Origin of the sequence: Endozoicomonas sp. SCSIO W0465, from assembly GCF_023716865.1 — a bacterium.
Lineage (GTDB): Bacteria > Pseudomonadota > Gammaproteobacteria > Pseudomonadales > Endozoicomonadaceae > Endozoicomonas.
In genome coordinates this window covers 6,201,244-6,258,914 of record NZ_CP092417.1, presented here as the reverse complement: position 1 = coordinate 6,258,914, position 57,671 = coordinate 6,201,244, and the positions used below count along the sequence as shown (strand labels likewise).

Here is a 57,671-nt window from a genome sequence, read left to right as displayed (position 1 = left end):
CCACCGGGCGCAGCGAATTATGGAGGAAGACAAGGCGGCCAGGGCCAAAGGCAATCAGTTGCTGGCTCAGGGGCAGGCACTGAAAGAAACGCTGGATGCCGTAGCACCGGATGAATATCCCGGTGGTCGTACCGGTTGGAATCGTGACCGCAGACAGATGGAAAAAGACCTGAAGCTGGGCAAGGCACTGAGCCAACAAAACCGGGAGAACCTGTACGACCAGCAACGGATCGACACCATTCAGAACTGGGTGCATACCCAGCCGGAACTGGCCAGACGATTCAAGCAGGTGATGGACGATTACCAGCAGCACAACCGCGAGCTGCTGGACTTTATGGAAGCCGCCGGCACCCTCGACAAGGAACAGCGCAAGCTGTTCGATACCGGCGACTACATCCCGTTCAACCGGATACACGACCTGGAATACCAGGAAGAAAACCAGCGGTTTATTCGGCCGAAAAAAGGACTCGGTGGCCAGACCTCCGGCATTCAGAGGCTGAAAGGCGGGGTGGAAAAGATAGCTCCACTGGAAGCGATGGTGCGCAATACCCGTTCCATGCTCGATGCTGCCCTGAAAAACATCGCCCAGCAACGGGTGATCGACAACGCCCTGCAACTGGGAGCCGTGGAGAAAATTGAGAGTGCCATTACCTTTACGGACGACGATGTAAAGGCAGCTCTTCAGGGAATCGGCATCAGTACCGACCTGACACCAGCGCAGATGCGCGGCTGGAAGTCGCTGATGGCCAAATACGAAACCCTGAAAGGGACCACCAGTGTCTCCCGCAATGGCAAACTGGAAACCTATGCGGTGGATGATCCATTGCTGCTGGCCTCCATTCAGGACATAGGGCCGGAACTGCACAGCGGCTTTATGAAACTGGTGGGCATTCCCAGCCAAATTGTCCGACGCGGTGTCACGGCGATGCCTGCCTACTGGTTCCGAAACCTGACCAGGGATACGCTGTCCACGGCAGTGCATATTGCCCCGGAGGTGAACGGCAAGGTGGTGGGCATGAATCCGCTGGCCGGTGCGATCAGAGGCTTCAGAAAATCCCTGGATGAGGATGACTCCCTGTGGGCGATGAAAATGGCCGGAGGGAGCAGTAGCAGTGGTCACTACCGCAGCAACTACAACAACATCCGCAAGAAGCTATCCCCTGCAGAGCAGAAGCGCATTCTGAGCACGCCCGGCAAACTGATCGACTTCTGGGACAGCATCGGCGCACGGTTTGAAGACTCCAACCGGTTGCACGTCTTTGAACGGGTGAAGGAAGAAGGTGGTTCCACGGCGGAAGCCGCTTATCAGTCGCTGGATGTGATGAACTTTACCCGCAAGGGGCAGTGGGGGATCGTCCGGTTCCTGACCCAGTCCATACAGTTCACCAACAGCTTGCTTCAGGGGGTGAACCGCATGTGGCGAGGCGTGAAGCCCGGAGATGAACTGCACTGGGGCGCTTTTTCCGGTGAGGTGCTGACACGGGGACTGATGTACGGCTTTGCCTCCTGGCTGCTGGTGCGACTGTTTGAAGACGATGACCGTTACAAGGAACTCAGCACCGACGATAAAGTGGCCTATCACCACTTCTGGATTGGTGACGGTGAAGACGGTCATTTTAGAATCCCCAAGCCGTTCGAGGTGGGGCATATCTTTGCCACCATCCCGGAGTTTCTGTGGCAGGGCATGATGCGTCATGAAGACGCCAAGTGGACCAGGGATGCCATGATGACCCTGGGAATGGCGATGTTTAACCTGGAATCCACACCCATACCGCAGTTCATAAAGCCGATCTGGGAAGTGGGAGAGAACCGCGACCGCTTTCGTGACCGGGATATTGTGCCCATGAGCTTGCAGCACCTGAAGCCGGAAGCCCAGTACGATCCGTACACCAGCGAGACACTAAAGGAGCTGGTGCAGTACCTTCCCGAAGGCGCACCGGAGTGGATGCGCTCCCCAAAAAAGCTGGAGCACCTGCTGAAAGGCTATTTCAATTCATTCGCTACCGGTACGCTGGCGGTGACCGATGCGGTTACCCGACACCTGACCGGTGCTGGCGAAAAGCCCGCATGGAACAAACAGGACTACCCAGTGGTGGGTTCCTTCTTTGGCGATCGTATCAAAGGCAGCACCCGTTATACCAACAAGCTGTATGAATTAAACAAGGATGTGAATGCCATTGCTTCGTCCATCAAGCACTATCAGGAAACCGGGGAAACCCAGCGAGGCAAGGAGCTGGAGCAGTCGGCCAGTCCCAGACTGAAAAACAAGGCTGGGCTAAACAAGGCGAGTCGGGAGATCAGCAAGCTGCGCAGGGAAGTACGTAAAGTGATGGAAGACCGGATCATGGATCGAGATACCAAGCGGGAACGGCTCGACCGGCTGAACCAGCAGATTAACCAGGTGGCCACTAATGCTGTAAAGCGCTATCAGCAGCCGTTCCGATAGTTAACCGTCCAGACACAAGGTCTTAGTCGCACCATTTTAGGTGCTACTACCAATTCCGAAGGACTGCTGTTTTCAATAGGATGCTCACGTCCTCACGGAAGAGGCACTGTTCCTAATGAACCATGTTTCTTGGGGCGCAGTTTACCTACTGTGAATTTTGCAGAGAAAATCTTATCTCACGGGCTTTAGGGTCCGTTTTTTTCTTTTTGACTGGCAATGTCGTCTGGTATGACTTGCCTAGATCCCATCAGTCAATACAGCAACTACTTTTTCTGACTAACCCCATTCAGTAGACACCCTGAATTCGTATCATAAATGCTTCCGCCATATTTAAAGACTGGTTCGCACTTTTATATGAAATCAATCGAATTTTATGGAGACCTATTGAGCTGAGTGTCGGAACTTGAATCCGTCGTTGATATTGCTCGGAAAAAAAATGCTGACCCTATCTGGGGACAGGTATCAGCAAAAACTTTGAGACTGGATGAAGTCTGATGCAACAAGAGGCGGGAGTCTATCCGTATTTGTCCATCCATTGTACTATGGGCTCAGTGAACGATAAGAAAGTGTTACCTCCAATCTGTTGTTAGTCAGCTTCCCTTATCCATGTTTTATAGGCAAAGATGCGATGAAGCCTCCGGCTTTTGGTGAGTTTTCTGAACCAGTGTGTTATCCATTGCTCTGCTGTAAAGTCCCCTCCAACGTGCTGAGCTGATGTGTTCTCCCACACGGGCAGGTAGTCAACCACCTTGGGCCGGTCATCTTCATCCAGCACGGTAAACAGAATACTGGCGTTGGCCAGCTTGCCTTCATCGGTCACGCGAGGTTTTAGGTAAAAGACCATGTCCAGCGTGATGCACCAGATATCTCGGCCAGTGTTTATCATCAAGTCAAATCGGGCCCGGTCATAAGCTGTTTTTTCATCGGCAGGTAGGAAGATCTGTGGTTTCAGGCAGGCAGGGTGTTTTCGAACAGTGAGCCCGTCAATAGTGCCACGCTGACTTTTGAACCAGGATTGCAGGTTCGATGACTGGTCTTGTAGCCATGCATCAAAAGATGATGGTGGAATGGAAATTGAGGCGGCTGCTGGCTCCATAGAATGTCCCCCATAACGTCCGGTCTTTTTTATTCTCTTTCTGTTGCTCGATATATGTTCATACAGGCGACAGGATTGGAGGCATTGTGTTTTTTCATAGGCAAAGGTGCAAGAATATTTTTGCGTGGACATTGCCCATTTGATTCAGGTCAGGCTGATTCGATATAAGTTATCATTGCCTTGCATCCTATAGGAAAGCACGATTAAGTATCCTGTCAGTTTTCGCCTGCTTTTAAACCCGTCGCCTATGAAATTGCTATTGTTGTGGTCTGTGTTCACTTATAGGTGCAACCAGTCTGGCTAGTCACACAGTACTTCAATGCTCCTATGATTTTGTTCGCTTGTCCCTGTGTTGCAACTTCAAACCCTTCGGGGGTATTAGGCATAGAAAGGGAATATTCACCCATCTTATTGCCTGGCAGACGATTTCAACACCACGACTCGATTAGGCTAAGTTCCCTTTAATGGTTGGTGGTAGTTTTAATAGCTGTAGATATTCAGGTATTAAACAGAAATACTGAAACGCTATTAAAATTAAATATCAGCCATTGCCAGCTAAGAAATCCACTGAGCAAGGTCTTTCACTGCTCTTCCCAAGCCCTATGCTCTGTTGGTTTTTCTCAAGTACCTATAATAAATCTAAGTACTTATTACTCCAAGGTATGAAGAAAAAAACAACGCCAACCACTAAAGGGAACATAGCCACTCGATTAGCTTTGTTGATAGACAAGCTAACTGTCGCAGAGCTCGTAGAGGGTAATTATGAATAATTCAACCATCAGAAAAAACAGGCAGACAAACCAGTACAGAATGGACCGCAATCTATACGGCTACCTGTCGATGCTGGACAACCCAGAGTTATCGGACACGGAGCGCCAGTCTCGAATTCGCAGTGGGGTTCAGCGGTGGAACCAGCAAATGTCTGAGGGGCGGGACCCTATTGAAACCTGCCGAGAATATTATCAGCAGAAAAGCCAGACTCTCCCGTAAAATAGGCGTCTCTCTGTCAATATCTCATCACCGATGGCTAAGGCCGGAGATGTTCTGTGGTGGAGTGCTGGCGGTGTTGCGATAAACGGTCTGTTTACCTGACTGGACTTGTTATTCCATACCTCCTTTGTCTGCGCACTGTCCGGGTGGTTACACTGAGGATTAGGGATCGATTTGCTGTATTAGATGAGATAGCTGTACGTTCTAATTAAATTCGATGATCAGGAACTGGCTTTCATAAGGTAATACAGGTGTATCATGATTGATCTTGATATTGAAACTCCCTCCAAAAAACAGCAGTGCAAACAACTGATGCTGGACATCTTTGGACCAAAATGCGCCGCACGGGTTGATGAGATGACCGAGACGGAGTGCGTGGATAAGTGCAAGGAGAAGGTTCGGTCGTTGCTGGGTGATCATGCCGTCAGGCGGTTTGAGTGCCTCAGTTAAGCAGGCTGGAGCGATTGTTTTTTGACCATCGAGTAGCGTTCTGGTAGCTTACCGATACCACATCACTCCTTATGCTGGTAGAGAAAACCCCGTCATCACCCCTATGGTGACGGGGGTTTCTTTTAATTACTTCTTGATCTTTGTGTAGACCACACTGTTATCACTGCCGTAAGGGTTGGGCACGTAGTCGTCTGCGTTATGGTCGTTCTCCCAGATGGTCTCATCCAGCAGGTAACGGAAATGGAAGGTATTGTCGCCGGGCAGCTTTACTTTGGTCCGGAAGGCGTTTTCTTTTTTGTGGTATTTCATGGTGACCGGTTGCCACTGATTAAAGTCCGCAACCAGCGACACGGACTTGATGCCCGGTTGAGCGAACTCAAACGTCACTTCGGTTTCCGCTGTTTTTTTGATCGTTTTTTTCTTCAGCATGGACAATCAATCCTCAAGGTTCTCAGGGCTTGAAAGTCTACGGTACAGCGATCATTGATGGTGATCAAATCAAACTTGATACGGCTGTTTCTTGCTGGTCGGTTGTGTATTTCTCTGTTTGTCGGTGATTGTTAATGAGTTTTTATTCGTAAAATTCAGAGTGTAAGAGAACACATTTTGATCATTCTCTGACCGTTAAGGAGTATCTCTTGGCAAACCATTTTTGTCCTCACCTTGATCGGTGGGTGTAAATTCAGTAGATACTCGCCCCCTGATCTGTCGATAATAAGTATTGATACGTATCAAGATTTTTGGATCACTTCTGCTGAATAATTGCGCACCGTCGGAAAGCAACACGCTGAGGCACAATGATTGACACAAAAGGGAGATCGCCGGTTATGATGAGCATCGAAAAATACACCCAGAAAGACGGTCAAACCGGATGGCTCGCGCATATCTCCCAGAAAAAGCAGAATCGTAAATCCTGTGCCCTGACTCGTCGCTTCAGCTCAGCACAATATGGCGATGCGGCTTTTCAGAAAGCCCTGGCCTGGGCGGAGGATCTCCAGGACGTAATGGCGCACTCCTGATGTGACCAACCTGCGACCGGGTGCCAGAGCAGTCTCGTCAATGCGTCTGGCTGCTCTTTATTGCATGGCCATGCAACGCTGTTTAATTCACTCCCCCGCGCTGCTGTTCAATAAAGGCATCAATACAGTTCTGGCATTCATCGTTATCAATGCAGTATCGGACGTTGTAGACCGGTGCATCGTCTGCCGGAACAAGTACCAGACTGGATGCGCTCACCGAAAAAGCTAGAGCATCTCTATTTTGAAACACTGGGCAGTGTTGTGCGGGACAAGGTGACCAGCAGAAATCGCTACACTGATGAGCTGCATGATATGACTGTAGACATCATCGAGATTGCCAACAGTATCAGACGATACCAGGAGTCTGGCGACACTGAGCGAGCGAAGGAACTGGAACAGACTTCCCGGAGCAAAGCTCAGGAACAAGGCCGGACTCCAAAAAGCCAGCAGGGAGATTAATAAGTTCAGAAAAGAAGTTCGCCGGGTGATGGAGGCCCGGTTGATAAACCCGGATACTAAACGGCAACGACTGAATGCTCTGCACGAGCGGATCAACCAGCTATCAATGAATGCGGTCAAGCGATATCAACAATCATTTCGCTGAGCTTCCTGTTCCTGCTCCGGTTTGGCCTTGTCACGATGATGTTTAACTGAGCTCATTACTGCCTCAGACTCATCCCGTGAGAGCTGCAGAACATGAAAGAGGAGAGAAACCAGCTGAGAGACCTTGGCGAGCCAGAGTGACCGATTGTCCATGATTAACGTCCATCGATTGTTATTAGTTGGTTGGGCGAAAATGTTGTTATCCAGTGATGACTATCGTGCAATAAAAATACTGTACTGTAAATAGTAACAGTATTTTTAATGTGTACCGTGTGCACTATGTGCATAATTAGTGTTCGTGGTACACAAAAAGTCATCAAAATGAATTTGTTGACCGGAGTATCAGCCTGTCTCAAGATCTGGGGAAGTCAGCTGTTCGATAGCAGTCAGACGACGTTAGCGTCTTCAGGCTCTCTCAATACCAGTCAATCTATCCAGGCAGGTTCAGTGTTAAATATGAGCAGTAGCAAAACATGTCCGAAAAAATACCACGGTAAACGGTTCGGTGGTACTATTTCACGCCTATGCAACTATGTAGAAATGGTCGTAAAACGTAGAACTGCCTTAATACTCTATGAAATGGAATAGAGGGGCGGTAGCGTGGTTGCGGCTCAGGAAATAGTTTCAACATTTTTTGATTTATGTTTCTGATTAAGGCAAGTATAAACCTATTATTTCAATTGGAGAAAATATGGTTTACAACAATCAGACTTACCACTCATCATTTTGAACCTTGGTCAGAACTCGCCATTTTCAATAGTTCAGGTGAACAATGAACGACACTCATAGTAAAGTTATCGGTTACGTGCTCTGGGTTTTTGGTTTTCTTGGTGCTCACCGATTTTATTATGGCAAACCAGTAACCGGCACAATCTGGTTGTTCACTTTTGGTCTCTTCGGCATTGGTTGGCTGATCGATCTTTTCCTTATTCCGGCCATGGACCGGGAAGCAGATCTTCGTTTTCATAGTGGTCAGTACGATTACTCAGTTACTTGGATCTTGCTGACTTTCCTGGGGCTATTCGGCGTTCACCGTATGTATCTGGGGAAATGGATATCCGGAGTTTTGTATCTGTTTACCCTTGGCTTTTTTGGGCTTGGTGTTATTTATGACTTTTGGACGCTGAATGACCAGATTTCTATTAAAAACAGGGAATATTGTCCTGAACTAAAAAATGGTTTCAAGGGTTGAGGGATGGACCATATTTTTGAATAGGTTCAAGATTCAAGAGCCGATACCGGTTTTCTGGTTTGCCAGCATTCTGTTGTCATTAATATTGAGTAGAGAAGTAAGGTTTGAAATTATGGAGTTTATAAAACGGAAAGAAAAAATCAGATTGAATCGAATATCAAATTTTTATGCACTGCAAACATTTGAAAGTTATTTAAGAGAGTTCAATCTTTCTGATAAAGAAATCGAAAATCATTTATCAAATATTGATTTGTTCATTAATGATTATTTGCTCAGGTATGAGGTTATAGCATTCCATAATGGAATCCACACCGTAGGAGGGCTATGTTCCCTTTAGTGGTTGGCGTTGTTTTTTTCTTCATACCTTGGAGTAATAAGTACTTAGATTTATTATAGGTACTTGAGAAAAACCAACAGAGCATAGGGCTTGGGAAGAGCAGTGAAAGACCTTGCTCAGTGGATTTCTTAGCTGGCAATGGCTGATATTTAATTTTAATAGCGTTTCAGTATTTCTGTTTAATACCTGAATATCTACAGCTATTAAAACTACCACCAACCATTAAAGGGAACTTAGCCCCGTAGGAGAGTATTTAACAGAATGGCTCACAGAAAATTTCTATGGAGTGAACAAGAAAGACATACTCGACTTGTAACTATTCAGCACTGAGCAAAGGCATATTACAGTAATTCCGAACAGCTCTATGAAGTGATTGATATATGTCCATTCCCTGTTTTCTGGCAGACGACAAATAGCTGCGAATCCGTGCAAACATAGAACCACCGTCTGCACTCCTGAAGCAGCCTGAGATTTTCTGCTTTAACTTGGCCATTCGAACATCCCGCTCACTGCCATTGTTATCGAAGGGAATGGTAAAATCTGACATGAAGCGCAGTGTCTCAGCCTTGAACTCAGTGAGTCGTTTGAAGAGATTGTAAGCTTTAGTATTCTTGACTTTCTTGCGCTTAAGCTCCTCTCGTTGCTTCTCCATATAGACGACTTCTTTCATTAGAGCCCGCTGAAGCAACCGGTCATAAATCTTCTCGATTCGTTCACAGACAACACTTGGCATCTGTAGCATACCTATGGTCTTAAAGCCCTTGCAGTAATGCCAGGAAAGCCTCAGTAGCTTCATCAATCGCAACGCCAGTTGATTGCTGTCCCTATCAACAACACCCAAAAGCTCCCTCAGGTGATGGGCATTGCAAAGTACGTGAGTTGCCGCATATGCAAAATAGGATTTCCAATGATCATGAACCAGAACGCCTGCAAATGTTAGCAGTATGCCCATCGTGTCCATGGCCTCACGACCTCGCTTTTCAGACAAGTAGTAGAGCGTCCATTGTTCATCCCGCATAACGTGTAGCCAGTGCAAAGAGCCCTCGGCCCGCATACCCGTTTCATCGGCTCCGGCAACAGACGATTCCCGCAAGGCGTCACGAATAACCTCTTCAGTAGAAGCCAGATTTTCATAGGTTCTGGCCACAAAATTGGCGACAGTGCCTGCACTTACACTCATTTTATAGAGAGTATTAAAATACTCTGACACGCGCTTAAAAGGCAGGAAATGGTATTGGTTAAGATAGACGGCCATAGCCTGTGTGGCTGAGCCATATTGTGCGGCAGCGGTAACACCTTCCGGGAATTCAGCCTGATTCCGACAACCACAAGTGCAGATTTTTACTTCAGCTCTATGGGCCGTTACTTCAAATTCACCCGGTCTCCCTGGTTCAAACACCTGTCGTTCAATATATTTGACCGGCTCACTATCAAGAAGAGAGACGCCTGACATTTATTGCATTCTTTAACCGGAAGGTACTCAATATAGTCAGGGATATCGACCTGTTTAAGACAAGTGCCCTGATGCCCTTTCTTTCCACCGGCTTTATTACCAGAAGACTGTCTCAGACTTTTAGGATTGGGTTTTTCATCCGATGGATCGGTACCTTTATCTGCGGAAAGGTCGTCAGAATGATCTGGAGAATTACTGTTTTTACAAGGTTTTTGATAACCATCAGACGATGGCGGCTTGCTGCTGTTTTGACTGTTCTTGCCAACCTTTTCTTCCAATTCTCGACATCGCTCTTCCAGACAGGCAACTCTCATCCGCAGCTCTGCATTCTCTTTCAAGAGAATCTCAGCCGACATAGTTGCGGGTAGTTCTGGAATCATGCTGGCGAATATTGTGGAAAAATGGTGCTTAAGAGGATGGTATAAAAATCAGAAAATTCCAGATTTATGTGGGGGTGCTGAACAGTTACCTCGACTTTAGAGTCTGTATAAAACGATAATTCGGTCAGCTTTTTATAGTGAAGCAAGCCGAAATCAGTGAACTGTTTTTCCAAGTTCGTTATTACTTCCGTTTTTTGCCTAAAAGCCTTTAGTTATGCTGCTTCTGAATTATCCGGTATTAACTGGTCGATCAGATCGCGAAAATTGAACTCATATTTTTGCTTATATCTGTTCCAGCCCTTGCGAATAGAGAACCTCGGAATAATTCCTGAAAGAGCAATTTTCATCATGCCTGCAGTGGTTGTATCCGGGCTTCTCCAGGGTATCCGAGAAATATTCAGACATGCCTGATTTTTACAAACGGTTAATAACTGCAATAATGCATAGCCTGCCATTTTCAAATGCATCCATCGAAGCAGTGTTCGCAATTTCTGCTGCCATAAATGGCAACAGCCAAAAGCATGTTTGAGTTGGTGAAACATTGGCTCTACCGGCCATCTCCGGGAATAGGCACGAAGCACCTCCAGTCCCTCAAGTTCCGGATTGGTCGAGATGAATATTCTGCTTTCGGTCAGACCTTTGTCATTTTCAAAGCGACTCCAGACGACGCGTACTTCACGACCTTTAAGGAATCTGGCGCGACAGATCAGGGTACGATAACGTATTTTGCGAAATTTGCCGTACATCCATACTGTTGCTTTTTCTTCCGGCAGTTTCTTAACCTGTTCTGTCGTCATCTTGATGCCGTACTTTTTTGGGCGCCCTCGCTTCTTTACGGTGGGTGCTGGCGGCAAAGCATAGAGGGCCCGATTTGAAGGTATCTGACCAACAACTTCTATGTTCATTTCCAGAGCTGGCTTTATCAGTGTCCAGTTCATATACCAGCAATCGGTTAGCAGGCGTAGCACTCGATCCTTCACTTCATTGCGTACCACCCTGAGCATGGCCACGGCAATTTTCAGTTTGCTGGTGTTACCTGAAGCTGGTGTCGGAAATGAGATCACCGGTATGGCGGTAAATACTTCATCTGCAGCCCGCTCAAATATGATGGCCAGGGAAACCCAACACTGCCCCCAGATGTACGTCGGCCGATTGCGTTTCTTGCTGTGTTGATGATGTGTACGACAAGCAGGGGCTTTGTCGGAAAACCGTTCGATTACCCAGTCATCAAGCCCCAGGACCACAGGTTGATTCTCAGGAGCTTTGGAGCAGACCAGACGGATCAAGTGGCGTGCCAAGTTCTTCCATTGCCACTTGCCCTGAGATAGCCAGTGGTGGTAGCTGCTCCACACACAATGAAAATCAATTGTTAACAACGCCTGTGTAACAAAGCCGTCGGCTGAAAGCATGCAACCGAACAGCAGTTCGCAGAACGTTGGTACTGCAGTTGATGATAGCGCTCCAGCAAGAAAGGTTGTATATGAAGCGAGCTCCCTGAGGATTACTTGATGATCTGAAGTGAGCATGGCAACCATCTCGAATTTCGTCATTGGGGATGGTTGCTTTTAGCAGATTATGCGCCGGAACTATTGTGCTCTTAAAACTCTAAAGTCGAGGAAAGACATAGAAATCTATATTGAATCATTTATAAAATTCTACACTCACAATGTTAATGGCGGGTATCTTGAAAAAGACGATATGATTGAGCTTTACCAAATTATAAATGATGAGGTCAGGCCATGGCTGGCCAATTTTACAGAAAAAAATCAACGTGGCATTTAAAAAACTCTATGTTTGTGTATGGTTTGAAATGCTTGGTCATTCTTTGTGCATATAAGTAAAATTTAAGTCTTGGCTCATTACCTTTCTCACTATGCCCAACATTACACGTTTACGATAAGAACGGTCTGAAAATCAAAAACACTACTCACTAAAAATCAAAAAAAACATTTCCAAAACACAAAATATACTATGGATTACCCACCCCTATTTGCGCCTGGCATGCACAGCATCACCCTCTCGGACATGCCTGAAATTTTTGTGGCGCCATTTAAAAACTCGTCGAGAAGAGCACACCTGCTACACCGATTTAACGCGTTTCTGGAAAGTCTGATAGATTTCCCGGTTGCCATGGAGATCTGGATTGACGGTTCATTTTCAACCCATAAGGAAAACCCGGGGGATATTGATCTGCTGGTGGTGGCGGATGTGTATGGGGTTAATAGACTCCCTGCCAGACAACAGCAACAGTTATTCAATGTCTTTGAGAGCAATGAGGCGATCAGACTCCGTTACGAATGCGATGTTATTTTTGTCACCGATCTTCAGGAAGACCACACCCTTTGGCAGGAGCTTTATGGTTTAGACAGAAACGACAGACCCAAAGGAATCCCTAAAATTAGAATTGGGGAAGCACTATGAACATTGCCTATTTAGAAAAACGGATCAAAAAAACCGAAGCACTGCTGGACAGCAAGAAAAAACAGCTCGCAGCAGATGGTGATAATTTTGCCCTATCCCTGAGCATCCACTCTTTAGAGCAGCATATTGATGACCTCCACCACAAGCTGAGCACCGAAAAAGGGAAGCGCGAAAAGGAAGTCATCGAGCTTCGGCTGGTAGGGGCTGATGTAAACAACGGTTCTGTTCCCCTGGATCTGTTGGCGAATCTGGCCAAACACTTTTCCGGGCTGGTGTTCGCGGCGGCGGCAAAATTCCAGCACGGTCAGGATATGGCCGGAGCGATTCCGAATGAGATAACCCAGCCAATCAACCTGCGGTTTGCAGAGATCGGCCATGGTTCCTCCCGCCTCTATATTACCGGAGACACATCGCCTGATCTGTTTGGTGTAAGCCTGTTGGAAAACAGTCTGTCTGGCCTGTTTGATCTGCTCAATCAGGATATGAACCAGGGCCTCAGTGAACAGGTGGATAACCTGGGCCTGAGAAGTTCACATTCGCTGGCGAAATTTTTAAAAGTCCTGCGACAAAAGCATATTGAAATTGATATCCGCTGGACCGGTGGCAATGAACAGAAATATGCCTGGCATGGCCGACGGGATAAGATTCAGATGCTGGAAACTCTGCTGGATGGTTTCAGCAGTACCGAGCCGGTTGAGGTAAAAGTAGACGGTATTGTCGAGCTGATCAGCAGAGCAGGTAAGTTGGATATCCGAAATGAAGCGGGGGAGCTGATCAAAATCCGTTTCAGCAAAAAAATGTACGAAGCCGTCCGGCCATTCCGAATGGGTGACACCGTGACTCTTCTTACCAATGAGAAAACGGTCTTTAACAGTGCCACCCAGGAAAAGAAAAAGACCTACAGCCTGATCAGTATTGATGCCCGGTCAACACCATCGGGTGCCAGCCTGTTACCGGCAGAGGAAAGTCATAATGAGTAATACGTTTGCCGACCGCCTGGCCACCGCCATGAAGCTTAAGGGCATAGAAACCCCGAGTGGCCTGTCCCGTGAGACAGGCATTGAGCGCAGCTACATGTATCGTTTGGCCAGTGGTAAAATTGATAATCCCCATAAATACGTCGAGCGTCTGGCGGATGCTACGGGTGTCTCTGCGCACTGGTTGGGTACCGGCATCGGTGACCCGTATGACCCGGAACCCGAGCCAACCAGACCCCGGCCTCTGAATGCCGTCATGCTGACCCATGTTACCGTCGTTCCTCCGGAAGGTGACTGGTACGAAGTGACGGCCCGTGTGCCGGATGTGTTTACCAGCGAGCAGCACAAGCCCCGGGATAAGAAGCTCTATGAATATTACTATGTGCCGGAAACCATCGAGTGCTTTACCGGCTTTACCCTGTTGGTGGTAGAACGGGAGTTACGACCAGGCCCGGGACTGTTTCTGGCCCAGCGAGAAGAGAATGGTAAAAAGCAGTTGTGCAGTTTTATGATCAGTTATAAAGGGCTGGATCAAACCAGCACCCGACAGCCGGATATGCAGACCATCGGCCGGGTGCGGATCATGGATTACTGGGAGCTGGATATGAGACGATAGGATTCTCGGGTTCCCGTATGGAAACCCGATACCCTTAATAAGGTGGGTACGCCAGAAGTCCCGCCTTTTAATTTATTTTCAAACAGTTTTTTATAATTTTTTATTCTTATATTGACGTTTGGATTTTTTAAGATAACCCCGATATAAGCTCATGGATAAGCGCTGCTTGTCTTTGAACCATCAAAACTTACGTTAATTAAAAGGAGAAAAGTCATGAGCCTAACTCTTTGGGATCCATTTGTTGAAATGGAAAATCTGCTGGACAAGTATGGAAGATCATCAAGAAAATCACTCCCCAATGCTTCTGAACAATCTATGGAAGTAGGAGACTGGATGCCTTCAGCAGATATTGTGGAAAATCCAGAATCTTTTAATGTGAAGTTGGAAATACCAGGGGTTGATAGGGACGATGTAAAAGTTACCGTTGAAAACAACGTTCTGTCTATTAAAGGTGAAAAGAAATATCAATACGAAGATAAAAAGCATCATCGAATTGAATGCTCTTACGGCTCTTTCGTCAGAAGTTTTACTTTGCCAAATTCAGTAGATGGAGAAAAAGTTGAAGCAGTATACAACAATGGTACTTTGGAATTGGTGCTTCCTAAACAAGAGAAGGCAAAACCAAGGCTTCTTGAAATTAAAGTGCAGTAACAATGACTGAGCTCAGGGATGAGTTTTCCTATCAGAAACCTCTGAAGTCATTGCCTCCTCTTATACTTCCATACCCTTTATTAGCCTGGATGCTCTGCCCATTATCAAGAGCATCCATTTACACCCGCTTCCTGCTGATGGCGGCATGGTCAAAGCTGGTTATGTTCACTGATATGGTTCAGGTATCCACTTTGGATGCAACCAGGAATGAGTTCCCGTTTCGGTTTTCAGTGGATAAGTTGTTGGCAACATGTGTTTATGTTGTCAGTAGTTCGTGATAACCCGTTGCACTACATACCTGCACAATTATTATCCCCTGTTTCAGTTATCCGGAATTTGTGTGGAAAAGATTGTTGATAAACAGTTAGGGGATAAAGGCAGCCTTTCAGACAGGCGGGGTGATAATGGGTGGTTAAATAATAATCAGTTATTTTGCAAAACTATACCAGCCGCAACACGGCGTACGGCTGGGAAAAATCGCACTTCAGTATATGTCCTCATAATCCGGATACTGACCTATAACTTTCAGAGATCAATACGGCTCAGGTGCTTTGCCTTTTCGCTCGATCACCTGGATATCAGACGTACTTTCCTCACTGCCGTGCATGACCACGATCTCAAACTCCCAGTTAACACCGTAATCAAAGACGAAGGTGATTTTCATTCCGGGAAATGGTTGAAGTTGGTGCAGCCGGGTTTCAGTAACGCTCCCGTCACAAAAATCCATCGCGGGATGACCAATGCTCCGGTCTGCACCAAATGATGTCAGATATTGGAAGTGGTAAAGGTGGTCATTATCAAAGTCAAAAGCTTCGAGTATGGCTTCTGCCAGTTCTTCAAGCAGGTGATCCGCTGACACTTTCAGTGTACGGGTGCATTTACTGCCCAAGGCAACGGACAGGATATAACTGGCCGCAATCACTGGTGCGGTTTTTTCCAGGGTGTTGTTCACATCTGACCGAATGGTTTTTATTGCCGGTAGAAGGTTAATTTGTTCATCGTCGTCTTCATAGTTCCCGCATATCAGTGAGTCTTTAAACCCTTGACGACAAGCGGTTAAAAACAGCTGTCCCCAGGGCGTCAATTTCAGATAATTGATTTTTCTATTGCTGTCTTCAAATTGAAAATCCGCAAGCCCCGTCATTTTGAGAATGGACAGATTGAAAGCCTTACCCCGGCGCAAATAGAAACCGGGATCATGCGCTGGCCTGCCTTGCCAAAGGTCATTATCACCCAACATCATCATAAACCCGGACAGAAAGCGGTTATCAATCGCACTGATTCTTTCTCCGACATTCGTGGCATAGCCACGATTAATCCACGCTTCCAGCAGAGTAAAATACCGTTCAATATCCGTCATGACCTGCCACTGCTGGTAAATCGAATCGTGGACATGAAGTATGGTGTTGCCCCTGCTGTCTGGCCGTAGGCTGGCCAGCCCTGAACTGCGTCCCAGTAGTAATAACCCCATGATCCGCGCATAACTGGCGGTCAAGGGGCGTTTCAAGGTCAGTACATCAGGGCTGGAGAGTAGACGGTTCAGTGGCTCAGCCCATTTCACCGGGGGCTGGTTCTTGTTTTTCGAGACAGGAACCGGATTTTTCACCAGGTAATCCAGAAAAACATCAACATCCCGCAGGAAAACCTGCTGGTGATCCGACAGGGTAAAAGACGCGATGGCTTCCGCTGTTTTGGCTTCAAATAACATTCAGTTCATTCTCATGGTCAACCGGGGTTTGTTGACGTACATCAATTCTTTTCTTTCGGTAAATACGTAGTCTGTATTTGCGCAGTGAGTGCTTGCCGAAGTTGATAGCGATGGTTTCGGGGGCTGGTAATAAGAACACCAAATACCCACTCTCTGCCTAAGAATAAATACCACCTCAATAATAATATAGGACTTACGCATTGACAACAGGCTCTAAAATTTGATAATGCCAAAAAACAGATGTCTTCAGGGATGAAAGTGAGAACTACCACTCGACCGACCACTGCACGATGCACTCTTGCAAAATACATTGGCTTTTTGATTAGTGAGCCAAAATCATCAACATGCACAAGACTGGCCGAGGTTACCGACTTTTCTCACGATAGCGCAAACCGCTTTCTTAAGCGTGAAAACTATCAGCCCAAAGATATGTACGATGAAGCAGTCAAAAGTTTAAACCCTATTGGCGGCACCCTGAGCGTTGATGACAGCGTGCTCGACAAACCTTATAGCTACTCCGTGGCACTGGTTGGCCACTTTTGGTCGGGTAAACATCACCGAGTGGTTAAGGGAGTTAACCTCATCACCCTTTATTACACCGACGTATCCGGGCGCCATATGCCGGTGAATTACAGGATATACGACAAATCGGAAGACAAGACAAAAAACGACTACTTCCGTGAAATGTTGATTGAAGTGCTGGTATGGGGGCTGAAGCCAGCGTTCGTTACCGGTGACTCCTGGTACAGCTGCACGACTAACCTGAAGACGATTAAAAACCATCAGACTGGGTTTATGTTTGCCGTTGAGAAAAACAGGACAGTATCACTGGAAAAAGGTAAATGGCAGCAGGTTCAACACCTCGACATCCCCGACAATGGTCTGGATGTATGGCTCAAAGACTTCGGTAAGATCCGGTTGTTCAGGACGATGCTAAAAGACCAGCGTCGCCACTACGTGGTTTACTTGCCAGAGGAAGTCCCTTTTGAACGCATGATACAAGCAGATCCATGACCAGCACTGGCAGATCGAACAGTTTCACAGGGCGATCAAGCAGGTTTGCCATATTGAGCACTTTCAGGTTCGCAGCGAACGACCCGTCAGAAACCATATATTTGCTGCAATTTTAGCTTTTGTTTATCTCCAGAAAATGCAGATAGAGCAGGAGTTTACGAATATTTATCAGCACCAACGGGGGCTGTTTAAAGAGACAATAGGCGCTTTCATTGAGAGTTTTGCAAAGGGGAAGGATCACCTCCTACCAAAATTTATCGGTGTCATCAATGCGTAAGTCCTATAATACTCGACTTTAGAGTTTTAAGAGCACAATAGTTCCGGCGCATAATCTGCTAAAAGCAACCATCCCCAATGACGAAATTCGAGATGGTTGCCATGCTCACTTCAGATCATCAAGTAATCCTCAGGGAGCTCGCTTCATATACAACCTTTCTTGCTGGAGCGCTATCATCAACTGCAGTACCAACGTTCTGCGAACTGCTGTTCGGTTGCATGCTTTCAGCCGACGGCTTTGTTACACAGGCGTTGTTAACAATTGATTTTCATTGTGTGTGGAGCAGCTACCACCACTGGCTATCTCAGGGCAAGTGGCAATGGAAGAACTTGGCACGCCACTTGATCCGTCTGGTCTGCTCCAAAGCTCCTGAGAATCAACCTGTGGTCCTGGGGCTTGATGACTGGGTAATCGAACGGTTTTCCGACAAAGCCCCTGCTTGTCGTACACATCATCAACACAGCAAGAAACGCAATCGGCCGACGTACATCTGGGGGCAGTGTTGGGTTTCCCTGGCCATCATATTTGAGCGGGCTGCAGATGAAGTATTTACCGCCATACCGGTGATCTCATTTCCGACACCAGCTTCAGGTAACACCAGCAAACTGAAAATTGCCGTGGCCATGCTCAGGGTGGTACGCAATGAAGTGAAGGATCGAGTGCTACGCCTGCTAACCGATTGCTGGTATATGAACTGGACACTGATAAAGCCAGCTCTGGAAATGAACATAGAAGTTGTTGGTCAGATACCTTCAAATCGGGCCCTCTATGCTTTGCCGCCAGCACCCACCGTAAAGAAGCGAGGGCGCCCAAAAAAGTACGGCATCAAGATGACGACAGAACAGGTTAAGAAACTGCCGGAAGAAAAAGCAACAGTATGGATGTACGGCAAATTTCGCAAAATACGTTATCGTACCCTGATCTGTCGCGCCAGATTCCTTAAAGGTCGTGAAGTACGCGTCGTCTGGAGTCGCTTTGAAAATGACAAAGGTCTGACCGAAAGCAGAATATTCATCTCGACCAATCCGGAACTTGAGGGACTGGAGGTGCTTCGTGCCTATTCCCGGAGATGGCCGGTAGAGCCAATGTTTCACCAACTCAAACATGCTTTTGGCTGTTGCCATTTATGGCAGCAGAAATTGCGAACACTGCTTCGATGGATGCATTTGAAAATGGCAGGCTATGCATTATTGCAGTTATTAACCGTTTGTAAAAATCAGGCATGTCTGAATATTTCTCGGATACCCTGGAGAAGCCCGGATACAACCACTGCAGGCATGATGAAAATTGCTCTTTCAGGAATTATTCCGAGGTTCTCTATTCGCAAGGGCTGGAACAGATATAAGCAAAAATATGAGTTCAATTTTCGCGATCTGATCGACCAGTTAATACCGGATAATTCAGAAGCAGCATAACTAAAGGCTTTTAGGCAAAAAACGGAAGTAATAACGAACTTGGAAAAACAGTTCACTGATTTCGGCTTGCTTCACTATAAAAAGCTGACCGAATTATCGTTTTATACAGACTCTAAAGTCGAGTAATAATAAAAACCGCTGACTGCTGATGAATCAGCCATTGCAGCCTTGCCGCGGGCGAGGTTTTTTATTGTTTAATACGGGGGGTGTGCAATTTATCCCGTATTCAGGCTGATAGGATGATACGCCACTGCCGGTAAAATAATAGACTTATTCAACCGGCGAGAACCTTGAGTTGAATAAAACACGGCATCAGGGATGAGGTGTTCAGGTGTCACAGTGACGTGAACCGATGGAAGCCTTAAAAAACAGCCAGGACGCACAGGAAACCCCTACGACACTGTTCGTTCTCTACGGGCCTCGCTGATGCGGGGTTTTCTTTTTATCAGTTATTCACCGCTGGTTAAAAAACAACCGCCTTCCTTTTAATACCAGCTTCCCAATGTTTACCAGACTCTCCCACGGGTTGTTCACTGAGTTACCCACGGAATTAGTTGATGATTAACGTTATTGGTCAGATGGCCAGGGGCTGGTGATGCTATAAGGTTATGTTATAAGCCTCGTCAGTAAATAGGGTTGCCAGGTTGTAATTTTCATTGACTTCCTCCCCGCCGTGAACGACGGGGATTCCTGTTAGTCACCTAACAGGTTTCCTGATTCAACACGGCCTTCCCTAGATAGCGGTTTTTAAGCCGCTATCCCCGTTCCAGTCGCACCACAGGCTCACCAATACATCCCCTTGCTGGGGACGGATGCATTTTACGAAGTGTCGTGGTGATCATGCCCAACAACCCGCCGCATCGTTCCAGTTATGATGATTACTGTTTTGGTGGGTGTGTGCTCACTATTGCTGGGATGTAAGATTTCAGCTGATTCTACGTCGTTTTCGTTGCGCTCAATTGCCAGCAGTGCATCAATCCGTTTTTTGGGCGTGTTCAGCGTCTTCAAGGTCCTGATCGATCGGGATCTGGTAGAGGTTTCTGGCGCGTTCACTATCCACAGGCGCATCACCGAAAGCGGCGCGGGGAAAGGTTGGATTATAGGCATCGCCCCAGTGAATGTAACTCCAGGCTGAGTCTGGGTAATCCTTCACCAGGGCGTTAAAGGTGGCATCGCCATCGTCATATGCCCGGTTCCGGAATTGCAGCATCGCCATGGCCTCGCGGTATGCCTTGGTGGTCCCCTCATGGGATTCCGGGAAAAGCGCCAGAAACTCACGGAAGAAGGTAATGCCTTTTTCTACCAAAGCCGGTTTAGCCAGTGCGGCATTTAACAGATGCATATCCATCTCGGAATACCACGACACCAGGGTTGGTTCGATTCTGGAGCCAATGGTGTCCAGCGATGGTTTGTTCTGGTAGCGTTTCTTGATGATATCCCAGGCCTCCAGCCAGGTTTCACAGGCTGCCACCTCTGGGGCATCCTTACCGGTTTGGGTTGTGTTGTCGTTCAGCAGGTCAAACCCCCGGTCAATCAGCTGTTTCAGCCGGGTTTCTTCCCCGGTCAGTGGTGGAGCCCGGAACCCTTTCATTTTTTCTCGCGCTTCCGAGAGCAACCTGGCTTCTGCGCCTTCCACTCTGCCTGAGAACCGTTCTTCGTCGGGCAGGTTTATGCACTTAATTCGGAGGTAATAATCATTGGTACCCGTCCAGTTCACGGTATGACTGATTATATAGCGGGGGTCATCGGCATAGAGGTAACGTCGTGCGGTGATCAGACTGTCGAAGTGAAGTTCCATAGCCTGGAACACCTCGGGCAATGCCTCACTGAAGGATTCGGAAAACGCTCTTCGCATAACCTGGGCCATCTCTGCGGTCACCGCTCCCATGTTCCAGCAGCCAACGACCATGGTGATGACGTTTTCAATATAATTGCGGCCTGTCTGCGATTCATCCAGCAGACGACCGGCAAATTCAACCAGCCTTTCAGAGAGTATGGGCAGGGCGGGTGGTAAGTCCATGAAGGTCATGGATGTGGGGACCTGCTGCTTTTTTTCCTGATGCTTTTTTTTCTTCCTCCGCTTCAACTCTTTTTGCCGACGCTTCTGACCAGCGGGTAGCTTCGCCATGATGACACCTGAACCCTTTCATCACTTCGTTCGTCAAAAAACGCAATGATGAATCAACCCAAAAGTGAAGCAGTATAGCTCCCTTTTTACAGTCCACATTACAAGCCAGAGGTCACAAGAACCGTACACGCTCAACGCAAAGAACGATTACTGCCCGCCGCCGACAGATACACAACAAATACACTGCAGTGTGGAGGGAATACACTTTCTCGGGGCCGTTTCGTTTTGAACCTATGGTCAGTTCTTCTGTCTCAAGTGGGGCCCCCATTTAAATGGATACGCTTGTCGTTCATAATTCCCACAAATCACTGAATTCTGCCCGCCAATACAATGACTCAACTCCATATCAATCTCAGCCATATTTTCACAGCCACTACGCTGAAAAGGGGGCGTGACTATGTTAAGAAAAATAAAGTCAGTCGTCTTGAGCTTGATGAAGATCAGGATAGGTTGCAGGGGGTGGTGAGAGGCAGCGGGCGTAACACTTATGAAACCGAGGTGTTTTTCTATGAGCACACGGATGATCCGGAAGAGGACGTGATTGAGGGGTTCTGTTCCTGTCCGGTAGGCCATAACTGTAAACATGCCGTTGCGCTGCTGTTGACGGGGGAGAAAAAGTATGGAACCAGGCGCCTTAATCAGATGATGGGATACGACAGTAATCCCCGTTCATCCCAGGTCACGACAGCTGATATTAATGCCCTGAAAAAACTGTTTGAGGAACAGTTTGGTAACCACCTGACTTCAGATGCGGTGGAAGCCATGGTTGAGGAATTTCTGGGGGAAATGGCACCGGAAACTCCGGGGAATGCCGCCCGGCAACAGGCGAAACAGCTTGAAGAACAGCGAAATAATTGGCTCAGGCGATTGGACATTGCGGTAAAAAACCGGGAAAGAGAGGCCCAGCAAACCTCAGAGCAAGCCAATAATGTAAACCTCACGCTGTACGTTCTGGAAGAAAAATCATACCACGGTGGAATGATCGTCCAGATTTGTTTCTCTCGCCATTTGAAGAAAGGTGGATTTGGTAAACCCACCCCTTATCACGGCGCATACAACTGCCTCCATAATGGCAGCTGGCCCGCCAGTATGACCGAGAATGACCGCCGTATTCTTAAGCTGGCCTACATCAATAAACGGATTGATGTGTATCAGGGGATAATCACTCTGGGCGGAGAAGAAGGGCATGAGTTGCTGGACATAATCCTGGCAACAGGGCGTTGTGTGGTGGGGCGGGAGTTAAAACTGCCGGTTGCCCGGCAATCGCCGGTAAACGGAGAGATTCGCTGGCAGCTTGATGAACAGGGCTTGCAACGCCCCGAGTTGGTGGATGCCGGCACAGGGCTACCCCTGTTATTAATTCCTTCAGAACCACCCTGCTACCTTCAGAGAAGTCAGGATCAGTTCTATTGCGGTGACCTGCTGGGATTACCCGATCCCGGCTTGATCGGCCTTTTGCTGGACGCGCCTCCCCTGGACGAGGCCGGTATAGAGGTCACCAGTAAAGCGCTGAAGGCCGCTTTTCATAACACCACGGGTGGCAGTAACAAAAAAGAAAGTAACAAAAAAAGTAACAAAAAAGGCAGTAATACGCGTAAGCCGGATGATCGCCAGAGTAGCATGGCCATTCCGTTACCGGAAAAAGTCTCGGTTCTGACGGTATTACCCAAACCACAACTATTGCTGGACAGTATTCCGGGCGGAAGTAACGCCGGTGACCGGTTGGCCCGTGGCCGGGTACGATTTGATTACGATGGCCAGATAATCCCGTTTGGCAGTCATCAGCAAACGATCACGCCCTTAAATAACACCGCCAAGGCGAGCCCTCAGGTTATTCCGCGGCAAACCGGATTCGAACTTCAGGCACTGGAACAGCTGCCAGACTTTATCGAACCGGCGCACATCCACCATATGGAGTCCGTACGCCAGCTCAAGGAACTGGACGTTTATGACCTGATTACCGGCGTATCCGGTACGCAGTACCGTAATCGCTGGTTGCGATTCATGACCGACACCATTGCCGGGCTGGAAGATCATGGCTGGACGGTGACCATTGATGACAACTTCCCGTTTCAGTTTGAGATGATCTCCGATAGCGACTGGTACGCTGAACTGGATGAGTCTGACAATAACTGGTTCAACCTGCGCCTTGGGGTCACGATCGATGGTAAATCCATTGATTTGCTGCCTTTGCTTGCCCGTCAGCTCAATCAGCTGCCAACACAGGATGAACTGAAGAACATGCCGGCAGACGCTCAGGTACCGGTAGCCCTGCCGGGTGGGAAATTCATTCAGCTGCCCGCTGAGCGTTTGCGACTGATTGCCGGCACCTTGCTGGAGCTCTTTGGTGACCGGCCACTTAACGACTATCAACTGCAAACCTACCACGCAGAAATCTGGCAAGAGCTGTACGATCAGCTTGGCCTGCCCTGGGCCGGTGGGGAAAAACTGCTGGCACTCAGTAAAAAGTTAAAGACCTTTAAACGGCTGAAACCCGTCAAACCCGGAAAAGGCCTGATGGCAGAGCTGCGTGGATACCAACTGCACGGGCTCTCCTGGCTGCAGTTTCTCAGGGAATATGGCCTGAACGGCATACTGGCGGATGATATGGGGCTGGGTAAAACCTTGCAGACGCTGGCTCATATCCAGCTGGAAAAGCAACGGCTGCAAACGCTTGAAAAGGGTAAGGGGAGCGCCAAAAAACGGGTCAGCAAAACGACGCTGGTGGTATGCCCAACCAGCCTGCTTCACAATTGGAGCAACGAGGCTGAGCGTTTTACTCCGGACCTGAAGGTGCATATTCATCATGGCAGTAGCCGTGACAGCGATGCCATTGCCGATTCCGATCTGGTGCTGACCAGTTACGGGGTTATCCAGCGGGACTTTGAACACTTGCAGAAAATTCCGTTTCACCTGCTGGTTCTGGACGAAGCCCAGGCCATCAAAAACCCCACATCCAAAAGTGCCAAAGCGGTGCGCTGCCTGCAGGCTGAGCATAAACTGTGCCTGACCGGAACCCCCATGGAGAACCATTTAGGGGAGCTATGGTCGCTGTTTGATTTCCTGATGCCCGGATTTTTGGGCGTTCGGGATCAGTTTACCCGCTTTTATCGCACGCCCATTGAAAAACAGGGTAACGTGGAACAATCGGAAAAACTGCAAAAGCGGGTCGCTCCCTTTATGTTGCGACGTAACAAGGATCTTGTGGCGAAAGAGTTGCCTGCCAAAACAGAGATTGTTCGGGCGACGGAGCTGCAGGGTAAACAACGGGATCTCTATGAGACGATCCGCGCCAGTATGGAAGCCCGGGTTCAACAGGAAATTGAAAAGAAAGGACTGGCCCGCTCACAGATCGTGATCCTGGATGCACTCCTTAAAATGCGCCAGGCCTGTTGTGATCCTTCACTGGTGAAACTGGAACAGGCCAGCTCGGTGAAGGAGTCTGCCAAGTTATCGCTGCTCATGGAGCTGATTGAGCCCATGGTGGAAGAGGGACGGAAAATCCTGGTGTTTTCCCAATTTACCAGCATGTTGTCGCTTATTGAGGAGAAGTTAAAGGCGGCTGACATCCCATGGGTGAAGCTGACCGGCCAGACTCGTGACCGCAAAACACCGGTGGATACTTTTCAAATGGGAGACGTGCCGGTATTTTTGATCAGCCTGAAAGCCGGCGGCACCGGCCTGAATCTTACCGCTGCGGATACCGTGATCCATTACGACCCATGGTGGAACCCGGCGGTAGAAGAGCAGGCCAGTGACCGGGCTCATCGGATTGGTCAGGATAAGCCGGTATTTGTCTATAAACTCCTGACCGAGGGAACCGTTGAAGAAAAAATCCAACAGTTGAAAGCAAAGAAAAAAGCCATAGCCAATGCGCTATATGGCAGTGGTTCTGGCAAGAAGCAACCGGCAATAACCGCAGATGACCTGAACGTGCTCTTTGAGCCGGTCAAGTCGGCATAACCATTCAGTAGCGGTCATCATTCCCGGATGGTGCAAATCTGGCCAGGAGAAAGAAACCTTCTTGGCCTGAGTGTCGGTAGCATGGCTTTAACCTGTATCTGCATGGTTCTTTTGCAGAAGTATGCTGCCTATAAGCTCATTTCTGGACTGGAGAATATTATGGTTAAATAGAGAGCAGTACCGGAATTGTTTGAGTTCGGAAGGTCGTGTTCTTCTGGAATAACTGCAATCTTTGCTATGATTCCGGATCTCTTTTTACTGTTGATCAGATGAGATAACGTTTTATGAACTCCTTTGACTTTACGTAAGTCAGAACCCCTCAGAAACTGATGGGAAGTTGTATAGGTGGGTTGAAGTGCCTTAAGCTCCAGTCAAACATAGTGTGTGAGTTTGTATTATGGAACCACCGATCTCTTATAGGGTTGCCCGAGGCAAACAGGCAGGGGCTGTTTATACACCTCACAAGCACAGCTGTGGCAGGTATATAGTCAGTAAAACACGATTTAAGCAAGATTATATCTATCTTGAGTCGCTGAGTGAGGTGCTCAAGTATCTGCAGGCTGGTTTTAAGCTTAGGGTAAGTGACCCTGTTACAAAATCTTCTCCAAGCTTGGTTCAACTATCGTCGTTGACTATATCATAAAAATTATCAGGTAACAGATTTGAACTGGTCTGGGAGTTTTTGCGATGACACCAGAGATTTTTCAGGCTCATGTCAAAGAGCTTAAGTATGGTAAAAAATTACCGGGAGCCGTTTATCTCCATAAAAGCACGTTTCATAAAGAAGCGGCAGAATTAGGCCGATGGATTTCCCTGAAGCTGGAAGTCCTTGGTCAGAATGTCCCATGGACGGTGATTAAACTGCAAACCAGAGGCTTTGGTGTTTCGTTGTTGAACTACCCGGATTTTTATGAAGAGGCGTATCCCGCTCTTCACTCCAGCTTGAGTCTCGATTTTGAACGAGAGCGTTACAAGCATAATAAGTTTTCCGGCATCAATCCTCCCATCCTGCATCGCAAAGAAACAATGGTTGCTCCGGATGATCCTTACTATGAGGAGTTTTGTAATATCACCCGGGAAGGCGAAGAGGCCGGTTTATACGACAATGCAAAAATCATTGGTTTCAGGCAAACCTGGGAATCGCTGATTCATGAGCGCGGTTATGAACTGGTGGATGGCAGGCTTTTTCGTTCATCCTCGGTAGTACAGACAGAACAGAAAATAGAGCGTCATCGAACTGCACTGTCTCGTGATGCTTTGTCTTCGCCCATGAAAACACTTGCAAAGCAAGGCTACTTAGAGGGTGAGTTTTCACTATTTGACTACGGTTGCGGTCGTGGAGATGATCTCTGTGAATTAGAGGCGCATGGCCTTAGTGCTTCAGGTTGGGACCCTAACTGGCGCCCTGATGGAGAAAAAGTTTCTGCTGACCTTGTGAACATTGGCTATGTGATCAATGTGATCGAAGACTTGGAGGAGCGTGTTGATGCCCTGTTAGGTGCCTGGCGATTAACAAAAAAACTTCTGGTGGTTTCGGCAATGATTGCCGGAGAAGAGCATATAAAGAAGTTTAAGCGCTATAAAGATGGTGTCATTACTTCGCGGAACACATTTCAAAAATATTATACCCAGAGTGAGCTTCAGCATTTTATTGAGCATATTGTTGAAGAAGAGCCAATAGCGGTTGCCCCTGGTATTTTCTATATCTTCAAAGATAAAGATGAAGAGCAGTTATACCTTGCCAACAAACAGCGAAGAGTCAGTCATCACTGGAAGCAGTTAACCCAGAAGCCGGTTAAGGTGCCAAGGTCAGAGATCCTTTTTGTCGAGCATGGTCAGTTGTTGGAGCAGTTCTGGGTCAGTTGTCTGGACTATGGTCGTCTACCTGCTGTGGATGAATTCAGCCAATATGAGCAGGTTAAAGCGCTGGTGGGCTCGCCTAAAAAAGCCTTTCGGATTTTGTGTGAGCGTTACGAGATTGATGATTTTGAAAAGGCCGAAAATGACCGCAGGGAAGACTTGCTAATATATTTTGCTCTCCAGCAGTTTTGTAAACGAAAGCCATACAGGCATATGCCAGAAAAGCTAAAGCGTGATATAAAAGCTTTCTTTGGTGATTATAAAAATTCTCAGGCGCAAGCGCAAAGTCTTCTCTTTTCTCTTGGAGAGATGAATGCCATAGAGCAAGCTTGTCAGCTTGCACATGAGCAGTTACCTGCAAGTATTCTCAACGAAGGTCATTCTCTGGTTATTCATTCTAGGTTTGTGAACGATCTCCCTCCCGCACTGAGGCTATACATAGGTTGTGCAACGATGCTTTACGGTGATGTCAGTGATGTCAATCTGATTAAAGTGCATATCCGTTCTGGAAAGCTAACTCTTATGAAGTACGAGGGTTTTGATCATAAGCCAATACCTCTGTTGCAGCAGCGCATAAAAATAAATTTACGCAAGCAGGAGATTGACTTTTTTGACTATGCCGCTGGCCTGTATTCACCGCAGCCACTTTATTGGAAATCGAAATTGATTGATGAAAGCTTTGCTGATTATTCGAAACAAAAATCCTTTGATAAAAAGCTCCTCTCGCTGGATTTGCCTGACATGGATGGCTATGGGCTCGATTATGATACCTTCACTGAAGTAATGAAGCACGGCTATAACCTCGAAGTTAAGGGGTATCGCTTCTACAAAGTCAATAAAGATTGTGAAGATCTTTACTAATCCTGTAATGACTGTTTTTATATACAGTATTTTATGCAGGGTGGTTAGGTGTATTACGTGTCGAATTAATATTCTTACGCCTTGCCTTGAAAATCGATCTAACGGACAATCAGTTACTGGAGGTTAACTCCAGTGGCAAAAAACGGCAGGTGCAAGTGGCAAAATATACGGCTAAATTTTCAGGGCATGAGACTTTTCCTCTTCGATACGGGTGGTTGTATAAAGCCGTTTCATCCGTGCGCGAAAAATATGATGGCAAGCCTCTAAAGCCCGTCACATCAGGCAGTTCGGAAGATAAAGAGAAAGCTGTCGTGCGTATGGGTGTCGGTAAAAACATGGTTAGTTCTATAGCTTATTGGGCTATAGCATCAAAAATGATTGATGAGACTAATCGTAAAAAAGATACCCTGACAGAAGTTGCTGCTGACCTTTTTGGAGAAGAGGAAGGGGATTCCGGATGGGACCCTTATATGGAACGTGTTGGTACTGTTTGGTTGCTGCACTGGTTGCTAAACCGTGATTACCACACCGTTACATCTTATCGGTGGTTTTTTAACCGTTTTAACGGTCAGCGTTTCGATAAGCAGCAGTTACTGGATTCTTTGACTCTTGATGCTGAAAAGCTGAAATTTGATGGCAGCGAAAAAGCCGTAAAGAAAACGCTTAATTACAAAACGGTTAGCAAAGATATTGACTGCTTTTTGCAGGGTTACACTTATAGAAATTCCTCAACATCCAAAATCAGTGAAGATAGTTTTTCCTCTCCTCTTGTTGAGCTGGGTTTGATCCGCACGCTGGAAGACGGTCGTTATAAAAAATACAGCGCAGATCTTGGTGAACAGGAGAGTTTGCCTATTGAAGTCTTCACTTATGCACTTATGGACTATTGGTTTGAGTATGCCAAAGAAAGTAAGACCATCTCTTTTGATCGACTTTTGACTGCTGAAGGTTCACCAGCACGGATTTTCCGTTTATCACAAAGTGCACTGGCAAACCGTTTAGATGAGGTTGAAGAGCTGACTGAGAAACGCATTTCTTGGACGGATACTCAAGGCTTGCGTCAAATTCAATGTGACAATGTAAAAGACCTTGAGTTTTTAAAGTCAACGTATCTCAGACACTATTACAAGCAGGGTAAATAATGCTGCTCGCAGACAAATATTTTATTAATGTTCGCTATCAGCGTGCTACCCGTATTGATAACGATCTGGCACCTGAATTCTTTCCTGGTCTTATATTTCACGGCACGGCTGAAAATACCCTGCGTACGCTTGGCAAGCAATATTCAGAAGCAAGACAGCGAGCCTTTACCGTAACAGGTCCATACGGTACCGGTAAGTCCACCATTGCTCTTTTGTTGGCTGGTTGCCTTCATGATGACAAACAAATTCGCAGTGCAGCAAAAGCACGCTTAGGCAAAGCTTTCGATAAAGAGTTTGGACGCCATTTCAAAGTTGATAAAGGCTGGTTAATCGTTCGTGCAGTTGGTGGCATTGGCCATCCTGTGGGCTCTATGTGGCACGCTGTCATCAAAGCCCTTTCTGAACACCCAGGCACTCGTAAGTTAGTAAAGAAGTATGGTAACTGTTCAGCACCCCCACATAAATCTGGAATTTTCTGATTTTTATACCATCCTCTTAAGCACCATTTTTCCACAATATTCGCCAGCATGATTCCAGAACTACCCGCAACTATGTCGGCTGAGATTCTCTTGAAAGAGAATGCAGAGCTGCGGATGAGAGTTGCCTGTCTGGAAGAGCGATGTCGAGAATTGGAAGAAAAGGTTGGCAAGAACAGTCAAAACAGCAGCAAGCCGCCATCGTCTGATGGTTATCAAAAACCTTGTAAAAACAGTAATTCTCCAGATCATTCTGACGACCTTTCCGCAGATAAAGGTACCGATCCATCGGATGAAAAACCCAATCCTAAAAGTCTGAGACAGTCTTCTGGTAATAAAGCCGGTGGAAAGAAAGGGCATCAGGGCACTTGTCTTAAACAGGTCGATATCCCTGACTATATTGAGTACCTTCCGGTTAAAGAATGCAATAAATGTCAGGCGTCTCTTCTTGATAGTGAGCCGGTCAAATATATTGAACGACAGGTGTTTGAACCAGGGAGACCGGGTGAATTTGAAGTAACGGCCCATAGAGCTGAAGTAAAAATCTGCACTTGTGGTTGTCGGAATCAGGCTGAATTCCCGGAAGGTGTTACCGCTGCCGCACAATATGGCTCAGCCACACAGGCTATGGCCGTCTATCTTAACCAATACCATTTCCTGCCTTTTAAGCGCGTGTCAGAGTATTTTAATACTCTCTATAAAATGAGTGTAAGTGCAGGCACTGTCGCCAATTTTGTGGCCAGAACCTATGAAAATCTGGCTTCTACTGAAGAGGTTATTCGTGACGCCTTGCGGGAATCGTCTGTTGCCGGAGCCGATGAAACGGGTATGCGGGCCGAGGGCTCTTTGCACTGGCTACACGTTATGCGGGATGAACAATGGACGCTCTACTACTTGTCTGAAAAGCGAGGTCGTGAGGCCATGGACACGATGGGCATACTGCTAACATTTGCAGGCGTTCTGGTTCATGATCATTGGAAATCCTATTTTGCATATGCGGCAACTCACGTACTTTGCAATGCCCATCACCTGAGGGAGCTTTTGGGTGTTGTTGATAGGGACAGCAATCAACTGGCGTTGCGATTGATGAAGCTACTGAGGCTTTCCTGGCATTACTGCAAGGGCTTTAAGACCATAGGTATGCTACAGATGCCAAGTGTTGTCTGTGAACGAATCGAGAAGATTTATGACCGGTTGCTTCAGCGGGCTCTAATGAAAGAAGTCGTCTATATGGAGAAGCAACGAGAGGAGCTTAAGCGCAAGAAAGTCAAGAATACTAAAGCTTACAATCTCTTCAAACGACTCACTGAGTTCAAGGCTGAGACACTGCGCTTCATGTCAGATTTTACCATTCCCTTCGATAACAATGGCAGTGAGCGGGATGTTCGAATGGCCAAGTTAAAGCAGAAAATCTCAGGCTGCTTCAGGAGTGCAGACGGTGGTTCTATGTTTGCACGGATTCGCAGCTATTTGTCGTCTGCCAGAAAACAGGGAATGGACATATATCAATCACTTCATAGAGCTGTTCGGAATTACTGTAATATGCCTTTGCTCAGTGCTGAATAGTTACCTAGTTCTCGTCCAAAAACTCTGCAGCCTATGCGTGCCAAGGCTTAGAGGGAAAAAATCAAGTTTTGTTTTGACGCCTTTTTCAACCAGTTTTCGGGGGCTACAGCGGAGTTGATGTGATTTTCCTGTAAATTCAGAGCACGTCAAATCTCTGTAGGCTACGTGGCCCAAGGGCTATAGTTTTTGGATGGGAACTACCTAGATTTTATGCGTGTTTTCTGATGTATACCTGATGTCAGGTAAGCAGAGGTTATCGATTTTTCGTCCACGGTTGTACAAGTCGGCTCTCCTGCTTGTACTAGAGATTTATTAGTTTGTGAATTACGCGAAGTATCATCAAAAACAGATTGCGGGCTAATAGCACCCAAGTTTATTTTTGAGTTCATATTATAATTTTCCTTGATTCCTTGATTCTTTTAAATTGCCTATGTTGGGTGAGTCAGAGTTTTTATTTTGCATGTTAGTTCATTTATGGAGGAACTTTTTTAATAAACCATAGTCTTAATTAGTATTATGCACACATCATTACAAAATCAAATACTACATAAATGATTTTGGCTCTTATTGGATTACAGACTGTTCCCAGATTGAACCTGGCTGAAGCACTTATCATTAAAGGCTCTCAGAGCTTTGCTCGGCAATTTGCCCTCAAGCCTTACATTGCGTGGTCCACATCCAATTTTCACTGCAGAGCAGTTCGGAAATCAAATAGAGCCATGATTTTTAATGGAAATTCTAATAATTTATAGGACTTAATTTATGGCTATGGACTACTCACTAAGGCATTCTGGCAATTTGCATCAAAATCACTCTTACGCTGGATCATTAACTCCACAAGCTGAACCAGTTAATTCCGTTTCCAGTGATCAAGTACGTTCTCTAATGTATCCATCAGACGTTCAATTAGAAACTTCAAAGTCTGAGCATGTTGGTTTATCTGATCGTTTAATCTCCAATGTCCATTGGCTTGATTCAATGCTTGCTTATTATGTGACTGGTAAGCATATTTTACGGTCTTCAGAAGCTAAGGATGACTGTAGGATTATTGGCTGTGTTAATGATTTCATAAACAAGAAGGTGCAAACAGTACCAGGTTACTTTGAAAAGTCATTTAATGTAAAAAATGCCGAAATTTTTGAAAGAGATGCTGCCCACTCATTTTGGATTCGGGTTTTTATACAAAAAGAGGCGGTGCCACAGCAGACACAAGAAATGATAGAGAAGTTAAGTTACGACCAGAAAATGCTGGTCTTTGTTTATCTCAAATGTCTTGATATGGGAGAGGCTTGCACCAAATCAAAATACCCTGAATATTATGACCGTGTGAAGCCATATTACCATGATTTTGTTAAGACGGTAGATCAAAAAGAAAAAGCCTTTTATGCCAGCAGGGAGGAATCTCTGCCTGGCTATTTTAAGGATGGTGGGAGGTTTAGGCCAAAAAATGCAAGTACACTTACTCGATTAAGTCCCAAAATAGAGTTTCATCCCATTACTTCTTTGATGCTGGGTGAGGTTCGTAGAAATCTTGAGCCGGATCAGCAGTTAAAAATTGATGAGCATTTTCACAAGGCAAATATGGAGTCACGTCCAAAGCTTGTAGATAAAATGATCAGCACTGGCGGTTCGGTAGAAAAAATCGATCAATACTCAGTTACTCATTTTTCAAAAAAAGTTCAAATCGAGTTTTATCCACATAAAAATAAAACTGATGTTCTCAGCTATTTGAATTCTGCACAGGGAGAGGGAGCTTTAACGACAACGGGTGATATTAAACTTTATGAGCTGGAGGGTAAAAGTGTTTACCTGGTTAAATATCATAATTATAAAACGGATCAAGATCGGTACCTGGTTGCCAATGCAATACCCATTGGAAAGCAAGGTGAGGAATACAGAGCAGAACTGGATTTAGAATCAGCGCTCTGCCAGGTAAAAAACATACTTCAACCCGCTATGGCATCTTGATGACCTTGTTCCGGCACTCAGCCTGGGACTACTATTTACTCTTATGGAAAGTATTCTAACCGTCATTCAGCACCCGTATCAGGAATAAATTTCCTGATACGGTCGCCCAAGAATTGAAATAATAGTCAACTGCCTTTCTTGTAATCCAACCACATGCTTTTCATGTCCATCGACCAATAGCACGTTGATACCCTGAAAGCAGAAAAACACCCAACGCGCTGTCGGGTTTTGGCAGGGTTTCCGCTTCATGTCCGGGAAAAACCGACTCTGTCGTTTTAGCTCATGCCTAATTCGATGCTGAATCGCCGCATACACTAACAGACACAGCGTCATCACCATCAGCAAGGCTTCTATTCGTTCCGGTTTCTTTAAAAACAGCGAAAAAACCAGAAACTCCGGGCTCTTCAAAAACCGAAAGCCACGCTCTACTGACTGTTGTGATTTGTAAGTACTTAGCACTTCTGCTGTACTCAGCCGACTGTCGTCCAGATCATTCGTCGCCAGCACAAAGCAACCCAGAGAACACTCTGCATCTTTGCGACAGTCAACGGATACCCAAGGATATCCGCTCACATAATATTCAATACTGTCCGGTTTAGAGCCTTTCTCCGGACGACCTACCTTGGTATAGCAGGGTTTCTCAGTAATGACAGGTTCCGCCTGACAATAAATAGTTTTTGACTGCCATTCATCGAACGCACGCAATGCGTCGGTTTCACACTTGAAGGCTTTTTTGGCCAGTTTACTGGTCAGCGCTTCTGCTTCTTTCTCAGATTTAGCATTTTTTTCAGCAGTGTTTTTTGTTCGCTCTTTCGAGCCTGCTCGCTGCGGACCAGAATCCAGCGCTGGGAGACACCCGCATGATCTGACAGCATTTCATGACTCTCATAGCCCTCAGCACCCTCCACTGGTGTCATTTCACAAGAAGCGACACTGTCAATCAGTTCTCTGGCTTCTTTGATTTTTGACGGAACCCGGGTGATAAATTGCTGGCCCTGCTGATGACTTTTTTAAAGTTTTTATTGTCGTTTACGTTGCCACTGGACGCTTTCATAAAAACGGGAATACCGGCCTGATTTTCCGTCATCATCAGCAGTATTGCCTGGTTGAGCTCGGGTCGATGATCCCTGCTGTATCCACGACAGAGTTTGATACAGTGCATATCTTCTTCGTCGACGTCAGATTCGCTGTTATAAACGCCGTCCACATGCAAGCTTGTTGAGTCAAGGTTCAGAGCCTTGCACGGCAGTTTTAAGACATTCACTGCCTTGACAGCCAGCGATAAATAGACCTCACTTACATCCAGTTCAAAAAGCTGATCCAGGGCTCTGCCGAGTACACTGTCGTTAATGTGTTCGGGTTTAATACCGGGCCTGATGAGTTTATCCAGCGGTTTATCAGCATGAAACTCCGGGAACATATGAAGCGTGCGGGCAGTGAACCCAAGGCCGTTAAGCAGCATTGATACTACGGTTTCGCCAAAGGAAATATTCCGGTGTTCAGATTGGTTAGGAACCAGGGAATCCAGATGATTAGAGATACCGAGTTCTTTGCACATACCGGCAACCAAACCCATATGATCGATACGTTGAATGTGGAACTGATGAGGATGCATTGGACATGTTCATTCTGAGAATTTTTTACATTTTAGCCGGTGTAGGGAAATTCTCAGATTGAGTGCTGAATGACGGTTCTAAATGTGTTGAGAGGAATTACTTCTGGGGTCGGCTAAAGATCAGCAATCAGAGTTGCAAATGCACCAAACAAAAAATTCCGGCAGACACTCGTTCCGCTCGTGCCGCTGAATGAATTTGGTGTTAGGTGCTTCCAATTGCGTGTCATATTGAATGTCTGCGTGTATATATGAAATTATTTACCAGCCTGAATTAGCGAAACTACCAGTTTCTGGGTCCATAGCAAAAAATAATGGCATCACGTCCATTCTGATAAGACCTTGTTCTGTACGACACATCCGCAAAATAAAGTTTTAAATCATCAAGCAAATAAAGCTCATTATTTTCCATTATTCGTTCATGTTCTACAGTATGAATTAGAACATGCCCATATGGTTTGACAACTTTACTTAATGCTGAGACAAACTCATGCTTTTCTTCAAAGTTAACATTGTATTTATGAACAGTTACAATCTCAAACGCCTGCTGATATTTTGTATTCTTGATGGCATCTTGTAATGTACACTTTTCTACCTTGTCTTGACCAAGCTCATTACACGATGAAATAAATGGGTCACGCTCAACTCCATTGCTTTCTTCAAGACCAGGTTCAATTGCAAACACATCACAACCTAACTCATCTCTAATTCTTCTTGCAATTATTCCAGAGCCCGAGCCAATATCCAGAATTTTCTTTCTTTCATATCCTCTGAGATGAGATAAGTCGATGTCTTCAGATGACACGCCATATTCTGTATGATGTCTATCATTATCACCTAAATCGTTACAAGACCTAAATATAAATTCAATTCCATTCATATTTTTTCTCCAATGTAAAATAGTCTGAATTTAATTTAAAAAGTGGAGCACCGTTTTTTAGACTACCTAAAGCATTAAGTATCCAATTACTCCGAACAGTTTTTGATCAGTATTTCTGGGGACTATACGCATTATTAGATACTTTTTGACCACTATCCTGACACAGCGGGTTGCCCCCAGACTTGCCATTAATTACCAGCACTAGCTCTTATCCCTTGCACTGCGGGGATTCAGGTATTAAAAAACTGTCCACAGTATTGTATCCGTAAAATACCCATGAAAGCTTAACATTTAAGTGAATAAACCTAACAAAAGAATCCAGTAGAGACTCGATCTGCTCCTGCCGCTGAATTTGGCATTATCTGGCCTTAATCTCTTCATGAGTCATAACCGTAATCTGTGTAACAAGCCTGTTAGCTTCTCTAAACTTTTAATTCTCCATCTGAAACTTAATTCTGAATAAAAGGTCAAAAATTAAGTGATAAATTAAAACTTAAGGAGAATCCAATGAATTACATACTACTTCAGACTGGCTGTAATCTATATCAAAGTCCGTTTCAACATCCATGTGGAGACTTCGGATGCTTTCTTAGTTTCCAGGCAAGGCCTATCTTTGCCAAAAACACGTTTAGTGATTCATTTCAGCCCCCTTTTACCCCCAAAAAAATCAATGAACGCCAAATCCAGGCAGTTGATATTCAGCTCTTTCTACTCTTTGCTCTTCAGGTGGTTGATATTAAGCTCTTACTACTACTCTTTGCTCTTAAAGCTGATCACAACACATCTACTGATGGACACGAGTTTAGTGAAAAAGCCAAAAGTCATCATTCTGGGCATCAAAGAACATCAGGTACCCACCGAAATGAGTATCAGGAAACTCCAAATGTTGATCGGCCTGACATGGCTAAAGTCAACGAGGCTCTAGACGGCTTGGGTCTCCAGGGGAGTAATCTTAATACAATCACCGAATCGGATGTTAGTAAAGCGTACAAGAAAAAAGCACGTATATATCACCCAGACAAAGCCACAAAAGAAAATGTGAAAGAAAATGAAGGAATATTCAAAAAAATAGTGACTTATCGCGATAGATTGTATGAGTTTATCAACTTTCGCAATAATCGTCGATAACATCATTCAATAGCTCGCCAACATCGCCAGATAACAAAGCATTACACCAGACTGCCTTCGGCAGCTGGTGTTAGCATAGTTGTCGCCTCTCCTGAATTTAGAAACCCAAACAGGGGAATGTCACTGACTAAAGACCTCAGCCGCTGATAATTCAAGGCTCACTCGGGAAGAAGCGACTATAAAAAGTCACAAACAACAGTCAGACAGAGTCGAAAACATTACTGGAACATCTGAAGAAGAGGTTCGAAGAATGTGGGCTTGAGCTGAGTAACTTATATCGAATTCTCATGACTGACATAGCCGACAATGAGAATTTGCAGCAAATACCGGTACCCGCAGATCATTGATAAATGCTCGATTCAGTAGACCTTCGAAATTATCGATGGTGGACCAGTGAAATATTCAAATCCTAAAAAGAGCCACCTTCTATATTACCTGTAACCCAATTTGAAAGAACCCAGCACATATGAATTGTTAGATAACCTATTGTCGGTATTCCAAACATAGCAGCCCCTTTTAGCGCTCTTATATGGAACGATCCGGCTAAGTTACCGTTAATGGTTGAATCAGCTAAACTCCCATAAAATCTACGTTGTAGGGGAGTGATATGCAATCTGAACTCTTCCAGAATTTTATTGATTCCATTTCAACATTAACCAGTGAACAGCGAGACATTCTTAACAACTCGCTCCTTAGTACTCAAATAGAGGTTACCGAGGTAGTAGAAACCACTGACTCTGAACCTGTTTACAGTGAATCTATACCCAATAACGATAATGCAACACCTGACGTAGAAAAGAGCATACTTGCCCAATTTGCCGAAAACCCCAGGTGCCCCAAATGCAAAAGCCATAGCGTTGGTCGCTGGGGCATACGAAATGGCCGACAGCGCTACCACTGCAAGACTTGCGACTCAACGTTTAACGCCTTTAGTGGAACGCCTTTGGCAAGGCTCAGGCACCCTGAAAAATGGAACAAGTACCTCGCAGGTATGACTCACTCTATGGTCTTGCGACCAGCTGCTGCTGAGAATGCCATTGACTTGAAAACTGCGTTCCGCTGGCGTCACCGCTTTCTTGAAGTGATTAATAATGATCAAGCAGAAGAGCTTTGTGGCATTACTGAGCTTGATGAAACATTTTTCCGTGAATCCTTCAAAGGGCAAAGAGAAGGCCTTCCACGGCCAACCCGAAAGCGGGGTAATGATCCCAACAAAGCCCGAAAAGTCCCGGTAATGGTGGCTCGGGACCGTAATCGAAATACCGTTGACGGTGTATTAGAAAACGAAAGTGCTAATGAATTGTGCAGGCATTTAAATGGCCGCATATCGATACAGGCCACGGTCTGTGCGGATGCACACCTCGCTCACGAAAAACTTGCTGACAAGCTTGGATTTGTCTTCAAGGAGCTGGTGACATCAGCAGGTCAACATGTTGTTGAAGGCATCTACCACATCCAGACTGTAAATTCTTATCACAGTCATTTAAAACGCTGGATTGGCGGCGTATTCCAAGGGGTTGCAACTCGTTACCTTCCCCATTATCTGGCCTGGAGGCGAGAACTGACGGCAGCAAAAAAATTAACTGTTGGCCGGTTGATCAGCAGAATTACTGAACATTGGTGCTTCCAACCATTAACGGTAACTTAGCCGAACGATCCCCTGCAATAACAACACCCCATGCAGGCACCAATTAAAACACATGGTGCTGCCCAGACGCCAACCATAGTTGTTCCATATGCAGCTATTATACTTTCCATATCATAATTAATCCTTGCATCATTCTGTTCTATATTTGCATATATAGAGCATGAGAGAGAAATTGTGCTAATCATTGCAGTTATAATTAAAACATTTCTCATCTTATGTTTTGATCTAATCAGATAATCTCTAATACTAATGAGTTTGAACATAACAATAATCCAAGAGATAGACTTAATTATCAACTGCCTTTCATCACCCCCATGATATTTCCCTGAGATCTGATGTCAAAGGACTGATCAGATATTCAGGAACAGCAATATGCTGCCCATAAAACGCAAATATAGACCAAACTTGGCAAGTCTTCCTTAGCAGCAGACACATCAATACATGTTCTCACCTATTTCTCTCGCTGATCGACTCGCTGCTTACCCTGAACTTGAACGCAGGTTTTAAGCACTAACACCGGTTACGCAAACTGATGCAATATATCGGCAGTTGGATGGTGTATTTCCGGTTATCGGTATATTACCGACCAATTCCCCTGCTGGATCAATGGATACATCGGTGAATCCATTGCTGTTTCCTGAAGCAGTGGCGCAAACCGAAAACCCGTTTTAAGAATTTGGTCAGGCTAGGCGTTGATAAAGTGAACGCCGTCAAGATCGTAGCCAGCAGCAAAGAGCATTACCGTCTGAGTAAAACCTATGCCGTGCGACAGGCACTGAACAACAGTTACCTCGCGCAAATTGGGCTTGTTTCATTGAAAGATTTTTGAATCAGGTTTCACCATCATTGTTGAAACCGCCCGGTTCGGCCCCCCATGCCGAGCGCTGTGGGGAGGGATGGGGAAAGACCAGCCTTCCCCTATTTAACCGTACATTGCTAAGCCTTTTGGAAAGAGTCTAGCATGGACTCAAGTGTTTCTATAGACCTGACAATCTTCTTTGCTGTAAGTAATTCATGAGGTGTGCATGGATAATCATATCCACTTTCCACTACTTGTTTTCTTTTTTCACATTCATTTGACAGTTCTGAATTAGCTAGAGATTTTGCATTAACAATAACTTCTCGCCATGATGTGTTATCTGATTCAATATCTTCTATTACAACTGATTCACTTGAACATGTATCAGCATGATTAAATTTACCAAGATAAAGATTAACTCCTATATTAGAAATAGAAAATTGCATAAATCCTTCACAACTCTCATAACGATTACTACTGGTACAGGTTGTGTTCACCTGAAATTTCGAGGCAGTCTGCTGCTCAATTGAAACCACTCTATGACCACAAGCAACCATTATTGAAAATGCATTTTCATTCAAAGAGCTTAAGCCCAAAGTATTTTTATCAAGATTACCTGTACTAACTACGTTCATGATAAAGAGCTCCATTATTCGGAAAATAAATATAGTACCGTAGTTCTCTAAGACAATATGAAAACCAATAAGTTCAGCTGTGTGTTTGCTGGTTGAATTTCAGTACGGCTAACGCCTAATTCAGCGGCGCCTCAGGCGTCCACTGTAATTTTGTGGTACGCCCGGCATGGGCATGAACCGATGGGGTGAAAGTCCCCTGTGGGAGAACCTACATTTGACTGGCGGTAAAGACACCTGCTGATGACAACTAGCTAAAGGCAAGGGCGGTCCCGCAAGGGACTGTGCGGAGGCAGTCTGAGTGCAAAGGTGCGAGCCGACGTAGACTGGGCGTTCCCCAGAAAACGCATACAAGGCTGAGTCTCTGGGCATTGCTATCAATTTTACTTACTGTAGAGTTCATTTTCTTGTTTGCCAGAGGGCAATGATATGTATCAGTTACCAAAAGTTATGAGTGGTGTTGTCCTGACGGGGCATGGCGGTTTTGACAAACTTCAATATAAAAGGAACTTGCCGGTTCCTTCACCGGGTGACAATGAGGTTCTCATTCGAGTAAGTGCCGCTGGCGTTAACAACACAGATATAAACACACGTACGGCTTGGTATTCTAAAACTGATGCCGCCCCTGAAGATGCCGGCTGGACTGGAAATGCTTTAACTTTTCCTAGAATACAAGGAGCAGATGTTTGTGGGTATATTGTTGCTGTAGGCCGTAATATTAGTGATGATCGGATAGGTGATAGAGTCTTGGTAACTGTTCAGCACCCCCACATAAATCTGGAATTTTCTGATTTTTATACCATCCTCTTAAGCACCATTTTTCCACAATATTCGCCAGCATGATTCCAGAACTACCCGCAACTATGTCGGCTGAGATTCTCTTGAAAGAGAATGCAGAGCTGCGGATGAGAGTTGCCTGTCTGGAAGAGCGATGTCGAGAATTGGAAGAAAAGGTTGGCAAGAACAGTCAAAACAGCAGCAAGCCGCCATCGTCTGATGGTTATCAAAAACCTTGTAAAAACAGTAATTCTCCAGATCATTCTGACGACCTTTCCGCAGATAAAGGTACCGATCCATCGGATGAAAAACCCAATCCTAAAAGTCTGAGACAGTCTTCTGGTAATAAAGCCGGTGGAAAGAAAGGGCATCAGGGCACTTGTCTTAAACAGGTCGATATCCCTGACTATATTGAGTACCTTCCGGTTAAAGAATGCAATAAATGTCAGGCGTCTCTTCTTGATAGTGAGCCGGTCAAATATATTGAACGACAGGTGTTTGAACCAGGGAGACCGGGTGAATTTGAAGTAACGGCCCATAGAGCTGAAGTAAAAATCTGCACTTGTGGTTGTCGGAATCAGGCTGAATTCCCGGAAGGTGTTACCGCTGCCGCACAATATGGCTCAGCCACACAGGCTATGGCCGTCTATCTTAACCAATACCATTTCCTGCCTTTTAAGCGCGTGTCAGAGTATTTTAATACTCTCTATAAAATGAGTGTAAGTGCAGGCACTGTCGCCAATTTTGTGGCCAGAACCTATGAAAATCTGGCTTCTACTGAAGAGGTTATTCGTGACGCCTTGCGGGAATCGTCTGTTGCCGGAGCCGATGAAACGGGTATGCGGGCCGAGGGCTCTTTGCACTGGCTACACGTTATGCGGGATGAACAATGGACGCTCTACTACTTGTCTGAAAAGCGAGGTCGTGAGGCCATGGACACGATGGGCATACTGCTAACATTTGCAGGCGTTCTGGTTCATGATCATTGGAAATCCTATTTTGCATATGCGGCAACTCACGTACTTTGCAATGCCCATCACCTGAGGGAGCTTTTGGGTGTTGTTGATAGGGACAGCAATCAACTGGCGTTGCGATTGATGAAGCTACTGAGGCTTTCCTGGCATTACTGCAAGGGCTTTAAGACCATAGGTATGCTACAGATGCCAAGTGTTGTCTGTGAACGAATCGAGAAGATTTATGACCGGTTGCTTCAGCGGGCTCTAATGAAAGAAGTCGTCTATATGGAGAAGCAACGAGAGGAGCTTAAGCGCAAGAAAGTCAAGAATACTAAAGCTTACAATCTCTTCAAACGACTCACTGAGTTCAAGGCTGAGACACTGCGCTTCATGTCAGATTTTACCATTCCCTTCGATAACAATGGCAGTGAGCGGGATGTTCGAATGGCCAAGTTAAAGCAGAAAATCTCAGGCTGCTTCAGGAGTGCAGACGGTGGTTCTATGTTTGCACGGATTCGCAGCTATTTGTCGTCTGCCAGAAAACAGGGAATGGACATATATCAATCACTTCATAGAGCTGTTCGGAATTACTGTAATATGCCTTTGCTCAGTGCTGAATAGTTACGAGTCTTGATCGAACCCTGTATTCGTGAGGTAAATGGTGAAGCCATGGCCGAACCATGGTATTTCGGTTCTGAATGTGATGGAGGTTTCGCTGAGTACGCTGTTGTATCCTCTAATCATGCACATAAAATAGTCAGTGAATTTTCAGATATAGAGTTGGCCTCTTTTCCCTGCTCCTACTCAACAGCAGAGAACTTACTTACTAAATCTAATGTGAAAGCAGAGGATATCGTACTGATCACTGGTGCTTCCGGTGGGGTAGGGTCTGCCGCTATACAACTTGCAACGGCAAGGGGAGCAACAGTCATTGCCATAACAAGTCCCGAAAAGTCTCAAGAGATTCTTGATTTAGGTGCTTCAAAAGTAATACACCGAGATGAAAGTATTGTGCGCACTTTGGGGAAAAATAGCATTGATGTAGTCATAGACATGGTTGCAGGTAAAAGCTGGACCGAACTTCTGGATGTTCTTAAGCCGGGTGGCCGTTATGCAGTTGCCGGGGCCATTGCCGGGCCTCTTGTTGAACTTGACATCAGGACTTTGTATTTAAAGGATTTGACTTTTTTTGGTTGTACTGTTCTGGAGCACAATGTATTTGCTAATTTAATTCGTCGCATTGAAAGTGGTGATATTAAGCCAATTGTGGCTCATAGCTTCGCATTAGATAAAATTGTTGAAGCACAAGAGGCTTTTCTAGAAAAGAAGCATATTGGTAAGATTGTGCTTGCAGTATCTGCTAGCTGATTCGGCTACCTATCCACGACGCATAACAAAAAATTCCAGCGGACACTTGTCCGCTCGTGCCGCTGAATTTGGCATTAGCCTTTCTACCTCAACAGTCTACGGCATGACGATCATAACTCATGCAGATATAATGTGAGGCATTACAACACAACTCTTGAGATGCAACAATGACAGCGGCAAATGATACAGTTTGGGGAATGAGCCCTAATCGTGCGATGGCCAGACAACTTGCCGTTCGGGATATTCCTTCTCTGGTTTATAATGCAGTAAATCTTGAAGGGGTCGCAATGACCTTACCAGAAGTTCAGACGCTATTAGATGGAATCACTGTTGGTGGTCACAAAATCAGTGATCAGAATATGGCTTTGAACCAGGCTGCAGCATGGAAATATTTGTTTTCTCTTGTCTCTGAGGATAAGTTTTCTTTTTCAAAGGACATTGCATTATCTGTTCATAGCATTGCAGGAAAAGAGGAAGCCTTGGAGTGGGGTGCCTTTCGCACTGGCAATGTAACGATTAGCGGATCTGAGTACGAACCTCCTTCCCCTAAAGACCTTGATCATGTCTGGGCAGAGATTGAATCTGAAATGGCTGCTTGTAACGATGTTTATGATCTGGCAATTACGGCTTTTCTGAGAATGGCAAGAGCACAGTTTTTCTGGGATGTGAACAAGCGCATGGGGCGATTCATGATGAATGGTATTCTGCTTAATGATGGATTTCCAATCATCAATGTGCCAGCAAAGCGACAGAAAGAGTTTAATCAGTTGATGCTGGATTTCTATACGACAGCAGAAATGACTGAAATGAATAAGTTTTTAAGATCGTGCATTCATGAAAAAATCATAGAGAACTTCCTACCGAACGGCTAACAAAAATTTCAGCGGACACTTGTTCCGCTCAATTTAAGACTTAAGCTTCTCAATCAATTGAGAATTCAATTCATTGTGATTATCGGATAAAAACTTAAGCTGCAATCAGATTCACTATCAAATTGAACTTTTAGACCAGGTACTGGTCTAAAGTTGAAAGTCATTGAAAAGGAGTTCATGATATGTTGCCATCACAAACACAAATTAAACCCTGTACTTCACAGGGCGATCCTGTACGCGTTAATAAATGTCAAAGCACATTGGGGAATGCAACATTTTCTGGTCGATTAATCACTGTTCTGGATAGAGCCTCATGTGATTCGGACAAAGATCTTGAATTAGTTAATTTCGTTAATAAGGCATATGATGATACCAGGATTAGTTTTGACAATAAATCAAATCCTACACAATTTTATTTTTGTCTCACTGAAGGTGGTAAATTATTAGCTTGTGCGGGTTACATGAATGGCGCTAAAGCTGTGACTAAAGTAGCAAAATTAGATAAAACAGATTGCTACATCTCACCTTTCGCAGCATTAAATGGGAATGGTTATGGAAAACATCTTCTAAAAGAAATAGAGCAAAGGGCAAAAGATCAGGGTTTTAACAGAATGGTTTTTGATGTATGGAATGAAGCTCCTCAGGATATGAATCCTTACTATGTAAAATATGGTTGTGAGAAAGGAGATACAGTCAAATATACGTTGAACGGGAAAGAAAATTCCACAACAAGATATGTTAAGGACTTATCCTAATTGAATTAATCTATAGTATGACAAACAATTCCGGGGGGCTGTTCCTGTGTTGCAGCTCCTGAAATTCTTTTTATGCGTCAGAGTAAAAAATGAAACAATTACTAATCGTTCTGGTTTTTTTAACTTCGTGTCCACTACCAGCTCTAGAGATAAAAGTAACCCCGGGGAAATATTCAAATTATTACCACTTTCAGTACAAGCTTCGTCCTGATCACTATGAAATTAATAAAAAGTATGGTTTTAATCCAGGTGGTCAGTTTGAGGTGTTAGTACCAAAAGCATATTTCCCTATTCCAGCACCTAATTGCAATCGGAATATTATTATCCGAATGCCTTACTCCAGTAAAGAAGCTACGAAAAAGATGCTCTACGATGAGCTTTTGCAAAACAAGGAAGTCACAGTTACTCTTGAAGCTAATCCCTATGTAACAGTCCTTCAAGAAGAACCTATCAAATTGCAATTGCAGTATTGCAATGTTTTCTTCCGCCATCGTGGTGGAGATTACTACAACCAGCTATAAAACATATAATAAGAGCTTCAAGTTGTAGCCTATGGAACTCCTAAAGCTGGCGTAAGCTGTGCAGTCACCGTTTGGCCTCTGAGTTATCAACAATCATTGGTTAATTCAATATCGGTTATCCAGCACCAGACATGCTGCTTCAGGTGTTTACTGCTTATCAGGGGCGTTGTTCCAAATGCAAACACATTGTAACGTAACCGTTCAAACAGTGTTTTTCGGATTTCTCACCAAACAGCTACCGTTTGAACCAGTTGAGTTGTTGTTTGATCAGTCATTTGGTTATCGGTGAGCCATTGTTCATCACAGTCTCCTCGAAATGAATTCGGGAGTAATCATGAATGGAGAAAATCAGTTTTTGTAGACGTCCTTAGATAGGCGGTTATGTAGCTACTGTTGATCCAGATCGATTGCTTTATTAAGTAACTGCCTTTAATATCAACGTTATCTAGCAGACGCACTGCTGCTTATGCAGTTGCCAGCGTGCAAGATAAATAAAGTATCTATTAAGTAGTTAAAAGTTTGCTTATGGATATTTTGATCGTACTATCAGGCAGACAAAGAAAGAGATCCTTAATCTATTATAAGTGGGTCTTGAACTAAAACGTCCCCAACCTATGAAGTATGTCAATATCACTGATGAAGCTGTTGTATTAACTTTGAAATACGCCAAGCACTACGGCCCTCTGAGGTGTATCAGGGAAAGAGCTCATGGTCTTCTATTGAGTAATCGAGGCTTTACCCTTGAGCAAATTGCAGAAATCCTTGAGATTAAATATCAGACCGTTTCCCAATGGATTGATGATTGGGAGGACTATGGTATTCGTGCATTGTATAAGAAACATGGTGGTGGAAGATCTTGCATATATGATGAATCTGAAGTGCAACGCATAAAAGAGTTAGTAGCAGAAGAGCCTCGTCGTTTATCGTATGTAAAATCCAAAATTGAGGATGAGACCGGTAAATCCTCATCAAAACTTACTCTGGCCAACATCGTAAAAAAGTTAGGACTGGTTTACAAAAGACTCCGTAAATCGTGCAAACATAAACGGGACGAAGAGCATTTCCAGCGTTGTAAAACTGCACTGAAAGACGCCCAGGAAGCTGAGCGCAAAGGGTTAATAAACTTGTTTTATTTTGATGAGTCCGGATTTACTCAAGAACCTTGTGTGCCATATGGCTGGCAGGAAAAAGGAAAGCAGCTCAGAATTCCATCAGTCAAAAGTAAGCGCATCAACGTGCTGGGCTTTATGAATCGGAGCTGTGAGCTGTTTCATTACCCTGTTGTGGGCTCTGTGAATAGTGATACAGTGATTGCAGCCTTTGACGACTTCGCAGAGAAAATGGAGGATGAAAAATACAGTTCAAATGACCGCTACACCGTAGTTATGGTGGACAATGCCAGTATTCATACCAGCAAAAAGTTTCGTGACAGAATCGCTGACTGGACTCTTGAGAAAAAGTTACTGATCTGCTTTCTTCCAACATATTCACCTGAACTCAATCTGATTGAGATCCTGTGGAGGAAAGTAAAGTATGAATGGCTCAATCTATTGTCAATCAAGAGTTTCACGGAATTTGAAAAGGAAGTTGAACGAGTGTTCGCTTCATTTGGAGAGAGTCATATGATTTCGTTTGCAAATACTAAATAATCGTTCAGTCAATTTATCCGAAAGCAAATTATCAACTACTTAAACTCTCAAATCTGAATGAAGGCTTATGTTATGCTAATCCGTTCAATTTTTATTGTTCCACTGCTATTCATTGCAAGTGAAGCTTTTTCACAAACAGAGTTATTACTAAAGCTTAAGTTCACGTCAGATGACCAGGTCACAAAAACTATAAGCTTTTATGGTGATAATATTGATCCAAACATATCATTTCAAGATGAGCAGTTTAAAATTGCAATTGATGGTACGGATATTGACGATATTGATATTGCCACATTTTATCGATTAAAAAATCTAAGGCGTAATTTAAGTTATGACTTTCAAACTGGTGGAATCGAAAAGTTAGATAATTCCAGTGGTGTTAAATGCCGATTGGGCGGGCCTGCTTCAGCCATTGTACTTGAGGTTCGATATCTAACTTATGATAATTCAACAATTGTCAGTGATGAAATGAGAACCGTTTATGACTTACCATTAAACTGTTTATATTCTGCTCAATTTAAGCCAAAGTCTTCTGATGCGAAAGCATCGGCAAGAGGTGTTATAGAAACACTTAGAACTATTGATGAACTCAAGTGATAATAAGTCAATCAAATATAATCACAGGAATTACCATGATTACAGTTGAAGCATTTATTACCTTGGGGTTAGCATCCATTCTTCTGAGTCTGGCACCAGGACCTGATAATATTTTTGTATTAACCCAATCGGCTCTGCACGGTAGAAAGGCTGGTTTTTTTGTTACTTTGGGCTTATGTACTGGCCTGATCTTTCATACAGCTGCAGTAGCCTTTGGGGTGGCAGCAATTTTTCAAACATCAGTGCTTGCATTTAATATACTCAAATTGATTGGTGCAGCTTATCTTATATATTTAGCATGGCAGGCATTTAAAGCACCAGGTAAAAACATTAATAGCGCTGGGAGGTCTGATCCTGTAACCCCGATTAAACTGTATTTTCGCGGTATTATAATGAATATTACAAACCCGAAAGTTTCAATTTTCTTTTTAGCTTTTCTTCCACAATTCGCATCACCTGAGTCAGGAGCGATTGCACCACAGATTTTTGTTCTCGGTTTTATATTTATCCTTGTCACTTTACTGGTCTTCAATATTATATCACTATTGTCTTCTATGCTAGGAGCATGGCTGTCTGGTTCAAAAAAAGCCCAACTATATCTTAATAAAATTTCAGGTACCGTTTTTCTTGGTCTTGCACTAAAACTTGCTACATCAGAGGTGAAAATTTAGTCGTATAATCTCATCGGGTCTTCTCCTTTTGCAAAACACGGAATTTCTTTTAATGAGATGCCATCATGATTGACTGGGCCAAGATCAGCACAGTACTGCTGGATATGGATGGAACATTATTAGACCTCCATTTTGACAATTATTTCTGGCAAGAGTATGTGCCGGAAAGATACGCAGAACAACACGGTATGTCGTTAGTCAGGGCGTAACTATTCAGCACTGAGCAAAGGCATATTACAGTAATTCCGAACAGCTCTATGAAGTGATTGATATATGTCCATTCCCTGTTTTCTGGCAGACGACAAATAGCTGCGAATCCGTGCAAACATAGAACCACCGTCTGCACTCCTGAAGCAGCCTGAGATTTTCTGCTTTAACTTGGCCATTCGAACATCCCGCTCACTGCCATTGTTATCGAAGGGAATGGTAAAATCTGACATGAAGCGCAGTGTCTCAGCCTTGAACTCAGTGAGTCGTTTGAAGAGATTGTAAGCTTTAGTATTCTTGACTTTCTTGCGCTTAAGCTCCTCTCGTTGCTTCTCCATATAGACGACTTCTTTCATTAGAGCCCGCTGAAGCAACCGGTCATAAATCTTCTCGATTCGTTCACAGACAACACTTGGCATCTGTAGCATACCTATGGTCTTAAAGCCCTTGCAGTAATGCCAGGAAAGCCTCAGTAGCTTCATCAATCGCAACGCCAGTTGATTGCTGTCCCTATCAACAACACCCAAAAGCTCCCTCAGGTGATGGGCATTGCAAAGTACGTGAGTTGCCGCATATGCAAAATAGGATTTCCAATGATCATGAACCAGAACGCCTGCAAATGTTAGCAGTATGCCCATCGTGTCCATGGCCTCACGACCTCGCTTTTCAGACAAGTAGTAGAGCGTCCATTGTTCATCCCGCATAACGTGTAGCCAGTGCAAAGAGCCCTCGGCCCGCATACCCGTTTCATCGGCTCCGGCAACAGACGATTCCCGCAAGGCGTCACGAATAACCTCTTCAGTAGAAGCCAGATTTTCATAGGTTCTGGCCACAAAATTGGCGACAGTGCCTGCACTTACACTCATTTTATAGAGAGTATTAAAATACTCTGACACGCGCTTAAAAGGCAGGAAATGGTATTGGTTAAGATAGACGGCCATAGCCTGTGTGGCTGAGCCATATTGTGCGGCAGCGGTAACACCTTCCGGGAATTCAGCCTGATTCCGACAACCACAAGTGCAGATTTTTACTTCAGCTCTATGGGCCGTTACTTCAAATTCACCCGGTCTCCCTGGTTCAAACACCTGTCGTTCAATATATTTGACCGGCTCACTATCAAGAAGAGACGCCTGACATTTATTGCATTCTTTAACCGGAAGGTACTCAATATAGTCAGGGATATCGACCTGTTTAAGACAAGTGCCCTGATGCCCTTTCTTTCCACCGGCTTTATTACCAGAAGACTGTCTCAGACTTTTAGGATTGGGTTTTTCATCCGATGGATCGGTACCTTTATCTGCGGAAAGGTCGTCAGAATGATCTGGAGAATTACTGTTTTTACAAGGTTTTTGATAACCATCAGACGATGGCGGCTTGCTGCTGTTTTGACTGTTCTTGCCAACCTTTTCTTCCAATTCTCGACATCGCTCTTCCAGACAGGCAACTCTCATCCGCAGCTCTGCATTCTCTTTCAAGAGAATCTCAGCCGACATAGTTGCGGGTAGTTCTGGAATCATGCTGGCGAATATTGTGGAAAAATGGTGCTTAAGAGGATGGTATAAAAATCAGAAAATTCCAGATTTATGTGGGGGTGCTGAACAGTTACGTCAGGGCAAAAGCAACGCTTCATCCCCGTTTTGCACAAACCTATGGCAAGCTGCAGTGGTATTGTCTGGATTTCTGGGCCAGAGAACTGGGTCTGGATACCGGCATTCTTGATTCCGCTAAAACCTATGGTATTGCTGAGCTGCTGGCCATCCGTCACCCGGACAGTCAAAAAGGGCCCTGGGACACAGGCCTCTACAACGCTGTGGAGGACTTCCGGGAACTGTACATTCACGATAGGGTGACAAAATGAGTCATAGCGAAAAGATCAGGCTTGATAAATGGTTATGGGCAGCACGCTTTTATAAAACCCGAAGGGCTCTTGTAGGATTTCAGACTGCTACTGGGTTGAACATTGCTGAAGCCCTTTATCTACAAAGGTTGTCAGCATATTGTCCGGTAATGTTGCTCAATCCTTGTTTTTCGTGACCTACAGTCAGTTTTCACTGTAGAGCAGTTCGTAATCAAAATAGAGCCACCCGAAGTATCGCAAAGGAGGCCATTGATGGAGGCAAAGTGCACTTAAATGGTCAGCGGTGTAAGCCGGGCAAAGAGCCCCGGGTTGGTGATGTAATCAAACTTCGGGCTGGCTGGGATGAGCGAATTGTCATTGTCAAGACACTCAATGATAAGCGCCAGAAGGCCGAGTTGGCTCAGCAACTCTATGAGGAAACACCGGAGAGCCTTCAGTCCAGGGAGGCAGCAGCAGCTAATCGAAAAGCCTTGAGAGGGGCAATGCCAAGACCCGAACACCGCCCTGATAAAAAGCAACGCCGTGAGATCCTGAAGCATAAGGCTGATTACTGATTCCTGCTGGCATTGAACTACTATTGAACTTCATCATAAAAAAGGGAACCATCTGGCTCCCTGAAAACACTATCCTGCTGATCAGGATGGCAGAATGATGTTGCCACCCGCTTCACGGATCGCAGCCAGATTATCCTCATCAAACTTGCTGTCGGTAATTATGCAATCCAGCTCTTCCAGATGCGCGATGGTTTTCATGCTGGAGGCACCAAATTTACTGGAATCCGCCAGGAGAACGGTTTTATTGGCCCGTTCCATCATTTTACGACGAATGTAGTAATGATCATTGGATGCTGTCGTCACGCCATTGTTCAGGCTCCAGCTGTTGGTCGCCAGAAAGGCAATATCTGCATTAATACTGTCCAGGAATGACAGTGCAGCAACGTCAGTATGAGCCTTGGTGATAGCACTGACGTTACCACCAGTTGTGAATACCTTAACGGTTGAAGAGTCGGAAAGCTGCAGGGCAATTTTCAGGTCAGTAGTGATCACGGTGACCTTCATGCGCATCATCAGTTTGGCCAGAGCCATTGTACTGGTGCCAGAGTCCAGCAGGACGATCTGCCCTTCACGGATCTGTTTCAGCGCTTCATGGGCGATGGACTTTTTCTCTTCAATGTTAACCGCGTTCTTCTTTTCGTAGGGAATGTCTTCCATCAGAAAGCTTTTGGACACGGCGCCACCATAGGTCACGCGCAGCTTGTCTTCCTGCTCGAGTGTGCGAATATCACGACGGATGGTCATTTGGGATACATCGAAACGTTCAGCCATTTCTTCGATGTTGGCACAGCCTTTTTCTTCAACAAAAGCAAGGATGTGTTCGCGACGTTCAACCGGGAGCATAGTTGTACCTCTTTAAATGGAGCATAATCGGTTTGCCCATTCTGTTGATCTGACCGGTTAGCAACTCAGGGTTGCAGGACTCGACCAACGGTTATGATGCTTGCTGCCGGTGAGTATTCCGAGATAGTAATTTCCCGTAAGAGGGGCTTACAGGGTTACCTGGCAGTGATGCACTGATAGCACTCGAATGCAGAAGACCGATCAATGGGCATTTTGCGGGGATTATATCACCAGAATGATGAAGTATTCCCAACTTTTCATGTGGGAATATGACGACACAAGTCAGTTATTATCATTGGGCAGCTTCATGCTCATGAGAATATAAGGATTTTTTCAAGTCTTGCCACGGGATGCCTTCCCGCTTTTTATTCTTTTCATCCCGACTTCCATTGTGTATGGACAAAATTTCAGCGGCAATCGAAATGGCAATTTCAGCGGGCTTTCTGCCGCCAACATTGTTCAAACCGACCGGGCAGCGCATCTGTTCAATATCAGCTGACGAGAAACAGCCTCTGTGTTCCAGTCGTTGACGAAAACGCTTTGCCTTGGTTTCTGAGCCAATAACGCCTAACCAGCGACTGTTGTCATGTTTCAGTGTTGCTTCGGTAATCGCGAAATCCAGTTGATGGTTGTGGGTGACGACCAGAACAAATGTGTCCTCTTGCAGATTTTCGACCTCCAGTTCCGGTCGATCACTGATACAGACCTGAACATTTCCCGGTATCGCATCTGGAAACCGCTCTGCCCTGCTGTCGATCCAGGTAATCTGGCAATCCAGGGGGGCCAGAACATTCACCAGCGCATGGCCAACGTGACCGGCGCCAAACAGCGCAATACGAAAACCACAGGTGGTGACAGGTTCGAGCAGCGCACTGACACTGCCGCCACAGCATTGACCCAGCCTGGGGCCAAGAGGAAAGTATTCCAGAACGGGCTCAGAGTGATTGCCCAGAAGAAGCTCCCGGGCTTTCTGGATCAGTAGAAACTCCAACTGCCCGCCACCGATGGTATCAAAGCACTGGTCGGCAGTGACCACCATTTTACTGCCGGACTTTCTGGGGGCAGAACCTGCTGACCCCAGAATAGTGATCAGTACACCCAACTCACCGGTTTTCTGAAGATTGGCCAATGCGTCAATCCACATACTCTGTCCCTCTCCCATCGGTCTTTTTATAGCGCTGCATTTTTTATTGATGTGACTGCCGTCAAGACCCTTTCCGGGGTGGCAGGTACATCAATTTGTGGGTTTACCTGATAATCTGCAAGACTGGAAACGGCATCCCGAATGGCACACCATACCGACATCCCCAGCATGAACGGCGGTTCACCTACCGCTTTTGAGTGATAGATGGTGTGCTTTGGGTTGGCCTGCTGGAACAACTCAACATTAAATACCGGCGGCATATCTTCAATGGTTGGGATTTTATAGGTCGCAGGGTTGTTACTCAGCAAACGTCCACTGTCGTCCCATACCAGCTCTTCGGTGGTCATCCAGCCCATGCCCTGGATAAAACCACCTTCAATCTGGCCCTGATCAATCGCCGGGTTGAGTGAGTGGCCCACATCATGAAGGATGTCCACACGATCCACTTTGTACTCACCCGTCAGGGTATCAACCGTGACTTCTGAAACAGAAGCTCCACAGGCAAAGTAGTAGAAGGGACGGCCACTGGCGGTTTCCCGGTCATAGTGAATTTCCGGAGTGCTGTAGAAGCCACTGCTGGACAGGGAAACCCGGTTCAGGTAAGCGGCCTGGATGAACCCTGCAAACGGCATTTGACGTTCACCCAGATGCACTTCGTTATCGTGAAATGAAACGTCGTTATCTGAGACATCATAGTGCTCAACAGCAAACTCAATCAGACGGTCCCGGATTTTCCGGCAGGCATCCTGTGCCGCCTTGCCATTCAGGTCAGAACCACTGGAGGCAGCGGTGGGCGACGTGTTAGGCACTTTGTCCGTTCGGGTCGAAGTGACCTGGACCCGTTCAAGAGCAACACCGAACTCGTTGGCCACGATCTGGGCAACTTTGGTGTAGAGGCCCTGACCCATTTCGGTACCGCCGTGGTTGATCTGAATACTGCCATCGGTATAGATATGGACAAGCGCACCGGCTTGATTCAGATGTTTTGCAGTAAAAGAGATACCAAATTTTACCGGAGTCAACGCCAATCCTTTTTTCAGTACCGGGCTTTGCTGGTTGAATGCGCTGATGGCTTCTCTTCGTCGCCAGTAGTCTGAGCTATCTTCCAGCTTACCGATCACATCATGCAGTACGTTGTGTTCCACACACTGATGGTAATGGGTCGTATTCCGGTCAGTGATGCCATAGAGGTTTCTTTTGCGAACCTCCAGAGGGTCCAGACCCGTTGAGCGTGCAATGTCGTCCATAATCCGTTCGATGACCAGCATGCCCTGGGGGCCACCAAAGCCTCTGAAAGCGGTATTGGATGCGGTATGGGTTCGACAGCGGTGGCCGATCACGGTGGCGTTATTAAGATAATAGGCATTGTCAGAGTGGAACATGGCCCGGTCGACAATGGCATCGGTCAGGTCCGGGGAGTGTCCGGCATCAGCGGCCAGCTCGATATCAACACCGGCCAGCAGGCCTTCCCGGTCAAAACCCACGGTATAGCGATGGCGGAAAGGGTGTCGTTTACCGGTTGACATCATGTCCTGCTGTCGGTCAATTCGAAACTTGACCGGCCTGCCGGTTTTTACGGCGAGCAGCGCTGCAATACAGGCCGGGGCTGCGGCCTGGGTTTCCTTGCCACCAAAACCACCACCCATCCGGCGGACATCGGCCACGACTTTATTCAGCGGTACACCAATAACCTCAGCAACCAGTTTCTGAACCTCAGAAGGGTGCTGGCTTGACGTGTATACGTGAAGCTGACCATCTTCCCGGGGAATAACGCTGGCGATTTGCCCTTCCAGGTAAAAATGTTCCTGACCACCGTTCGACATGTTTCCTGACAGCTGGTGATCAGCGTTACGGATCGCCTGTCTGGCATCACCTTTTTTCATGGTGTGGTCAGGTCGAACAAATGAGCGTTGTTCCATGGCCTGGTCGATACCGAGAATGGCATCAAGGGTGCGGTATTCAACAACGGCTTTTCGAACGGCTCTTTTTGCGGCTTTATGAGAAGTTGCCGCCACGGCAAAAATCGGTTGTCCGATATAATCCACCCGGCCTTCAGCCAACAGCATGTCGCCCGGAAAGACGGGGCCAATATCTTTGTGCCCCGGAATATCGTTTGCGGTTATGACCGCGACAACACCGGGCGTGTTCCATACGTCATCAAAATTGATGCTGATGATTTCTGCATGGGCTTCTGTTGAAAGACCAAACCCGGCATGCAGCTGGTTGGCCATTTCCAGACGGTCATCAATATAGATGGCTTTACCGGTCACATGCAGATGAGCACTGTCGTGTTTAGCCGAACGGTTTCCGCTCATGTGCAGAGCATGGCGCTCGTCAGCAGCAATGGGCGTTTCGGGTTCTTTGCTTATGATCAGCTCAGGGCTATTAGTCAGCTCAGGGCTATTGGTCAGCTCAGGGCTGTTAGTCAGCTCATCGCTTTTTACCCGCTCATGGCTTTTTACCCGCTCATGGCTGTTATCGAGCTGATGAGTATGTTTCAGTTCACTGGCCAGATCCGGTAGTTTACGCATGACAGATAATCCTTACCTTCTGGCCAGACAGCTCCATAAAATAGCGCTCCAGCAAATTACCGGCCGCTTCAAGGCGATACTCGCTGCTGGCCCGGACATCCGACATGGGCTTGAACTCCTGACGGATAGCGGCTTTGGCCTGACGGAGCGTTTCGTCATTCAGTTGTGATCCCGTTAAAACCTGCTCGCAGAGTCGGGCACGCCTGGGAATGGCCGCCATGCCACCCAGCGCAACTCTTGCCTTGGTTATTTGGCCATCATCATTGGTCTGCAGATTAATGGCGGCAAGGACGGTAGAGATATCATCACCATACCGCTTGCTCAGTTTATAGACTTTCAACTGATGGCGGTCTTTGGGAATACGGATTCGGGCAATGTATTCACCTGATTTCAGTTCGGTCTTTTTGTAATCCAGGAAAAACCGGTCAAGCGGGATATTTCTGACGGTATCGCCACGACGAAGATCCAGAGACGCATCCAGAGCCAGTAAAACGGGAGGAGTGTCGCCTATGGGTGAAGCGTTGCCAATGTTACCACCAAGGGTTCCCTGGTTGCGTATCTGCTGAGAGCCAAGCCGGTCCAGCATATGAGCAAACTCAGGATAGTACCTGGTAAATATCGATTTTATGCTCCGAAAAGTGACAGCAGAGCCAATCACCAGCTCACTGTTTCCATCATGATGGCCGTCCTCATAAATGGTCTGCAGAGAAGGAATATTTTTTACCGAGACCAGTTTGTCAAGATGCTTCAGTTGCTGGGTAACGTCGAGCCCAAGGTCGGTGCCACCGGCAAGAATTCGGGCGTCAGGGTGATCAACCAGATAGCTGGCCAGCTCATCTTCATTGACAGGAATAAACGCCCCATTCGTGTTCACGCTGCCTTGTTGCTCGATGGTTTGTAGCTCGGACAGAGTTTGCTCACGGTTTCTGAAGAACTCATCATCCGGTTGAGCATTGTCGAGGCTGTTAGCCGCATCAATTAAGGGGCGGTAGCCGGTGCATCGGCACAGGTTTCCACCGAGGGCTTCCAGAACATCCGGTTTGCTTTCTGTACGCTCATGATCAGCAGCAATCTCCTGGTAAAGCGCAAACAACGACATCACAATGCCCGGTGTGCAGAAGCCACATTGGGACCCATGGTGATCAACCAGTGCCTGCTGAACGGGGTGTAACTCAGGTTTTTTATTGTGCTGGCCTGCCTGGTGAGAACCAGCCAGATCTTCTACGGTCAGTAGCTGTTTGCCATGAAGCGAAGGCATCAGCGCAATACAGGCGTTCATGGTCTTATATTTCAGCTGGTCACCCTCTGGCTCACCAACCACAACAGTGCATGCGCCACAGTCACCCGAGCAGCAGCCCTCTTTGGTTCCGGTACGCTGCTCATGGGATGTGGTACGGGTTTCAGTATTGCCTCGAAGATAATCAAGAACGGTGGTATCTGCAGCGATGTCCTCAACTACGACGAGCCGATCGTTTAGAAGAAAGCGAATCACGATGGCAATGTCCCTTTTTCATTCTTTTTATTGTGACTTTTTATGGCGGGAATACCATGACAGCTTGATGATGCTTGCTTTGGGTAGGCTGTATGACATTTCCAGCTTTTCGTTTTCACTAATTTGACTATTTGGTCAGGAAAATAGCAAGTAATCAACTGTGAATATTATTGTGGTAATCCCTGAGTGTAGACATAACCCGTCATATTTTGGGGTGTCTACTAACTATGGCGCTGGCTTCAGTTTCCTTATTATCCGCTAAAATTTCTGTACGATTAGCGATTGATAAGGATTACTATGAAAAAGCTTCTGATCCTGGCACTCATGAGTGTGCTGAGCTTTGGTGCTATAGCGGATGACTGGAAGAAACTTGGCGAGCGTCGTGTTTCTTTTCAGAGCGAACATGATGTGATTCATGTGAGTGGCTTTAAGGGCAAGTACGACACCATTGCATTTAAAGTGGAAAGAGCGCCAATTTTCATGAAGAATGTCCGGATAGTGTTTGGTGATGGGCGGTCTCAAAATATCTTCATCAACAAGCGTCTGTATCAGGGCAAGCGATCACTGCCATACCGATTGCTGGAAGGTGACCGTATCATCAACAAAATTGAGCTGGATTACCGAACCGCTATCGGTGGTCATAAATATGCCGAAGTGATTGTATACGGCAAGCGTAGCTAATTCTTTTCAGGCATACGCTTACCTGATTACCACTGATCGTACGTCATGACACAGGGAAAGATAATTTAAGAATATACGTGCAGCTTTTCATTCTTTATGTCTATAACCCGGTAAAGAAATAATAGAACCTCTCCAGTATTACCGGTGGAGCAGGCATCATGACGGCTTGTTCTCCAGATTATCAACTAAATTCGGTTTCATAACCGCTCCGAACAAGCAAAGACCCACATCATCATTCGAAATAATGATATTAATACGTCAACTGACTTTCAATTATCGGTTGATGGCTAACCCGGTTTCCACTGGACGTCTGGCAGTTTGAGAAGTCGATCCGGCATCGGTGCTGTATTGACTGCAGCCCGACCTAGCCTTGAGATCATTGAAGGCATATCAAAACGCCGGTTAAACCGATAGTTGAACTCTGATAGATAACGGCCCAGATGCTTGGGGTCGAGCTTATGGTAAGTACCGGTAATCGCTGTTTTCA

Annotated in this window: 48 protein-coding genes and 4 pseudogenes (2 of these 52 only partly in view); 33 read left to right on the top strand and 19 right to left on the bottom strand. The window is 45.8% G+C overall.

Annotation, left to right across the window (positions count from 1 at the left end):
- A protein-coding gene (locus tag MJO57_RS28125) for an LPD38 domain-containing protein (protein ID WP_252020458.1) crosses the window boundary here: on the top strand, positions 1-2,446 show its final stretch. 8,441 nt of this gene lie to the left of the window's left edge; 2,446 of the gene's 10,887 nt are visible here — the last part of the coding sequence; its start codon lies beyond the left edge, outside the window; it ends in the stop codon at positions 2,444-2,446.
- A gap of 586 nt (positions 2,447-3,032) precedes the next feature.
- On the opposite strand, the gene MJO57_RS28120 is transcribed toward MJO57_RS28125, so the two are convergent.
- A complete protein-coding gene (locus MJO57_RS28120) occupies positions 3,033-3,542 on the bottom strand; it encodes a hypothetical protein (RefSeq protein WP_252020456.1) in 510 nt (169 codons plus the stop codon).
- An 810-nt stretch (positions 3,543-4,352) separates the two neighbouring features.
- Between MJO57_RS28120 and MJO57_RS28115 the strand changes: the two genes are divergently transcribed.
- A complete protein-coding gene (locus MJO57_RS28115) occupies positions 4,353-4,532 on the top strand; it encodes a hypothetical protein (protein ID WP_252020454.1) in 180 nt (59 codons plus the stop codon).
- 204 nt (positions 4,533-4,736) lie between these two features.
- Here the strand turns inward: MJO57_RS28115 and MJO57_RS28110 are convergent, their stop codons facing one another.
- Complete coding sequence (locus tag MJO57_RS28110; RefSeq protein ID WP_252020452.1) at positions 4,737-4,952, bottom strand: hypothetical protein; 216 nt, start codon at positions 4,950-4,952, stop codon at positions 4,737-4,739.
- Between the two features lie 156 nt (positions 4,953-5,108).
- Positions 5,109-5,411, bottom strand: coding sequence for an isoamylase early set domain-containing protein (locus MJO57_RS28105; protein WP_252020450.1), 303 nt, complete (start codon positions 5,409-5,411; stop codon positions 5,109-5,111).
- Positions 5,412-5,779: 368 nt separating this feature from the next.
- Between MJO57_RS28105 and MJO57_RS28100 the strand changes: the two genes are divergently transcribed.
- Positions 5,780-6,001 carry a hypothetical protein gene (locus MJO57_RS28100; protein WP_252020444.1) on the top strand — a complete coding sequence of 74 codons (222 nt, stop codon included), beginning with the start codon at positions 5,780-5,782 and terminating at the stop codon, positions 5,999-6,001.
- A gap of 82 nt (positions 6,002-6,083) precedes the next feature.
- On the opposite strand, the gene MJO57_RS32940 is transcribed toward MJO57_RS28100, so the two are convergent.
- Complete coding sequence (locus MJO57_RS32940) at positions 6,084-6,218, bottom strand: hypothetical protein (RefSeq protein ID WP_256492590.1); 135 nt, start codon at positions 6,216-6,218, stop codon at positions 6,084-6,086.
- Here MJO57_RS32940 and MJO57_RS28095 point away from each other — a divergent pair.
- Together MJO57_RS28095 and MJO57_RS28090 are read left to right on the top strand one after the other, a co-directional pair.
- Positions 6,209-6,460 (top strand): hypothetical protein, encoded by a 252-nt coding sequence (locus MJO57_RS28095; RefSeq protein WP_252020442.1) that lies wholly within the window; start codon positions 6,209-6,211, stop codon positions 6,458-6,460. The two genes, MJO57_RS32940 and MJO57_RS28095, sit on opposite strands and share 10 nt — an antisense overlap.
- 916 nt (positions 6,461-7,376) lie before the next feature.
- Entirely contained in the window at positions 7,377-7,796 is a 420-nt protein-coding gene (locus MJO57_RS28090) for a TM2 domain-containing protein (RefSeq protein ID WP_252020440.1), read from the top strand.
- A 653-nt stretch (positions 7,797-8,449) separates the two neighbouring features.
- Here MJO57_RS28090 and MJO57_RS28085 read toward each other — a convergent pair.
- The 3 genes from MJO57_RS28085 to MJO57_RS28075 form a co-directional block, all read right to left on the bottom strand.
- Positions 8,450-9,586, bottom strand: a complete 1,137-nt coding sequence (locus tag MJO57_RS28085) for an IS66 family transposase (protein ID WP_252020438.1) — start codon at positions 9,584-9,586, stop codon at positions 8,450-8,452.
- Complete coding sequence (locus MJO57_RS28080) at positions 9,496-9,966, bottom strand: DUF6444 domain-containing protein (protein ID WP_252020436.1); 471 nt, start codon at positions 9,964-9,966, stop codon at positions 9,496-9,498. Before MJO57_RS28080 ends, MJO57_RS28085 begins: the two co-directional genes overlap by 91 nt.
- Before the next feature lie 212 nt (positions 9,967-10,178).
- Positions 10,179-11,516, bottom strand: coding sequence for a transposase (locus MJO57_RS28075; protein WP_252017304.1), 1,338 nt, complete (start codon positions 11,514-11,516; stop codon positions 10,179-10,181).
- Positions 11,517-11,937: 421 nt separating this feature from the next.
- Here MJO57_RS28075 and MJO57_RS28070 point away from each other — a divergent pair, with 421 nt between their 5' ends.
- The 4 genes from MJO57_RS28070 (at position 11,938) to MJO57_RS28055 (ending at position 14,631) form a co-directional block, all read left to right on the top strand.
- A complete protein-coding gene (locus tag MJO57_RS28070; protein WP_252020435.1) occupies positions 11,938-12,387 on the top strand; it encodes a hypothetical protein in 450 nt (149 codons plus the stop codon).
- A complete protein-coding gene (locus MJO57_RS28065) occupies positions 12,384-13,367 on the top strand; it encodes a hypothetical protein (protein ID WP_252020433.1) in 984 nt (327 codons plus the stop codon). Before MJO57_RS28070 ends, MJO57_RS28065 begins: the two co-directional genes overlap by 4 nt.
- Positions 13,360-13,980 carry a helix-turn-helix domain containing protein gene (locus MJO57_RS28060; RefSeq protein WP_252020431.1) on the top strand — a complete coding sequence of 207 codons (621 nt, stop codon included), beginning with the start codon at positions 13,360-13,362 and terminating at the stop codon, positions 13,978-13,980. The genes MJO57_RS28065 and MJO57_RS28060 overlap by 8 nt, the downstream gene beginning before the upstream one ends.
- A gap of 213 nt (positions 13,981-14,193) precedes the next feature.
- Positions 14,194-14,631, top strand: a complete 438-nt coding sequence (locus MJO57_RS28055; RefSeq protein WP_252020429.1) for an Hsp20/alpha crystallin family protein — start codon at positions 14,194-14,196, stop codon at positions 14,629-14,631.
- 532 nt (positions 14,632-15,163) lie between these two features.
- Here the strand turns inward: MJO57_RS28055 and MJO57_RS28050 are convergent.
- Complete coding sequence (locus tag MJO57_RS28050) at positions 15,164-16,339, bottom strand: plasmid pRiA4b ORF-3 family protein (RefSeq protein ID WP_252020428.1); 1,176 nt, start codon at positions 16,337-16,339, stop codon at positions 15,164-15,166.
- Between the two features lie 258 nt (positions 16,340-16,597).
- Between MJO57_RS28050 and MJO57_RS28045 the strand changes: the two are divergent.
- Positions 16,598-17,630: pseudogene (locus MJO57_RS28045) on the top strand (transposase).
- 77 nt (positions 17,631-17,707) lie between these two features.
- The gene (locus MJO57_RS28040) at positions 17,708-19,045 is read left to right on the top strand and encodes a transposase (protein ID WP_252017304.1); all 1,338 of its coding nucleotides are present in this window, start codon (positions 17,708-17,710) and stop codon (positions 19,043-19,045) included.
- 973 nt (positions 19,046-20,018) lie between these two features.
- On the opposite strand, the gene MJO57_RS28035 is transcribed toward MJO57_RS28040, so the two are convergent.
- On the bottom strand, positions 20,019-21,173 hold the full coding sequence (locus MJO57_RS28035; protein ID WP_252020426.1) for a hypothetical protein: 1,155 nt from the start codon (positions 21,171-21,173) through the stop codon (positions 20,019-20,021).
- Between the two features lie 330 nt (positions 21,174-21,503).
- Here MJO57_RS28035 and MJO57_RS28030 point away from each other — a divergent pair, with 330 nt between their 5' ends.
- The 6 genes from MJO57_RS28030 (at position 21,504) to MJO57_RS28005 (ending at position 33,009) form a co-directional block, all read left to right on the top strand.
- The gene (locus MJO57_RS28030; RefSeq protein WP_252020424.1) at positions 21,504-25,136 is read left to right on the top strand and encodes a DEAD/DEAH box helicase; all 3,633 of its coding nucleotides are present in this window, start codon (positions 21,504-21,506) and stop codon (positions 25,134-25,136) included.
- Positions 25,137-25,823: 687 nt separating this feature from the next.
- On the top strand, positions 25,824-27,857 hold the full coding sequence (locus MJO57_RS28025) for a DNA phosphorothioation-associated putative methyltransferase (protein ID WP_252020422.1): 2,034 nt from the start codon (positions 25,824-25,826) through the stop codon (positions 27,855-27,857).
- 86 nt (positions 27,858-27,943) lie between these two features.
- Positions 27,944-28,999 (top strand): DUF4007 family protein, encoded by a 1,056-nt coding sequence (locus tag MJO57_RS28020; protein ID WP_252020420.1) that lies wholly within the window; start codon positions 27,944-27,946, stop codon positions 28,997-28,999.
- On the top strand, positions 28,999-29,478 hold the full coding sequence (locus MJO57_RS28015) for a hypothetical protein (RefSeq protein ID WP_252020418.1): 480 nt from the start codon (positions 28,999-29,001) through the stop codon (positions 29,476-29,478). The genes MJO57_RS28020 and MJO57_RS28015 overlap by 1 nt, the downstream gene beginning before the upstream one ends.
- Before the next feature lie 48 nt (positions 29,479-29,526).
- Positions 29,527-31,041: an IS66 family transposase gene (locus MJO57_RS28010; RefSeq protein ID WP_252017330.1), complete on the top strand. Its 1,515-nt coding sequence runs from the start codon at positions 29,527-29,529 to the stop codon at positions 31,039-31,041.
- Between the two features lie 768 nt (positions 31,042-31,809).
- Positions 31,810-33,009 carry a hypothetical protein gene (locus MJO57_RS28005; RefSeq protein ID WP_252020416.1) on the top strand — a complete coding sequence of 400 codons (1,200 nt, stop codon included), beginning with the start codon at positions 31,810-31,812 and terminating at the stop codon, positions 33,007-33,009.
- Between the two features lie 78 nt (positions 33,010-33,087).
- Here MJO57_RS28005 and MJO57_RS28000 read toward each other — a convergent pair.
- Together MJO57_RS28000 and MJO57_RS27995 are read right to left on the bottom strand one after the other, a co-directional pair.
- Positions 33,088-34,624, bottom strand: a pseudogene (locus MJO57_RS28000) (IS1634 family transposase).
- A 280-nt stretch (positions 34,625-34,904) separates the two neighbouring features.
- On the bottom strand, positions 34,905-35,426 hold the full coding sequence (locus tag MJO57_RS27995; RefSeq protein ID WP_252020414.1) for a methyltransferase domain-containing protein: 522 nt from the start codon (positions 35,424-35,426) through the stop codon (positions 34,905-34,907).
- 582 nt (positions 35,427-36,008) lie between these two features.
- Here MJO57_RS27995 and MJO57_RS27990 point away from each other — a divergent pair.
- The 3 genes from MJO57_RS27990 to MJO57_RS32935 all read left to right on the top strand — a co-directional run bounded on the left by MJO57_RS27990 (position 36,009) and on the right by MJO57_RS32935 (position 39,106).
- Positions 36,009-36,629: a DnaJ domain-containing protein gene (locus MJO57_RS27990; protein WP_252020412.1), complete on the top strand. Its 621-nt coding sequence runs from the start codon at positions 36,009-36,011 to the stop codon at positions 36,627-36,629.
- A gap of 607 nt (positions 36,630-37,236) precedes the next feature.
- Positions 37,237-38,277 (top strand): IS1595 family transposase, encoded by a 1,041-nt coding sequence (locus MJO57_RS27985; protein ID WP_252017335.1) that lies wholly within the window; start codon positions 37,237-37,239, stop codon positions 38,275-38,277.
- A 700-nt stretch (positions 38,278-38,977) separates the two neighbouring features.
- Entirely contained in the window at positions 38,978-39,106 is a 129-nt protein-coding gene (locus MJO57_RS32935; RefSeq protein WP_256492579.1) for a hypothetical protein, read from the top strand.
- A 107-nt stretch (positions 39,107-39,213) separates the two neighbouring features.
- On the opposite strand, the gene MJO57_RS27980 is transcribed toward MJO57_RS32935, so the two are convergent.
- Positions 39,214-39,711 (bottom strand): hypothetical protein, encoded by a 498-nt coding sequence (locus tag MJO57_RS27980; protein WP_252020410.1) that lies wholly within the window; start codon positions 39,709-39,711, stop codon positions 39,214-39,216.
- A gap of 426 nt (positions 39,712-40,137) precedes the next feature.
- Between MJO57_RS27980 and MJO57_RS27975 the strand changes: the two are divergent.
- Positions 40,138-40,407 (top strand): annotated as a pseudogene (locus MJO57_RS27975) (alcohol dehydrogenase catalytic domain-containing protein); the annotation flags it as partial.
- Positions 40,408-40,426: 19 nt separating this feature from the next.
- On the opposite strand, the gene MJO57_RS32930 reads toward MJO57_RS27975, so the two are convergent.
- Complete coding sequence (locus tag MJO57_RS32930) at positions 40,427-40,549, bottom strand: hypothetical protein (RefSeq protein ID WP_256493402.1); 123 nt, start codon at positions 40,547-40,549, stop codon at positions 40,427-40,429.
- Between MJO57_RS32930 and MJO57_RS27970 the strand changes: the two genes are divergently transcribed.
- From MJO57_RS27970 to MJO57_RS27930, 9 genes and pseudogenes are all read left to right on the top strand, one after another.
- Positions 40,548-42,062, top strand: a complete 1,515-nt coding sequence (locus MJO57_RS27970) for an IS66 family transposase (RefSeq protein WP_252017330.1) — start codon at positions 40,548-40,550, stop codon at positions 42,060-42,062. The genes MJO57_RS32930 and MJO57_RS27970 overlap by 2 nt on opposite strands.
- Positions 42,063-42,071: 9 nt before the next feature.
- Positions 42,072-42,809, top strand: coding sequence for a zinc-binding dehydrogenase (locus tag MJO57_RS27965; RefSeq protein WP_252020408.1), 738 nt, complete (start codon positions 42,072-42,074; stop codon positions 42,807-42,809).
- A gap of 167 nt (positions 42,810-42,976) precedes the next feature.
- The gene (locus tag MJO57_RS27960; protein ID WP_252020406.1) at positions 42,977-43,681 is read left to right on the top strand and encodes a Fic family protein; all 705 of its coding nucleotides are present in this window, start codon (positions 42,977-42,979) and stop codon (positions 43,679-43,681) included.
- Positions 43,682-43,863: 182 nt separating this feature from the next.
- The gene (locus MJO57_RS27955) at positions 43,864-44,436 is read left to right on the top strand and encodes a GNAT family N-acetyltransferase (protein ID WP_252020404.1); all 573 of its coding nucleotides are present in this window, start codon (positions 43,864-43,866) and stop codon (positions 44,434-44,436) included.
- A gap of 89 nt (positions 44,437-44,525) precedes the next feature.
- Positions 44,526-44,957, top strand: coding sequence for a hypothetical protein (locus MJO57_RS27950; protein WP_252020402.1), 432 nt, complete (start codon positions 44,526-44,528; stop codon positions 44,955-44,957).
- A gap of 584 nt (positions 44,958-45,541) precedes the next feature.
- Positions 45,542-46,606: an IS630 family transposase gene (locus MJO57_RS27945; RefSeq protein WP_252018707.1), complete on the top strand. Its 1,065-nt coding sequence runs from the start codon at positions 45,542-45,544 to the stop codon at positions 46,604-46,606.
- A gap of 57 nt (positions 46,607-46,663) precedes the next feature.
- Positions 46,664-47,203, top strand: a complete 540-nt coding sequence (locus MJO57_RS27940) for a hypothetical protein (RefSeq protein ID WP_252020400.1) — start codon at positions 46,664-46,666, stop codon at positions 47,201-47,203.
- Between the two features lie 35 nt (positions 47,204-47,238).
- Complete coding sequence (locus tag MJO57_RS27935; protein ID WP_252020398.1) at positions 47,239-47,874, top strand: LysE family translocator; 636 nt, start codon at positions 47,239-47,241, stop codon at positions 47,872-47,874.
- Between the two features lie 65 nt (positions 47,875-47,939).
- Positions 47,940-48,080 (top strand): annotated as a pseudogene (locus MJO57_RS27930) (haloacid dehalogenase); the annotation flags it as partial.
- Between the two features lie 3 nt (positions 48,081-48,083).
- Here the strand turns inward: MJO57_RS27930 and MJO57_RS27925 are convergent.
- Positions 48,084-49,598, bottom strand: a complete 1,515-nt coding sequence (locus MJO57_RS27925; RefSeq protein WP_252017330.1) for an IS66 family transposase — start codon at positions 49,596-49,598, stop codon at positions 48,084-48,086.
- A 74-nt stretch (positions 49,599-49,672) separates the two neighbouring features.
- Here MJO57_RS27925 and MJO57_RS27920 point away from each other — a divergent pair, with 74 nt between their 5' ends.
- Both MJO57_RS27920 and MJO57_RS27915 read left to right on the top strand, forming a co-directional pair.
- Complete coding sequence (locus MJO57_RS27920) at positions 49,673-49,939, top strand: hypothetical protein (RefSeq protein WP_252020396.1); 267 nt, start codon at positions 49,673-49,675, stop codon at positions 49,937-49,939.
- A 233-nt stretch (positions 49,940-50,172) separates the two neighbouring features.
- Positions 50,173-50,493 (top strand): RNA-binding S4 domain-containing protein, encoded by a 321-nt coding sequence (locus MJO57_RS27915; protein ID WP_256493391.1) that lies wholly within the window; start codon positions 50,173-50,175, stop codon positions 50,491-50,493.
- An 81-nt stretch (positions 50,494-50,574) separates the two neighbouring features.
- Here MJO57_RS27915 and MJO57_RS27910 read toward each other — a convergent pair whose 3' ends face one another.
- From MJO57_RS27910 to xdhA, 4 genes are all read right to left on the bottom strand, one after another.
- Entirely contained in the window at positions 50,575-51,336 is a 762-nt protein-coding gene (locus MJO57_RS27910; RefSeq protein ID WP_252020392.1) for a DeoR/GlpR family DNA-binding transcription regulator, read from the bottom strand.
- A gap of 292 nt (positions 51,337-51,628) precedes the next feature.
- Entirely contained in the window at positions 51,629-52,480 is an 852-nt protein-coding gene (xdhC, locus tag MJO57_RS27905; RefSeq protein ID WP_252020390.1) for a xanthine dehydrogenase accessory protein XdhC, read from the bottom strand.
- 26 nt (positions 52,481-52,506) lie between these two features.
- Positions 52,507-55,011, bottom strand: coding sequence for a xanthine dehydrogenase molybdopterin binding subunit (gene xdhB, locus MJO57_RS27900; RefSeq protein ID WP_252020388.1), 2,505 nt, complete (start codon positions 55,009-55,011; stop codon positions 52,507-52,509).
- The gene (gene xdhA, locus MJO57_RS27895; RefSeq protein ID WP_252020386.1) at positions 55,004-56,503 is read right to left on the bottom strand and encodes a xanthine dehydrogenase small subunit; all 1,500 of its coding nucleotides are present in this window, start codon (positions 56,501-56,503) and stop codon (positions 55,004-55,006) included. The genes xdhB and xdhA overlap by 8 nt, the downstream gene beginning before the upstream one ends.
- 297 nt (positions 56,504-56,800) lie before the next feature.
- On the opposite strand from xdhA, the gene MJO57_RS27890 reads away from it, so the two are divergent.
- Positions 56,801-57,184 carry a hypothetical protein gene (locus MJO57_RS27890; protein ID WP_252020384.1) on the top strand — a complete coding sequence of 128 codons (384 nt, stop codon included), beginning with the start codon at positions 56,801-56,803 and terminating at the stop codon, positions 57,182-57,184.
- A 287-nt stretch (positions 57,185-57,471) separates the two neighbouring features.
- Here MJO57_RS27890 and MJO57_RS27885 read toward each other — a convergent pair whose 3' ends face one another.
- Positions 57,472-57,671: the 3' portion of an IS1595 family transposase gene (locus MJO57_RS27885; protein ID WP_252017306.1), read on the bottom strand. 757 nt of this gene lie beyond the right edge of the window; 200 of the gene's 957 nt are visible here — the last part of the coding sequence; its start codon lies beyond the right edge, outside the window — the gene reads right to left on this strand; it ends in the stop codon at positions 57,472-57,474.

Excerpts from the sequence above, each read along its gene's own strand:
- MJO57_RS28120 (WP_252020456.1), bottom strand. The coding sequence starts at position 3,542 with ATGGAGCCAGCAGCCGCCTCAATTTCCATTCCACCATCATCTTTTGAT.
- MJO57_RS28115 (WP_252020454.1), top strand. The coding sequence starts at position 4,353 with ATGGACCGCAATCTATACGGCTACCTGTCGATGCTGGACAACCCAGAG.
- MJO57_RS28110 (WP_252020452.1), bottom strand. The coding sequence starts at position 4,952 with ATGATCACCCAGCAACGACCGAACCTTCTCCTTGCACTTATCCACGCA.
- MJO57_RS28105 (WP_252020450.1), bottom strand. The coding sequence starts at position 5,411 with ATGCTGAAGAAAAAAACGATCAAAAAAACAGCGGAAACCGAAGTGACG.
- MJO57_RS28100 (WP_252020444.1), top strand. The coding sequence starts at position 5,780 with ATGATTGACACAAAAGGGAGATCGCCGGTTATGATGAGCATCGAAAAA.
- MJO57_RS28095 (WP_252020442.1), top strand. The coding sequence starts at position 6,209 with ATGCGCTCACCGAAAAAGCTAGAGCATCTCTATTTTGAAACACTGGGC.
- MJO57_RS28090 (WP_252020440.1), top strand. The coding sequence starts at position 7,377 with ATGAACGACACTCATAGTAAAGTTATCGGTTACGTGCTCTGGGTTTTT.
- MJO57_RS28085 (WP_252020438.1), bottom strand. The coding sequence starts at position 9,586 with ATGTCAGGCGTCTCTCTTCTTGATAGTGAGCCGGTCAAATATATTGAA.
- MJO57_RS28080 (WP_252020436.1), bottom strand. The coding sequence starts at position 9,966 with ATGATTCCAGAACTACCCGCAACTATGTCGGCTGAGATTCTCTTGAAA.
- MJO57_RS28075 (WP_252017304.1), bottom strand. The coding sequence starts at position 11,516 with ATGACGAAATTCGAGATGGTTGCCATGCTCACTTCAGATCATCAAGTA.
- MJO57_RS28070 (WP_252020435.1), top strand. The coding sequence starts at position 11,938 with ATGGATTACCCACCCCTATTTGCGCCTGGCATGCACAGCATCACCCTC.
- MJO57_RS28065 (WP_252020433.1), top strand. The coding sequence starts at position 12,384 with ATGAACATTGCCTATTTAGAAAAACGGATCAAAAAAACCGAAGCACTG.
- MJO57_RS28060 (WP_252020431.1), top strand. The coding sequence starts at position 13,360 with ATGAGTAATACGTTTGCCGACCGCCTGGCCACCGCCATGAAGCTTAAG.
- MJO57_RS28055 (WP_252020429.1), top strand. The coding sequence starts at position 14,194 with ATGAGCCTAACTCTTTGGGATCCATTTGTTGAAATGGAAAATCTGCTG.
- MJO57_RS28050 (WP_252020428.1), bottom strand. The coding sequence starts at position 16,339 with ATGTTATTTGAAGCCAAAACAGCGGAAGCCATCGCGTCTTTTACCCTG.
- MJO57_RS28040 (WP_252017304.1), top strand. The coding sequence starts at position 17,708 with ATGACGAAATTCGAGATGGTTGCCATGCTCACTTCAGATCATCAAGTA.
- MJO57_RS28035 (WP_252020426.1), bottom strand. The coding sequence starts at position 21,173 with ATGGCGAAGCTACCCGCTGGTCAGAAGCGTCGGCAAAAAGAGTTGAAG.
- MJO57_RS28030 (WP_252020424.1), top strand. The coding sequence starts at position 21,504 with ATGACTCAACTCCATATCAATCTCAGCCATATTTTCACAGCCACTACG.
- MJO57_RS28025 (WP_252020422.1), top strand. The coding sequence starts at position 25,824 with ATGACACCAGAGATTTTTCAGGCTCATGTCAAAGAGCTTAAGTATGGT.
- MJO57_RS28015 (WP_252020418.1), top strand. The coding sequence starts at position 28,999 with ATGCTGCTCGCAGACAAATATTTTATTAATGTTCGCTATCAGCGTGCT.
- MJO57_RS28010 (WP_252017330.1), top strand. The coding sequence starts at position 29,527 with ATGATTCCAGAACTACCCGCAACTATGTCGGCTGAGATTCTCTTGAAA.
- MJO57_RS28005 (WP_252020416.1), top strand. The coding sequence starts at position 31,810 with ATGGACTACTCACTAAGGCATTCTGGCAATTTGCATCAAAATCACTCT.
- MJO57_RS27990 (WP_252020412.1), top strand. The coding sequence starts at position 36,009 with ATGAATTACATACTACTTCAGACTGGCTGTAATCTATATCAAAGTCCG.
- MJO57_RS27985 (WP_252017335.1), top strand. The coding sequence starts at position 37,237 with ATGCAATCTGAACTCTTCCAGAATTTTATTGATTCCATTTCAACATTA.
- MJO57_RS27980 (WP_252020410.1), bottom strand. The coding sequence starts at position 39,711 with ATGAACGTAGTTAGTACAGGTAATCTTGATAAAAATACTTTGGGCTTA.
- MJO57_RS27970 (WP_252017330.1), top strand. The coding sequence starts at position 40,548 with ATGATTCCAGAACTACCCGCAACTATGTCGGCTGAGATTCTCTTGAAA.
- MJO57_RS32930 (WP_256493402.1), bottom strand. The coding sequence starts at position 40,549 with ATGCTGGCGAATATTGTGGAAAAATGGTGCTTAAGAGGATGGTATAAA.
- MJO57_RS27960 (WP_252020406.1), top strand. The coding sequence starts at position 42,977 with ATGACAGCGGCAAATGATACAGTTTGGGGAATGAGCCCTAATCGTGCG.
- MJO57_RS27955 (WP_252020404.1), top strand. The coding sequence starts at position 43,864 with ATGTTGCCATCACAAACACAAATTAAACCCTGTACTTCACAGGGCGAT.
- MJO57_RS27950 (WP_252020402.1), top strand. The coding sequence starts at position 44,526 with ATGAAACAATTACTAATCGTTCTGGTTTTTTTAACTTCGTGTCCACTA.
- MJO57_RS27940 (WP_252020400.1), top strand. The coding sequence starts at position 46,664 with ATGAAGGCTTATGTTATGCTAATCCGTTCAATTTTTATTGTTCCACTG.
- MJO57_RS27935 (WP_252020398.1), top strand. The coding sequence starts at position 47,239 with ATGATTACAGTTGAAGCATTTATTACCTTGGGGTTAGCATCCATTCTT.
- MJO57_RS27925 (WP_252017330.1), bottom strand. The coding sequence starts at position 49,598 with ATGATTCCAGAACTACCCGCAACTATGTCGGCTGAGATTCTCTTGAAA.
- MJO57_RS27910 (WP_252020392.1), bottom strand. The coding sequence starts at position 51,336 with ATGCTCCCGGTTGAACGTCGCGAACACATCCTTGCTTTTGTTGAAGAA.
- xdhC (WP_252020390.1), bottom strand. The coding sequence starts at position 52,480 with ATGTGGATTGACGCATTGGCCAATCTTCAGAAAACCGGTGAGTTGGGT.
- xdhB (WP_252020388.1), bottom strand. The coding sequence starts at position 55,011 with ATGCGTAAACTACCGGATCTGGCCAGTGAACTGAAACATACTCATCAG.
- MJO57_RS27890 (WP_252020384.1), top strand. The coding sequence starts at position 56,801 with ATGAAAAAGCTTCTGATCCTGGCACTCATGAGTGTGCTGAGCTTTGGT.